Source organism: Streptomyces sp. NPDC001980 (assembly GCF_040296885.1).
Taxonomy (GTDB): domain Bacteria; phylum Actinomycetota; class Actinomycetes; order Streptomycetales; family Streptomycetaceae; genus Streptomyces.
In genome coordinates this window covers 113,058-159,136 of the sequence record NZ_JBEOYD010000024.1, presented here as the reverse complement: position 1 = coordinate 159,136, position 46,079 = coordinate 113,058, and the positions used below count along the sequence as shown (strand labels likewise).

Sequence of the window (46,079 nt, the reverse complement as noted above, 5' to 3'; positions counted from 1 at the left end):
GCCCAGGGCCGGGAGGACCTCGGAGATGTAGGAGAGGAAGGTGCGGTTGGGGCCGAGCCGCCGTCCGCTCAGGCCGCCAGCACCTTCTCCAACGCCCCCAGCGCCGACCGCAGTTCCTCCGCCGTGACGGTCAGCGGCGGGGCCAGCCGGATCGTGGAGCCGTGGGTGTCCTTGACCAGGACGCCCTCGCGCATCAGGCGCTCGCCGATCTCCCGCCCGGTGCCGATCGCCGGGTCCACGTCGACGCCCGCCCACAGCCCGCGCGAGCGGAAGCCGACCACACCCCTGCCGACCAGCTCCGTCAGGCCGTCCCGCAGGACCACGCCCAGCTCGGCGGCCCGGCGCTGGAACTCGCCGCTCTCCAGCAGCTCGACCACCGCCGTGCCGACCGCCGCCGCGAGCGGGTTGCCGCCGAACGTCGAGCCGTGCTCGCCCGGGTGCAGCACCCCCAGCACCTCCCGCCGGGCCACCACCGCCGACACCGGCACGATCCCGCCGCCCAGCGCCTTGCCGAGCAGCAGCACGTCCGGGACGACGTCCTCGTGGTCGACGGCGAGGGTGCGGCCGGTGCGGCCCAGACCGGACTGGATCTCGTCGGCGACGAAGAGGCAGCCCTTGCGGCGGGTCAGCTCCCGGACCCCGGTCAGATAGCCGTCGTCCGGGATGAGCACCCCGGCCTCGCCCTGGATGGGCTCGATCAGCACGGCCGCCGTGGTCTCGTCGACCGCCGCCTCCAGCGCGGCCAGGTCGTTGTACGGCACGATCCGGAAGCCCGGCGTGAAGGGGCCGAAGCCCGCGCGGGCCGTCTCGTCGGTGGAGAAGCTGACGATCGTGGTCGTGCGGCCGTGGAAGTTGTCCGCGGCGACGACGATCGTGGCCCGGTCGGCCGGGACGCCCTTCACGTCGTACGCCCATTTGCGGGCCACCTTGATGCCGGACTCGACCGCCTCGGCGCCGGTGTTCATCGGCAGCACCATGTCCAGGCCGGTCAACTCGGCGAGCCGTTCGGCGAATTCGGCGAGTCTGTCGTTGTGGAAGGCGCGCGAGGTGAGGGTGAGGCGGTCCAGCTGGCGGTGGGCGGCGTCGACCAGCGCCGGGTGGCGGTGGCCGAAGTTGAGGGCCGAGTAGCCGGCCAGCATGTCGAGGTAGCGGCGGCCCTCGACGTCCTCGACCCAGGCGCCCTCGGCGCGGGCGACGACGACGGGCAGCGGGTGGTAGTTGTGCGCGAGGACCGGTCCCTCCGCCTCGATCAGCTCGGCGGAGGTGCGTGCGCGTGCGGGTGCGGTCATCAGGGGGATCTCCTGGTCCTCAGCGGATTTCCTGGGTGCAGCACTTGATGCCGCCGCCTGCCTTGTGGAACTCCGACAGGTCGACGGGGACGGGGTCGTAGCCCTGGTCGGCGAGCCGGGCGGCGAGCGCCTCGGCCTGCGGCGCGATGAAGACGTGGCGGCCGTCGGAGACCGAGTTCAGGCCCCACGCCAGCGCGTCGTCGCGGGTGGCGAGGACCGCCTCCGGGAACAGCCGGCGGAGCACCTCGCGGCTGCCGGGGGAGAAGGCCTCGGGGTAGTAGACGATGTTCTCCTCGTCGAGGACGAACAGCGCGGTGTCCAGGTGGTAGAAGTACGGGTCCACCAGGGTCAGGCTGATCACCGGGTGGCCGAAGAACTCCTGGGCCTCGCGGTGCGCCTCGCGGGTGGTGCGGAACCCGGTGCCGGCGAGCAGGTACCGGCCCGTCCACACCAGGTCGCCCTCGCCCTCGACCACCGAGCCCGGGCGGTACACGTCGTAGCCCGCGGTCTTGAACCAGAGGTCGTAGTGGGAGGACTCGGGGCGCCGCTCGGGCGCGTGGAACAGCGAGCCGAAGACGCGGCCGCCGACGACGACCGCCGAGTTCGCGGCGAACACCATGTCGGGCAGACCGGGGACCGGCTCCAGCCGGTCGACGCTGTGCCCATGGGTGCGGTAGGCGCTGATCAGCGCGGTCCACTGTTCCTGGGCCAGGTCGACGTCGACCCTGGTGTCGGGGTTCATCCAGGGATTGATCGCGTACTGCACGGCGAAATGTCTGGGTTCGCAGACAAGAAAGCGCCTGAGGCGCGGCACACGGCTTTCGGACACAGAGGGGTTCCTCCGCTTTCCCGCGGTGTCGACTGAGGGTTGACACCAAGGTAGAAAGCGTCGGATACGGGCGACAAGCAACAAATGTTGCGCGTCTGCGCAGGAACGCTGCGTCTCCGGTCGTGCAGACGCAGCATCGGTGCGTTTACTCCGGCACCGGGTGCGTGGCCCCGGCCTCCGGGCTCTCCGGCAGCAGATGCGACAGCACCATCACACTGATCGTCTTCCGGATGAACGGCTCCACCCGGATCCGCTCCAGCACCTCCTCGAAGTGGTCCACGTCCCGGGCCCGCACATGCAACAGCGCGTCCGCGCCGCCGGTCACCGTCATGGCCGCGGTGATCTCCGGGTGGTTGCGGACCACCTCCGCGAGCCGCCGGGGCGGGGCCGCGCCCTCGCAGTACACCTCGACGTACGCCTCCGTGCGCCAGCCGAGGGCCGCCGGGGTGACGGTGGCCGTGAACCCGGTGATCACACCGGTCTCGCGCAGCCGGTCCACCCGTCGCTTCACGGCCGTCGCGGAGAGCCCGACGGCCGCGCCGATCTCGGCGAAACTGGTCCGCGCGTTCGCCATCAACGCGATGGTGATCTTCCGGTCGAGATCGTCGAAGGGGGCGGTGCCGCTGTTCATGCCCGCACTGTAACCACGGGCGAGGACCCTTCGGGAACACCACGTCATCCGGCGCGAACGTCCACGTCCGGCACATGTCCAGCGCCGCGCTCCGCCGCCTACACTCCGTTCATGCTGCGCGCCCTCGCCGTCGACGACGAACGCCCCTCGCTGGAGGAGCTGCTCTATCTGCTGCACGCCGATCCGCGCATCGGCAGCGTCGAGGGCGCCGGGGACGCCACCGAGGCGCTGCGCCGCATCACCCGCGCCCTGGAGTCCGGACCCCAGGGCCCCGAGGCCATCGACGTCGTCTTCCTCGACGTCCAGATGCCCGGCCTGGACGGCCTGGACCTGGCCCGGTTGCTCACCGGCTTCGCCCGGCCCCCGCTGGTCGTCTTCGTCACCGCCCACGAGGACTTCGCGGTAAGGGCCTTCGATCTCAAGGCGGTTGACTACGTCCTGAAGCCGGTACGCAAGGAACGGCTCGCGGAGGCGGTGCGCCGGGCCGCCGAACTGCGCTCCACCGCACCCCGGATACCCGTCCACGAACCCGACCCCGACCACATACCCGTCGAACTCGGCGGTGTGACACGGTTCGTGGCGGTGGACGACATCACGCACGTCGAGGCCCAGGGCGACTACGCCCGCCTGCACACCGACCGCGGCAGCCACCTCGTCCGCATCCCGCTGTCCACCCTGGAGGACCGCTGGCGCTCCCGCGGCTTCGTCCGCATCCACCGCCGCCACCTGGTCGCCCTCCGCCACGTCGGCGAACTCCGCCTGGACGCGGGCACGGTGAGCGTCCTGGTCGGCGCCGAGGAGCTCCAGGTCAGCCGACGCCACGCCCGCGAGCTGCGGGACCTGCTGATGAGGAGGGCCTGACGATGCCCGCCGACCCCGCCGAGCGCCGGGTCACCGTCACCGGCCCGCCCCGCCGCAGCCGCCGTACCTCCGGCTACTACCGGCCGCGCACCGAGATCGACGAGCAGACCACCCTCGGCCACACCTACGTCCGCTCCCTCATGCGCAGCCAACTACGCGTCGCCCTCGTCGTGTTCGCCGTCCTGGTGCTGCTCGTCGGCCCGCTCCCGCTGGTCTTCGCCGCCGCGCCCGAGGCCCGCCGACTGGAGTGGCTGGTGCTCGGCTTCTGCCTGTACGCCCCGCTGATCCTGCTCGCCCGCTGGTACGTGCGCCGCGTCGAACGCAACGAGGAGGACTTCGTCCGCCTCGTCGAGGACCGATGAACCCCAGCCCCGACGAGGCTCGATGAACTCCAGCTACGCGGTCCCGGCCGTCGCCCTCGTGGTCGTCGCGACCGTCCTCGTCGGCGCCTTCGGTCTGCGCATCTCCCGGACCACCTCCGACTTCTACGTCGCCTCGCGCACCGTCGGCCCCCGCCTCAACGCGGCCGCGATCAGCGGCGAGTACCTCTCCGCCGCCTCCTTCCTGGGCATCGCGGGACTGGTCCTCGTCCAGGGCCCCGACATGCTGTGGTATCCGGTCGGCTACACCGCCGGCTACCTCGTCCTCCTCCTCTTCGTCGCCGCCCCGCTGCGCCGCTCCGGCGCCTACACCCTCCCCGACTTCGCCGAGGCCCGGCTCGCCTCGCAGACGGTACGACGGCTGGCCGGGGCGTTCGTCGTCGGCGTCGGCTGGCTCTACCTGCTGCCCCAACTCCAGGGCGCCGGGCTGACGCTGGCGGTCCTCACCGGCGCTCCGGACGCGCTCGGCGGTCTCATCGTCGCCGTGGTCGTGGTGGCCACCGTGGCCGCGGGCGGCATGCGCAGCATCACCTTCGTCCAGGCCTTCCAGTACTGGCTGAAGCTCACCGCCCTGCTCGTCCCCGCCCTCTTCCTCGTTCTCGCCTGGCAGAGCGCCGGCGCCCCCACCCACGCCTTCGACGAACCGGCCACCTTCCGCGCCCAGCGCATCGTGGACGTCAAGGACACCCTCTCCCTCAGGCTCGACCGCCCGCTCACGGTCACGGTCACCGGCAGCGTCGACGGCCGCCGGCACGAGGACACCCGGCTCACCCTCCCCGAGGGCACCCACCGCATCACCGCGGGCACCCGCCTGACCTTCGCCAAGGGCACCCGCGTCCCCGCCACCGACCGGGGCACCAACGGCGGCATGTCCACCTCGCTCGCCGAGAGCCGCGAGGAACGCCCGCTGTACGCCACGTACGGACTGATCCTCGCCACCTTCCTCGGCACCATGGGCCTGCCGCACGTCGTCGTCCGCTTCTACACCAGCCCGCACGGCGTCGCCGCCCGCCGCACCACGGTCGCCGTCCTCGCCCTGATCGGCCTCTTCTACCTCCTGCCGCCCGTCTACGGCGCCCTCGGCCGCCTCTACACCCCCGAACTCACCCTCACCGGCGAGACGGACGCCGCCGTCCTGCTGCTGCCCGACCGGGTGGTCGGCGGCCTCGGCGGCGACCTGCTCGGCGCGCTGGTGGCGGGCGGCGCCTTCGCCGCGTTCCTCTCCACCGCCTCCGGTCTCACCATGGCGGTCGCCGGAGTCCTCACCCAGGACGTCCTCCCGTCCCGCGGAGTACGGCACTTCAGACTCGGGACGGTCCTCGCCATGGCCGTACCGGTCGCCGCCAGCGTGCTGGTGGGCGGCCTGCCGGTCGCCGACGCCGTCGGACTGGCCTTCGCCGTGTCCGCCTCCTCCTTCTGCCCGTTGCTGGTCCTCGGCATCTGGTGGCGCCGGCTGACCCCGCCCGGCGCGGCCGCCGGGATGCTGGCCGGCGGCGGCTCGGCGTTCTGCGCGGTGGCCGCGACGATGGCCGACCTGCCCGGCACCGGTGACCTGCACGCCCTGCTCGCCTGGCCCGCGCTCTGGTCGGTCCCGCTGGGCTTCCTCACCATGATCCTGGTCTCCCTGGCGACCCCGGGCCGGGTACCGCCCGGGACGGCCGCGATCCTGGCCCGCTTCCACCTGCCGGAAGAGCTGCGCGCGGAGGTCAAGGCGTGACCGGGTTCCTGGCGGGCCTCCTCGTGGCAGTCCTCCCGCTCCTCGCCGCCGGTTTCTGGCTCGGCCGCCGCACCGCACGCCCCGAGAACCTCGGCGGCCTCGGCACTCCCGTCGAGCACGCCACCTTCGAGACCCTGCACACCGCCTCGCTCGCCGCACCCCCGCTGCGCGCGGGCCTGACCGAGGAGACCGCCCGCCGCTCGGCCCGTAGGCTGCGCACCCTGCTCGGCACCGACGCCCTCTGCCTCACCGACCACGAGAACCTGCTGGTCTGGGACGGCGTCGGCGACCACCACCGCACCGAGATCATGGAGCGTCTCGCCGGACCGCTGGAGTCCGGCCGCGGCGAGGCCTTCCGCCTGGACTGCGAGTATCCCGACTGCCCGGTCCGCTGGGCGGTGGTCACCCCGCTCACCGTCGACGACCGCGTCCACGGCACCCTGGTCGCCTGCGCCCCGCGCGAGTCCGCCGTCCTGGTCCGGGCGGTCGGCGAGGTCGCCCGCTGGGTCAGCGTCCAGCTGGAGCTGGCCGACCTGGACCGCTCCCGCACCCGGCTCATCGAGGCCGAGATCCGCGCCCTGCGCGCCCAGATCTCCCCGCACTTCATCTTCAACTCGCTCGCGGTGATCGCCTCGTTCGTCCGCACCGACCCCGAGCGCGCCCGCGAACTGCTGCTGGAGTTCGCCGACTTCACCCGCTACTCGTTCCGCCGGCACGGCGACTTCACCACCCTCGCCGACGAACTGCACGCCATCGACCACTACCTGGCACTGGTCCGGGCCCGCTTCGGCGACCGCCTCACGGTCACCCTCCAGATCGCCCCCGAGGTGCTCCCGGTCACCCTCCCCTTCCTCTGCCTCCAGCCCCTGGTCGAGAACGCCGTCAAACACGGCCTGGAGGGCAAGACCGGCACCTGCCACATCCAGATCACCGCCCAGGACGAGGGCGCCGAGGCGCTGGTCGTCATCGAGGACGACGGCGCCGGCATGGACCCGGTCCTGCTGCGCCGCATCCTCGCCGGCGAGACCAGCCCCAGTGGCGGCATCGGCCTGTCCAACGTCGACGACCGGCTCCGCCAGGTCTACGGCGACGACCACGGCCTCGTCATCGAGACGGCCCCCGGCGCGGGCATGAAGATCACCGCGCGGCTGCCCAAGTACCAGCCCGGGGTGCACTAGGCGCTCCGCGATGCGCCGTTGTTCGCGCTGCTTCAGTTGCTCTGGGTGACCACCATCGCAAGCGTCAGTAGTCCCAGCACCACCCACCCGAACCAGAGCCAGCCGTTGCTGCCGAGGGCCACCGTGTAGGCCGTCACCACGACGAGTCCGCCTACGGTGAGCACCCCCATCGCCTTCGTGGCACCGTTCGAGCCGTTCGCAGAACCGGGCATCGTGACACCCTCCTCATGGTCCGACTCCCTCCATGGTGCCCCGGTTCTGCCTCTTGCGGGGACCCTGTCAGCCCTCGCGTGCGTTCAGCGAGGCCAGATAGGCGTTGTACGCCTCGAGCTCCTTGTCGCCGTCCCGGTCGGCGGCCCGGTCCATGCGCCGGGCCTGGCGCTGCTCGGAGCCGTACCACTGGAACAGCAGGGCGATCAGCACCAGGACGGACGGGACCTCACTGAACGCCCAGGCGATTCCGCCGGCCGCGTTCTGGTCGGAGAGCGCGTCGATGCCGAGCGACGCGGGCGGATTCTTGAACGTCTCCACCATCGGCTCCGACGCCATCATCAACGCGATGCCGAAGAACGCGTGGAACGGCATGCCCGCGAACAGCTCCAGCATCCGCATGAGATACCCCGGGCGGTGCGGCCCCGGGTCGATGCCGATGATCGGCCAGAAGAAGACGACACCGACGGCGAGGAAGTGCACCATCATCGCGATGTGCCCGGCCTTGGAGCCCATCAGGAAGTCGAACAGCGGGGTGAAGTAGAGCGCGTAGAGGCTCGCGATGAACAGCGGGATGGTGAAGGCGGGATGGGTGATGATCCGCATGTACCGGCTGTGCAGCAGGGCCAGCAGCAGCTCACGCGGCCCCTTCCGGCCCCGCCCGGCGACAGGCAGCGCGCGCAGTGCGAGCGTCATCGGCGCGCCCAGCAGGATCAGGATGGGCGACAGCATGCTGATGATCATGTGCTGCACCATGTGCACGCTGAACATGACCATCCCGTAGTCGTTCAGCTTGGTGCACATCACGAGCATGATCGTGAGCACCCCGACGACGAACGACACGGTCCGCCCCACCGACCAGGCGTCCCCGCGCCGCCGCAGTCGCACCACACCCCACCCGTACAGCGCCAGCCCGGCGAGAGTGGCGACGAGAAAGAAGGGATCCGCCGACCACTCCAGCCCGCGCCCCAGCGTGAACGGCGGCAGATCCATGGTCATGCCGTGCCCGCTGTGATCCATCCGGCGGCTCCTGATTCGTGGGGGGTTGTACGTTTACTACCGACCCCAGATTAGAACCGCCGCCGACCCCGCTTGCGAGCGGGGCCCACGTTCCCTACCCAAAGGGGCGCTGGGGGTACCCCCGGCCGAAGGCTGGGGGAGGAACTGCGCGATCAGCCCCCACGCACCCGCAGACAACACACGACCAACCCTTAAAGCACGGTCTCCGCCTCGTCGTACCGCTGCGCAGGAACCGTCTTCAACGTCTCCACCGCCTCGGCCAGCGGCACCATCACGATGTCCGTCCCCCGCAGCGCGGTCATGTGACCGAACTCGCCGCGGTGCACGGCCTCCACCGCATGCCACCCGAACCGCGTCGCCAGGACGCGGTCGTACGCCGTCGGCGTGCCACCCCGCTGCACGTGCCCGAGGATGACCGGCCGCGCCTCCTTGCCGAGCCGCTGCTCCAGCTCGACGGAGAGCTGCCGGGCGATCCCGGCGAACCGCTCGTGGCCGTAGATGTCCTTGCCGCCCTCGTCGAAGGCCATCGTGCCCGCCTTCGGCTTGGCCCCCTCCGCCGCGACGACGATCGCGAACCGCTTGCCCGCCTCGAACCGCTCGCCGACCCGACGGGCCAACTCCTCGATGTCGAAGGGCCGTTCCGGTACGACGATGGCGTGGGCGCCGGCCGCCATGCCGGAGTGCAGGGCGATCCAGCCGGTGTGCCGGCCCATGACCTCGACGACGAGCACCCGCTGGTGGGACTCGGCGGTGGTCTTCAGCCGGTCGAGCGCCTCGGTGGCGACCCCCACGGCGGTGTCGAAGCCGAAGGTCACGTCGGTGACGGCGATGTCGTTGTCGATGGTCTTCGGTACGCCGACGATCGGCAGCCCGGCGTCGGACATCAGCCGGGCCGCCTTCAGGGTGCCCTCACCGCCGATCGGGATGATCGCGTCGAGCCCGAGCTCGGCGACATGGCCCCTGGCCCGCTCCACGCCGTCCCGCAGATGCGAGGGCTGGACCCGGGACGATCCGAGGATGGTGCCGCCGCGGGCCAGGATGCCGGCCACGGCGTCGAGGTCGAGCTTGAGGTAGTCGCACTCCAGGAGGCCCTTCCAGCCGTCCCGGAAGCCGATGACCTCGTCGCCGTGGTCGGCGACGGCACGGTGCACGACGGACCGGATGACGGCGTTCAGGCCGGGGCAGTCGCCGCCGGACGTGAGGACACCAATGCGCATAGCCCGAAACAACCTTCTCCACGTGGGCCGGAGACCGGACCACGCTGTCCGGCTGTCATCGCCGTCACCCTACCCGCGCGAGGGGGCCGTTCCGTACCGGGCGTCCGCCTGCTGGACGTGCCCGCACATGTGAGCGGACACCCTGTCAGGCGGGCCCGGAATCCACCTCTCCGGTACAGCTCAGGCGGGCTGCTCGGCGGCCGCGATGCGCTCGTTGCGGAGCGCCTCGTACCACCGGTCGTCGATCGGCGGCAGCGCGTTCACGTCGAGCGCCAGCTTCAGCAGCAGGTCGGCGATGAGCGGGTTGCGGGCGAGCACCGGCCCGTGCATGTACGTGCCGAAGACGGTGTCGTTGTACGCGCCCTCGGTGCCGTCCCCGGTGCCGTTGCCCTTGCCCAGCCTGACCCGGGCGAGGGGGCGGGCGGTGGGACCGAGCTGGGTGACGCCCTGGTGGTTCTCGAAGCCGGTCAGCGGGGGCAGCCCGAGCCGCGGGTCGATGTCGCCGAGGACGTCACCGACGCACCGCTCCCCGGTGCCGCGCACGGTCGTCACGTCGAGCAGGCCGAGGCCCGGCTCGCGCTGGCCCAGGTCGTTGATGAACTCGTGCCCGAGGATCTGGTACCCCGCGCAGACGGAGAACACGATCGCGCCGTTCTCCACCGCCCGGTACAGGTGCCCGTCGCGACGCAGCCGCTCGGCGGCGAGCCGCTGCGGACGGTCCTCACCGCCGCCGATCAGGTAGATGTCGCCGGAGGTCGGGATCGGCTGGTCGCTGCGCACGTCGAGCCGGGCCACGTCGAGACCGCGCTGCCGGGCCCGCCGCTCCACGACGAGCGCGTTGCCCTGGTCACCGTAGGTGCTGAGCAGGTCGGGGTAGATCCACACCAGCCGCAGTTGGTTGTCGCTCATGAACTGTTCGTCCTTCGTGGTCAGTTGCCGACGCGGCGGCGCAGGTCCTGGAACGCGGTGTAGTTCGCGATGACCTCGATCCGGCCCGGCGGGCACATCTGGACGGCCTGGTCGAGGGAGTCGCAGACCTGGAAGTGCTGGTTCGCGACCTCCAGCCGCACCGCGAGGTCCAGCTTGCGGTCGCCGAGCACGAAGATCGGGTGGCCGGTCAGGCGCGTGTAGTCCACGTCCCAGAGCCAGGAGGTGTCGGTGCCGTCGGCGCCGCGGGCGTTCACGGAGAGGATGACCGGCGCCGGCGGCGGGTCGATCAGCGAGAACGTCTCCAGCCAGCCGGCCGGGTTCTTGGCCAGCAGCAGACGCAGATCGCGCCCCTGGAACTGCACGACGTCGTAGCGCCCCGCGACGGCCTGCACCTGGTACATCCGCTCCAGGGCGACCTGCGGCGGCACCCCGAAGACGGCGGCGACGGCGGCCGAGGAGGCGGCGTTCGCCTTGTTGGCGCGCCCCGGCAGCTGCAGGTGGATCGGCCAGGCGGACCCGTGCGGGTCGAGCACGTGGTCCCCGGAGAGCACCCAGCTCGGCGTCGGCCGCCGGAACCCGCACTCGCCGCAGAACCAGTCGTCGCCGGGCCGCTGCATCACGCCACCGCAGGACGGGCAGGACCAGGCGTCGTCTTTCCACATCTGCCCGGCGGCGACCCAGATCACGTTGGGGGAGGAGGACGCGGCCCACACCACCAGCGGGTCGTCGCAGTTCGCCACGATGACGGCCTTGGTCCCGGCCAGGCCCTCCCGCCAGTTCTCGGCGAGCATCCGGGTCTCGGCGGCGCGGTCGAGCTGGTCGCGGGAGAGGTTGAGCAGCGCGATGCACTTGGGGTCGGTGTCCCGGGCCACCCCGGCGAGGTACTTCTCGTCGACCTCGATGACACCGAACTTGGACTCCGAGCCGCCCGCCAGCGCCGACGTGATGCCGGCCGGCATGTTGGCCCCGAGCGCGTTGGACACGACCGGCCCGGCGGCCTTCAGCGCCTCGGCGATGAGCCGGGTGGTCGTCGTCTTGCCGTTCGTCGCCGAGACGAGGGTCACGTCCAGGTTCTGGGCGAGCCGGGCGAGAAGGTCGGGGTCGAGTTTGAGCGCCACCCGGCCACCGATCACGGATCCGCTGCCGCGTCCCGCGGCACGGGACGCCGCCGCGACCGCCTTGCCCGCGGTCACGGCCAGCTTGGCCCGCGGCGTGAGCGGGTCCGAGTTGCCTGCCATCAGTTCTCGATCCTCCTTGCGTACGCGCCGCGCCTGAGCCATCCGGCAACGTGGTGTGCACCTCAGCCTATCGAGATCCATTCGCACACCCGAATTCCGGCCCATGCCTGCGCGGCGAGCAGGGGCCCATCCGAACCGTACCCTTGCGGCCATGCGACACGGTTCCATTCCGGGCGCCCACGGGCGGGTCCGGCCTCTCACCCTGCTCGGCGACCCCGTCCTGCACGCCCGCTGCGCGGAGGTCACCGAGTTCGGCCCCGAACTCTCCCGGCTCGTGGAGGACTTGTTCGCGACGATGTACGCGGCGGAGGGCGTCGGCCTGGCGGCGAACCAGGTGGGGGAGCCGCTGCGGGTGTTCGTCTTCGACTGCCCCGACGACGAGGACGTCCGTCACCTCGGCCACGTGGTGAACCCGCGCCTGGTGACCGCGGACGGCGTGACGCTCCGCGGCCCGGAGGGCTGTCTGTCCCTGCCGGGCCTGGAGGCGGGCACGGAACGCCACGACCACGCGGTGGTGGAGGGCTTCACGGCGTCGGGGGAGCCGATCACGATCCACGGCACGGGCTTCTTCGCGCGGTGCCTCCAGCACGAGACCGACCACCTGGAGGGCCGCGTCTACGCCGACCACGTCAGCGGCTGGCGCAGGCGCAAGCTGATGCGACAGGTGGCGAAGTCTTCTTGGCACCGGTGAGGACATCCCTGTCTTTCAGGGGCGCTGGGGGTACCCCCGGCCGAAGGCTGGGGGAGGAACTGTGCGACAAGCCCCCACCGGGCGGTCAGCCGAAACTGAATCCTCAGAACCCCGGACCGCCGACCTTGTCCCCCGCAGCCGCCAAGCGACCCCACAAAAGATCAGCCAAACTCTTCACCAATTCCGCACGAGTACAAGGCCGCTCCCCGAGCCACCAGTCCCCGGCCGCATGCATCATCCCGACGATCCCGTGCCCCCACACCCGCGCCAGCTGCTGGCTCCCGGGCCCGAGATCCAGCCGGTCCTCGATGACCTGCGCCAGCTCCTCACCCATCCGCCGCAGCAGCGGAGCCGAGTGCTTCCCCACGTCGAACCCCTGGTCGGTCCCCGTGCTGCCCTCCGCGGGGTGCATCAGGAACCGGTACACCTGGGGCCGCGCCTCGATCGCCGCGAGGTACGTGTCCAAGGTCGCCTCGACCCGTTCACGGCGCTCCGCGGGAGCGTCCAGCGCGTCCCGCAACGAGTTCAGCAACGCGTCCGTGTGCCGCTTGGCCAGCGCCGCGTACAGCCCGCCCTTGTCGCCGAAGTGGCGGTAGAGGATGGGTTTGGTGATGCCCGCCTCCGCCGCGATGGCGTTCATGGAAGCCTGTGGGCCGTCGCGCAGCACCACCCGGTCGGCGGCCTCCAACAGCTCGCGCCGTCGGCGGTCGGCGGACCGCTGCTGTTCGGTCCGCTGTGTGGTGTCCATGTGCTCTCCCCACCCCGTGCTCTTTTCGGTGACGCCTGCGCAAACTAACACCTGACGGCCATCTGCTCTCGAACTGGCTGCCGAGGTGACCTTGGGAGTTGACTTTTCCTACCGACGAGTAACAGACTCGGGTTACCGCTAGTAACACATTATGCGCCGCCGCTGGAGGGGTCATGGCCGAGTTCACCATGGAGCTCAACGACGAACAGAAGGAGGTCCGGGACTGGCTGCACGGTTTCGCCGCCGACGTCATCCGTCCCGCGGCCGCCGAATGGGACGAGCGTGAGGAAACTCCCTGGCCGGTCATCCAGGAGGCCGCGAAGGTCGGCATCTACTCCCTCGACTTCTACGCCCAGCAGTACTTCGACCCCACCGGCCTCGGCATCCCGATGGCCATGGAGGAGCTGTTCTGGGGCGACGCCGGCATCGCCCTGTCCATCGTGGGCACGGGCCTCGCCGCCGTCGGCGTCCTCGCCAACGGCACCGAGGAGCAGATCGGCACCTGGATCCCCCAGATGTACGGCGACACCAACGATGTCAAGGTCGCCGCGTTCTGCTCCTCCGAGCCCGACGCCGGCTCCGACGTGGCCTCCATGCGCACCCGGGCCGTCTACGACGAGGCCAAGGACGAGTGGGTGCTCAACGGCACGAAGACCTGGGCGACCAACGGCGGCATCGCCAACGTCCACGTCGTCGTCGCCGTCGTCGATCCGGAGCTCGGCTCCAAGGGCCACGCCTCCTTCATCGTCCCGCCGGGGACGCCCGGGCTGTCCCAGGGCCAGAAGTTCAAGAAGCACGGGATCCGGGCCTCGCACACCGCCGAGGTCGTCCTGGACAACGCCCGGGTGCCCGGGTCCTGCCTGCTCGGCGGCAAGGAGAAGCTGGACGAGCGGCTGGCCCGGGCCCGGGAGCGGGCGAAGTCGGGCGGTGAGCGCGTGAAGAACGCGGCGATGGCCACGTTCGAGGCCTCGCGGCCCGCCGTCGGCGCGATGGCCGTCGGTACGGCACGCGCCGCGTACGAGGTCGCCCTCGACTACGCCGTGACCCGGGAGCAGTTCGGGCGGCCGATCATCGACAACCAGGGGGTGGCGTTCCAGCTCGCCGACATGCGGACGGCCGTCGACGCGGCCCGGCTGCTGGTGTGGCGGGCGTCCTGGATGGCGGTGAACGGGAAGCCGTTCACCGCGGCCGAGGGGTCGATGTCGAAGCTGTTCGCGAGCGAGACGGCGAAGAAGGTGACCGCCCAGGCGATCCAGATCCTGGGCGGGAACGGGTACACGCGGGAGTACCCGGTGGAGCGGATGCACCGGGACGCGGCGATCTACACGATCTTCGAGGGGACGAGTGAGATCCAGCGGTTGGTGATCGCCCGTACCTTGTCGGGGATGCCGATTCGGTAGCGCCGTGGGGGTGCGGGTGCGTTGCGGACCGACGGCCGCCTGTGGCTGGTCGCGCCCACGCGGCGGAGCCGCATATCGATAACGCCCCGCGCCCCCGAACAGGTGGGCTCAGTCACCGGAGCTTCAAAGGTGTCAGTTGCTCGATGTCGTAGCGCTTGCGGAGTAGCTCGATCGCCTCGTGGTCCGGAGGACCGCCGCTGCCCAGGATCTCCAGGAGCTCCTCGAAGTAGCGCTCGTGGTCGGGTGGCGGGGAGGACTGGAAGAACATCCGCGCCGGGGTGTCCGTCGGGTTGGCGAAGGCGTGGGGGCAGCCGGGGGGTACGGCGATCAGCGTGCCCGGGGTCGCCCTCACCACCCTCGTGCCCGAACTCGACTCCCACTTCTGCCAGTTGTCGGGTGTGCGGATGCGCGGCTCGAAGGCGAGGACGTCCAGCTCGCCTTCGAGGACGTAGAACAGCTCCTCGCTGCGGGTGTGCACATGGGCGCCCACGTCGAAGCCCGGCGGGACGTCCACCTCGAAGGTGGAGGCCGTCCGCGAGTGTGTTCCCGTCACCTTGAAGGTGACACGCTGGGCCGGCGTGTGGACCACGCGCCCGTGTCCTGGTGGGACGAGGAGTCCCTCGGCTGTGGTCATGGGCCACTCACCAGGTCACCGGAAGCGCCTCGGGTCCCCGGATCAGCGCGCCCTTTCTGAAGGGCACCTGCTCCGGAGGAACGGCGAGCCGCATCCCGGGCAGCCGGTCGAGCAGGGCGTCGACGAGGAGTTCCTCCTCCAGCCTGCCGAGCTGGCCGCCGGGACAGTAGTGCGGGCCGAACCCGAAGGACACATGCGGGTTGGGACTGCGGGTGAGGTCGATCGTCTCGGGGTCCGGGAAGACGTCCGGGTCGCGGTTGGCGGCCAGGTACGAGACGTAGATCGCGTCGCCCGCGCGGATCCGTACGCCCTTGATCTCCACGTCCTGCAGGGCGATCCGGGACAGCCCGACCGCGCTGCGGTGCGGGATGTAGCGCAGGAGCTCGTCGATCGCCCGGGGGCGGATCTCCGGCTCGGCGCGCAGCCGGTCGAGGAGGTCGGGGCGGGTCAGCAGCAGGTAGAACATCTGCCCGCTGTTGTTGGTGACCGCCTCGCCGCCGATCTGGAGGAGGACGGTCAGACCGACGGCCTCCTGCAGAGCGACCTCGCCGCGGCCCACCGCGGCGCCCAGCAGCGAGCACACGTCCTCGCCCGTACTGCCCGCCCGCAGGGCGATGAGGTCGGCGAAGTAGGCGCTCATCTCGCGCTTGGCCCTCTCGCTGACCTCCTTGCCGTGGCTGGAGGACAGGATCAGCTGGGTCCAGATGTGCATGGTGTGCCGGTCGGCGGGCGGTACGCCCATCACCTCGCAGATCACCGCGATGGGGAACGGGCTGAGGACCGTCGCCGTGAGATCGGCGGGCGGGCCGTCCTGGACGAGCTCGTCGATGATCTCGTCCAGCATCAGGCGGGCCTTGTCCCGGACCCGCTCCACGCCCTTGGAGGTGAGCGCGGGGGCCACCGAGCGGCGCAGCCGCGTGTGGTCGGGCGGGTCCAGGAAGCCGACCGCGCCGGGATCCGGGATGAAGTGCGGGGCGAGCCGGGTGACCGGCTGCGCCATCACCGCCTCACGGCTGAACCGAGGGTCGTTGGCCACCATCCGTACGTCGTCGTACCGGGTGACCAGCCACGCCCAGCCCTCACCGTTCGGAAGCTGGATCCGGGTGACCGGACCCTCCCGCATCAGCTCGGCCAGGGTGGGGTCGAAGTCCACCCCCGCCAGGTCCGGCACCGCCCAGTGCCGGACCGGACAGGTGGCCTCACCGGCCGCCTCGTCGGCGGAGTCGAGTGGTTCGGTGAGCGTCATTTCGGTCAAGCCGCCTCTTCGTCCGAACGCCGCCAGCGACCCAGCGACATTTCCGCGGTGATGCCGGGACCGAACCCGGCCAGCAGGCCACGCGCCTGGTGCTCGGCGCCGCCTTCGTCGAACATCCGGCGCAGCGCGTCCAGGACGACGGCGCTGGCGATGTTGCCGTACTCGGTGAGCGTGGCCCGGCTGAACCGGAAGGCGTGCGGTTCGACCTGGAGGAACTTGCTCAGGTCGTCCAGGATGCGCGGCCCGCCCGCGTGGACTATGTAGAAGTCCAGGTCGGACGCGTCCCAGCCGTGCAGCCCTGCCAGGTCCTGGAGAGCCGGCGCCAGCGGCTCCATGGTCGCCGGGACCCGCTTGTCCAGCAGGAAGTGGAACCCGGTGGCCCGCACGTCGTACATGATCCACTCCTCGGTCTTCGGGATCAGGTACGAGCCGTTGCGTTCGAGTTCGACGCCCGTGCCGCCCTGGCCGCGGACCACGGCGGCGGCGATACCGTCACCGAAGAGGCCGTTGGAGAGCAGCGAGCCGATGCCGAGGTCGGTCGGCTGGTAGCACAGCGAGCAGAACTCGCAGGCCACGATGAGGGCGTTGGCGTTCGGGTACGCCGAGCAGAAGTCGTGCGCCCGGTTGATCGCCGCTCCGCCGGCCGCGCAGCCGAGCTGCGCGATGGGGATCTGGCGGGTGGTGGAGTCGAAGTCCATCTCGTTGATCAGCCACGCGGTGAGCGAGGGCATCATGAAGCCCGTGCACGAGACGTAGATGATCACGTCGATGTCGGAGGTGAGCAGCTCGGCGTCGTCGAGCGCCCGCTGGATGACTGCGGGGACCCGGGCCTTGGCCTCGACCTCGTAGAGCTTGTTGCGCTCCTCGAAGCCGGGGTGCTTCAGGGTTTCCTCGATCGGCTGCACGATGTGCCGGGTGCGAACGCCCGTGTTCTCGATCAGTCTCAGCGCCAACGGCAGCTGCGGGTGGTCCTCGTGGTGGGAGCGCGCCAGTTCCAGCGTCTCCTCCATCGTGATCACGTACTCCGGGACCGACACTGAGGGTTTGCACAAAGTCGCCATGAACCGTGCCTGCTTTCAGCCTTCCGGCGGGTTTGGGCCCGACCGGTCAGAGAGGTGGTTCACCTCAGGAGGTGGTTCCCTCACGATCACCCGTGAGGGCGATGATCTCTCGCCGGACTACTCCGAACCGGTGACCCCGTGTCAGGGTCGGATCAGCACAGAGGTATCCGGACGAGGAGGAAGCGATGCCCGGCACGGCCGCGGAAATGCTGAAAACGACCAGGTCAGAGCTTGCCCCGGACCCGAACGCCAATCCCTTGGTCCCCCTCGTCGCCAGCGGCCGGGCGAGTCTGGAGACACTCGCCGCACTTGCCCTGGAACAACACCAAGTGATCTCCGCCGACCGACGTGCGTTCCTGCATCTGGCGCAGCGCGCCTCCGAGGAGCCGGCGGCCGCCGGGTTCTTCACCATGCTGGCCGGGGGCGAGGAGCTGGCGGCAGAGCGGCTGGGCGCGTTCACCGAGGCGTGCGAAGTGGATGAAGAGCGCATGCAAGCGTACGAGCCCCTACCGGGCTGCCAGGCGTACCCGGCGTACGTCTCCTGGCTCGCCCTCAACGCAACCCCGACGGACGCCGTCCTCGCCGTCACGGCCAACTTCGCGACGTGGGGCACGTATTGCGCGAGCATCGCGCAGGGCCTGCGCGAGCACTACGGCTTCACGGACGAGGCCTGCGCCTTCTTCGACTTCTTCGCCGAACCGGCCCCGGCACTGGACGAGCAGGCCACGGCAGCGGTGCAGGCGGGACTGGAGTCAGGCCGCCTGGACGAGAAGCGGGTGTACACCTACGGCCGCCTGCTCCAGGCATACGAGGAGATGTTCTGGACGTCGCTCAGCTGAACTGACCTGCTTTCAGGGGCGCGGGGCTGTATCGATGTGCGGCTGCCGCCGCGTGGGCGCGACAAGCCCCCACCGGCCCGCACTCGCCGAACGACCGTCACTCCCCACTGCTGTGGGCGATACAGGCCACGTCGATCCGATCGGCGAGCTTCGCCAGCTCGATGGTCAGCGCAGCCACCGTGTCCTCGTCCAGCCCACCCTCGTCGGCCTCCACCAGACGCAGCCACCGTGCCCCCAACGTCCGCAACAACTTGCTCACGTCGGCCGCGGCCACCTGCAAGGTCCCGCGGTCGTCGACGATCAGAGGCAGGGTCACTTCGCGGTTCACACTCCGGATCGTAGTCGTGCAACCCTCACGCACCCTGCCAAACAGTGGTGATGTTGCAGAACTCCCGGATTCCGTGCCCGGACAGCTCACGGCCGTATCCGGACCGCTTCACCCCGCCGAACGGAAACGCCGGGTGGGAGGCGGTCATGCCGTTGACGAACACGCCGCCGGCCTCCAGATCCCGTACGAACCGGTCCACCTCGGCGTCGTCCCGCGTCCACACGTTCGAACTCAGCCCGAAGGGCGAGTCGTTGGCGATGAGGATCGCCTCGTCCAGGTCTCCGGCCCGGTACAGCGTGGCCACCGGCCCGAACGCCTCCTCGCGGTGGATGCGCATGTCGCGGTGGATCCCGGCGAGGACGGTCGGCGGGTAGTACCAGCCGGGCCCGTCCGGCCGCTGCCCGCCGCACAGCACCTGCGCACCCGACCGCTTCGCGTCCTCGACCAGCTCCTCCAGGTCCTTGCGCCCCTGTTCGCTCGCGAGCGGCCCGACGTCCGTCTTCTCGTCCATGGGGTCGCCCGTCCGCAGCGCCGCCATGCCCGCCACGAACCGCTCGGCGAACGCGTCGTAGACGTCCGTGTGCACGATGAACCGCTTCGCGGCGATGCACGACTGCCCGTTGTTCTGCACGCGCGCCGTCACCGCGATCTTCGCCGCCCGGTCGATGTCCGCCGAGGGCATCACCACGTACGGGTCGCTGCCGCCCAGTTCCAGCACCGTCTTCTTGATCATCTCGCCGGCGGTGGCGGCGACCGCGCGGCCCGCGGGCTCGCTTCCGGTGAGCGTCGCCGCCTTCACCCGCTCGTCGCGCAGGATGTCGTCGACCGCGCCGGAGCCGATGAGCAGGGTCTGGAAGCAGCCCTCGGTGAAGCCGGCCCGGTGGAACAGGTCCTCCAGGTACAGGGCCGTCTGCGGGACGTTGGACGCGTGCTTGAGCAGGCCCACGTTGCCCGCCATCAGCGCCGGCGCGGCGAAGCGGACCACCTGCCAGAGCGGGAAGTTCCACGGCATCACGGCGAGCACCGGCCCGATGGGGCGGTACCGCACCCGCACCCGGGACGCGCCCGAGTCCTTCACGTCCGTCTCCGCCGGCTCCTCGTCGGCCAGCAGTGCCTCCGCGTGGTCGGCATACCAGTGCATCGCCTTCGCGCACTTGGCGGCCTCCGCGCGGGCCTGCTTCAGCGGCTTGCCCATCTCGGTGGTCATGGTGCGGGCGATGCCGTCCAGGTCGCCGTCCAGCAGGTCGGCGGCGGCGTGCAGCAGCCGGGCGCGCTCGGCGAAGGTGCTCGTGCGGTACGTCCGGAACGTCGCCTCGGCGAGTTCGAGCCGGCGTTCGAGCTCGTCCTCGTCCATGGCCTCGAACGTTTCGAGCGTCTCGCCGTTCGCCGGGTTGACCGTCGCGATGGGCATGGCTGACCTCCCTGGGAGCGGGCTTGCTACGACCTTCCCGCGCGGCCGGGCCGACCGCAACGTAGGGGCCTCTGTTCAGCCCGAGTGCTCCGCCAGCCGGTCGAGAAACGTGGCCTGCGCCTTGACGATCACCTCGCGGGCCCGGTCCGGGGTCAGCCAGGCGACCCGGTCCAGCTCCGGGAACTCCTGGATCCGGCCCGACCGCGGCGGCCACTCCATCGCGAAGGTGCCCGGTTCGATCGTGGCCGGGTCCAGGTCCGCCTCGATCGCCCACGCCGTGACGATCTTGCCGTTGGTCTGCCGGACCTCGCCCAGCTCGATCGCCTCGCCGTCCGGCGGCGCCAGGCCCAGCTCCTCCCGGAACTCGCGGCGGGCCGCCTCCCAGGCCGGCTCGTCCGGCTCGTACTCGCCCTTCGGGACGGTCCAGGCGCCCGCGTCCTTCTTGGCGAAGAACGGCCCGCCCATATGGCCGAGCAACACTTCGAGGCCTTCGCCGGTATGCCGGAACAACAGCAGTCCGGCGCTTCGCTTCGGCTCCGTCAACGCCGTACCTCCGGATGTGCGGCCAGCAGGGCTTCCACCGTATCGGCCTCCGCCGGCCGCTTGTCCTCGCGATAGCGGACCACCCGGGCGAAGCGGAGGGTGACGCCGGCCGGGTAGCGGGTGGACCGCTGCAGGCCGTCGTAGGCGATCTCGACGACGAGTTCGGGGCGTACGGTCACCACCCAGCCGTTGTCCGAGACCTCCAGCTCCTTGAGCCGGGCGGTCTGCCACTCCAGCATCGCGTCGGTCATGCCCTTGAAGGTCTTGCCGAGCATGGCGAAGGTGCCGTCCGGGTTGCGGGCGCCGAGGTGGAGGTTGGAGAGCCTGCCGGTGCGGCGGCCGTGGCCCCATTCGGCGGCCAGGACGACCAGGTCGAGGGTGTGGACGGGTTTCACCTTCAGCCAGGAGGCACCCCGGCGACCGGCGCTGTAGGGGCCGTCCAGGGCCTTGACGACCACGCCCTCGTGGCCGCGGTCCAGGGCGGCCGCCAGGAACTCCTCCGCGGTCTCCGTGTCCTCGGGCCCGGCGACCAGCGCCCGGCGCACCCGCATCGGCTCGGGGACCAGCCGGGCCAGTTCCGCGTGCCGTTCGGCGAAGGGGAGGTCGAGCAGGTCGTGGCCGTCGACCGCGAGCGCGTCGAAGAAGACGGGGGAGACCGGGACCTCCCGGGCCGCCTTCGCCACGTCCGTCCGGGAGCCGACCCGGCCCGCCGTCTCCTGGAAGGAGCGGGGCCGGCCGTCCGCGTCGAAGGAGATCACCTCGCCGTCCAGGACGAACCGGTCGCCGCCCAACTCGCGGGCGGCGGAGGTCACCTCGGGGAGGCGGTCGGTGATGTCGTCCAGGGTGCGGGTGAAGACCCGTACCGTGTCGCCGTCCCGGTGGACCTGGACCCGGATGCCGTCCAGCTTCTCCTCGACCGCCGAGCCCCCCAGCTTCGCCACCGCCTCGGCCACCGAGGAGGCGGTGTGCGCCAGCATGGGCAGCACCGGGCGGCCGACGGTGAGCCGGAAACGGTCCAGGGCCGGCGGGCCGTCCGCCAGCAGCGCCGCCGCCACCGTCCGGAGGGACCCGGCGAGCATCACCGCCCGGCGGACGGCGGACGGGGCCGCGCCGGTCGCCTGCGCGAGCCCTTCGACGGCGACCGCGTCCAGGGCGCCCTGCCGCACCTCCCCGCTGATCAGCCCCAGCAGGAAGCGCTGCTCGTCCGCCGTCGCCGCGCCCATCAACTCGCCCACGATCCTGGCGCGTTCGGCCTGCGAACCGGCCCCGGAGACCTTGCCCAGCTCGCTGAGCCGGGCGTCGACCTCGCGGACCGTCAGGGAGGGTTCGGCGGCCGGCGGGACGGGCCGGCTCAGCACCTTCCAGCCGACGCCGAGGCGGCCCTGCGGGAGCCGGCCGGCCAGGTAGGGGATGACGACCGGCACGTCGTCGGGCGCCGTCTCCCGGAAGAGTTCGGCGAGCAGCGCGGTCTTGCGGGACCTGGCCGCGGTGGCGGCGACCTCCTGGGACACTTCGGCGAGCCGGGTCAGCAGCATGCAGCCATGGTGCAACGGGCGGGGCCGGACTACACCCGCACGGCCGCGTCCAGATCCGCGAAGAGCAGTTCGCCGTTGATGGCCGCGCCCGCCCGGTAGCCGCGGCTCGCCGCGTTGACCACCTGCTCGGCGAAACCGCTCGCGTTGCCCGCCGCCCACAGTCCGGGCACCGTCGTCTGGCCCCGCTCGTCGATCACCGGGTAGCTGCCGAAGGGGGTCTCCGTCATCTCCGCGCCCAGCCCGAGGAACAGGTCGTTCTGCGGGACCGGACGCGGGGCGACGAACAGGGCCTCCCGGTCGTGCACGCTCCCTCCCCCAGCGAGCTGCACTCCGGTCAGCCGGTCGTCCTCGACGCGCAGCCCCGCCACCGCACCGGGCACCACCCGCACCCCGGCCGCGGCCAGCCGCCGCAGGTCGTCGTCGGTCAGCTCCGTCTCCTCGACCTGGTGGAGGAAGAGGGTCACGTCCTTGGACCACTGGGTGACCATCAGCGCCTGGTGCACGCTCATCGGGGTCGTGGCCAGCACGCCGAACGCCTGGTCGCGCACCTCCCACCCGTGGCAGTACGGGCAGTGCAGCACATCCCGGCCGAAGCGTTCGGCCACCCCGGGGACGGGCGGGAGCTCGTCCTTGAGGCCGGTGGCGACGACCAGGTGCCGGGCCCGGACCGTCCGGCCGCCGGCCAGCGCCACCGTGAAGCCGTCCGCGTCGTCCTTCGTCGCGCCCACCGCCCGGTCCCGGACCAGCTCCACGCCGTACCGGGCGATCTCCTCCCGGCCCACCGCCAGGAACTCCGCGGGCGGCATGCCGTCCCGGGACAGGAAACCCTGCATGTGTGGAGCCGGGGCGTTGCGCGGCTCGCCCGCGTCGACGACCAGGGTGCGGCGCCGGGCCCGGCCCAGGACCAGCGCGGCGGACAGTCCGGCCGCGCCGCCTCCGACGACGACCACCTCGTACGTATCGGTCATGGTGACCACCTCCGCGGCCGAGGGTGGACCGGCCGCTGCCGGATTGACAAACATCTTTGCCGAAACTGCAATGCAGGCATGACTACGGACGACGTCCTCGCGGGCGTGGGACCCCGGCTGCGCCGGCTCCGCAAGGAGCGGGAGGTCACCCTCGCCGCCCTCTCCGAGACCACCGGCATCTCGGTCAGCACCCTCTCCCGGCTGGAGTCGGGGCTGCGCAAGCCCAGCCTGGAGCTGCTGCTGCCGATCGCCCAGGCCCACCAGGTGCCCCTGGACGAACTGGTCGGCGCCCCGCCGGCCGGCGACCCCCGGGTGCGGGCGAAGCCGATGGAGCGGTACGGCCGGACCTTCCTGCCGCTGACCCGGCAGCCCGGCGGCCTGCAGGCCTTCAAGGTGGTCGAGCCGAAGCGGAAACTCGAACCCGAACCGCGCACCCATGAGGGCTACGAGTGGCTGTACGTGCTGTCCGGGAAGCTGCGGCTGGTGCTCGGTGAGCACGACGTCGTGCTGGGGCCGGGGGAGGCGGCCGAGTTCGACACCCGGGTGCCGCACTGGTTCGGGTCGACGGGGGAGGGGCCGGTGGAGTTCCTCAGCCTGTTCGGGCCGCAGGGGGAGCGGATGCACGTGCGGGCGCGCCCGAAGCAGGCGTGACGAATCCGGCGTTCCCCCGGGCGGCTGTTCCCTCCATGGCAAGCGACCGCTTAGTATGCGGTGGACCCCGGTCAGACGACGCAGTCCCGTGGAGGCACCGCATGCAGGCATGGCAAGTGCACGAGAACGGCGAGCCGAGCGAGGTGATGCGGCTCCAGGAGGTGGAGCGGCCCACGCCCGGCGACGGCCAGGTGCTGCTCAGGGTGCGTGCCGCCAACATCAACTTCCCGGACGTACTGATGTGCCGGGGCCACTACCAGGTGCGTCCGCCGCTGCCGTTCACTCCCGGGGTGGAGATCTGCGGTGAGACCGAGGACGGGCGCCGGGTGATCGCCAACCCCGCACTGCCGCACGGCGGTTTCGCCGAGTACGCGGTCGCGGACGCCGCCGCGCTGCTGCCCGCCCCGGACTCGCTGGACGACTCCGAGGCCGCCGCGCTGCACATCGGCTACCAGACGGGCTGGTTCGGACTGCACCGCAGGGCGGCCCTCCAGGCCGGCGAGACCCTGCTCGTGCACGCCGCCGCCGGCGGGGTCGGCAGCGCGGCCGTCCAGCTCGGCAAGGCGGCCGGAGCGCGGGTGATCGGCGTGGTCGGCGGCGCCGACAAGGCAGCCGTGGCCCGGGAGCAGGGCTGTGACGTCGTCGTCGACCGGCGCACCGAGGACGTCGTCGCCGCCGTCAAGGAGGCCACCGGCGGGCGGGGCGCCGACGTGATCTACGACCCGGTCGGCGGCGACGCCTACACCCAGTCCACGAAGGTCGTCGCCTTCGAGGGCCGGATCGTGGTCGTCGGCTTCGCCAGCGGCACCATCCCCAGCCCGGCGCTCAACCACGCCCTGGTGAAGAACTACTCCATCCAGGGCCTGCACTGGGGCCTGTACGCCACCAAGAACCCCAAGCTGATCCTGCACTGCCACCAGCAGCTCACCGAGCTGGCCGCCAAGGGCGCCATCAAGCCCCTGGTGAGCGAGCGGGTCCCGCTGTCCGAGGCCGCGGCGGCCGTGCAGCGGGTCGGCGACGGCGTCACCACCGGCCGGGTCACCGTCGTACCGAACGGAGCCGCAGCATGACCGACGCCGCCGAACTCACGCGCCGCACCGCCGAGTTGCTGGCCGCGCACCCGCCCGCCACGACAGACAGGCTCGACTTCCTCAAGGCCCGCTTCGACGCGGGTCTCGCCTGGGTGCACTACCCGGAGGGCCTCGGCGGCCTCGGCGCCCCGCGCTCCCTCCAGGTCGTCGTGGACGCGGCCCTGGAGGCCGCCGGCGCCCCCGACAACGACTCGCGCCGCAACGGCATCGGGCTCGGCATGGCCGCGCCGACCATCCTCAAGTACGGCACGGAGGAGCAGAAGCAGCGCTATCTGCGGCCGCTGTGGATCGGGGAGGAGGTCTGGTGCCAGCTGTTCAGCGAGCCGGGCGCCGGCTCCGACCTGGCCGCGCTGGGCACCCGGGCCGTCCGCGAGGATGGGGGCACCTCCCGCTCGAGCGAAGCCGAGAGTGGGGGAGAGTGGGTGGTGAACGGGCAGAAGGTGTGGACCTCCGGCGCGCACAACTCCCGCTGGGCCATCCTCATCGCCCGCACCGACCCGAACGTGCCCAAGCACGCCGGCATCACCTACTTCATCTGCGACATGACCGACCCGGGCGTGGACGTCCGGCCGCTGCGGCAGGTCACCGGCGAGGCCGAGTTCAACGAGGTCTTCCTCACCGACGTCCGCATCCCCGACGCCCGCCGCCTCGGCGCGATCGGCGACGGCTGGCGGGTCGCGCAGACCACCCTGAACAACGAGCGCGTCGCGATCGGCGGCATGCGGCTGCCCCGCGAGGGCGGCATGATCGGCCCGGTCGCGAAGACCTGGCGCGAACGCCCCGAGCTGCGCACCCACGACCTGCACCAGCGGCTGCTGAAGCTGTGGGTCGAGTCCGAGGTCGCCCGCCTCACCGCCGAGCGCCTGCGCCAGCAGCTTGTTGCGGGCCAGCCCGGCCCCGAGGGCGCCGGCATGAAGCTCGCCTTCGCCCGCCTCAACCAGGAGATCAGCGGCCTGGAGGTCGAACTCCGGGGCGAGGAAGGCCTGTTGTACGACGACTGGACCATGCGCCGGCCCGAACTGGTGGACTTCGTCGGCCGCGACGCCGGCTACCGCTACCTCCGTGCCAAGGGCAACAGCATCGAGGGCGGGACCAGCGAGGTCCTGCTGAACATCGTCGCCGAGCGCGTCCTGGGCCTGCCGGCCGAACCGCGCACCGACAAGGACGTCGCCTGGAAGGACCTCGCCCGATGACCGACCTTTTGTACTCGGAGGAGGAAGAGGCGCTGCGGGCCGCGGTGCGGGATCTGCTCGCCGACCACTGCGACGCGCCGGGCGTCATCGCCCGCACCGAGTCGGACACCCCGCACGACGCGGCCGCCTGGAAGGCGCTCACCGAGGGCATGGGGCTCGCCGGACTGCTGGTTCCCGAAGAGCTGGGCGGTCAGGGTGCCTCGCACCGCGAGGTCGCCGTCGTCCTGGAGGAGCTGGGGCGGTCGGTCGCGCCCGTGCCGTATCTGACCAGCGCCGTGGTGGCGACCGAGGCGCTGCTGGCCTGCGGCGACGGGCAACTGCTCGGGAAGCTGGCGTCCGGGCGGACCGTCGGGGCGCTGGCGGTGGGGCTGCACGTCGCTCCGGGCGGCGAGTTCAAGACCGTACGCGTCGAAGACGGCCGTCTGCACGGCGAGCTGACCGGGATCGCGGACGCGGTCGCCGCGGACGTGCTGCTGGTGCCCGGGGACGACGGCGGGCTGTACGCGGTCGAGGCGGGCGCCGCGACCGTCACCCCGCAGGTGTCCTTCGACCTGACCCGGCCGCTCGCCACGGTCACCCTGGACGGGGCGCCGGGGCGGCGCGTGGGCGACGCCGAGCCCGCGGTACGGCGGGCCCTGCGGGCCGGGGCCGGGCTGCTGGCCTCCGAGCAGTTCGGCGTCGCCGAATGGGCGTTGACCGAGACCGTGCGGTACCTCAAGGAGCGCAAGCAGTTCAACCGGCCGGTGGGCGGGTTCCAGGCGGTCAAGCACCGGCTGGCGCAGTTGTGGCTGGAGGTGGTGAACCTGCGGGCCGCCGCGCGGGGCGCCGCCGACGCGCTGGCCTCCGGCGAGGACGCCGACGTGCTGGTGGCCGTTGCGCAGGCCTACGCGGGGCCGGTCGCCGTGCACGCTGCCGAGGAGGCGCTGCAGTTGCATGCGGGGATCGGGATGACCTGGGAACATCCGATCCATCTGTATCTGAAGCGGGCCAAGGCTGATTCGATTGCCTTCGGTACGGCGGGGGCGCATCGGGAGGCCTTGGGCGCGCTGGTTGATTTGCAGGCGCCGTGAGGTAGCGGGTTCGGCTGCGGGTGCGTGGGGGCTGGTCGCGCAGTTCCTCCCCCAGCCTTCGGCCGGGGGCACCCCCAGCGCCCCTTCGGGGCGCGACCCCGCTGAGGCGCGCTTGAAATGAACCGGGGGTGGCAGTCCAGCCAACTCCCTGCGCAGATACACCAATTGGGCTCTGTTCGAACGCATACTCCCTTCGGTCCCTCATGGCCCTACAAGGGAGGCAGAGCATGGCCCTCACCACCCGTCGCAGAGCCCTCACCACCCTCGGTGCCGCCCTCGTCGGCGCCGCCGCACTGCCCGGCGCACCGGCCTGGGCGGGCGGCGGTCACCGTGGTCGGCGGCCGCTGTGGCGTGCCCACGCCCACAACGACTACGAGCACACCCATCCCCTCCACGACGCCCTCGACCACCGGTTCGGGAGCGTCGAGGCCGACATCTTCCTCGTCGGCGACCAGCTCCTCATCGGCCACACCGCGGACGACCTCGACCCGAGCCGCACCCTCGAATCCCTCTACCTCGACCCGCTGGCCGCGATCGTCAAGGCCAACCACGGTTCGGTGTACCGGGGTTGGCGCAGGCCGCTGCAACTGCTGATCGACATCAAGACCGAGGGCTCCTCGACGTACCTTGAGCTCGACCGGCATCTGCGGCGCTACCCGCACCTGTTCACCACCTACGCCCACGGCCGGGTGATCCCCGGTGCGGTCACCAACGTCATCTCCGGTGACCGTGCCGCGCGCACGCCGATGGAGGCGCAGACCGTGCGCCGGGCCTTCTACGACGGCCGGCTCACCGACCTCGGCACCTCGGCGCCCGCCTCCTTCGTCCCGCTGATCAGCGACAACTGGCAGCTCAACTTCACCTGGCTCGGCGAGGGCGCGTTCCCCGACGCCGAGCGGCAGAAGCTGCTCGACATCATCGGCCAGGCGCACGCGCACGGTCAGACGGTGCGCTTCTGGAACACCCCCGACGTGGCCGGTCCCGCCCGCGACGCGCTGTGGAGCGAACTGCTCGCCGCCGACGTCGACTACTTCAACACCGACGACCTGGCAGGCCTGGAGGCCTTCCTGGACGCCCACGCGGCGTCGTAACACCACTCGAACGGGGGCCGTGTCAACCGCACGGCCCCACCCTCCGCTACGCCACACTTACGGCCGAACGCCCTGAAACGGGCGTGGCGGAGGAGGTTCGCGATGGCCGTTTCCATCTCTGTGGTGCTGCTGCTCCTGTTGCTGGCCGTGATCTTCATGCGCCAGGGCGCGCTGAAGATCTCGCACGCCCTGGTCTGCATGCTGTTCGGGTTCTTCCTGGCCAGCACCAGCATGGCGCCGACCATCACCAGCGGGCTCACCGCGACCGCCGACATGGTCAGCAGTCTGCGGCCCTGAGCCGGCCGCTCAGGGTTCCCTTCAGGGTTTCCAGAACACCCCGATCCCGTTCGCCACGGCGCGCTCCGGGCTCTCGGTCGGGTGGTTGAGCACGCTCACCGTCTTCGCCCCCGCGGTGCGGGCCACCATCGTCGTGGAGCCGCCGCCGTCCAGGCTGAACGCGTCGGCCGCTCCCAACTGCCGCATCTCGTCGGCGACTTCGGCGATGGTCAGCCCGCTGCGGTAGGCCACCGCCCCGTCCAGCGCGAGCAGCAGCAGCTTGCGCCCGCCGCTCGCGTAGCCGACGGCCGTGCGCACGGCCGATGTGGTGTTGTTCAGCCCGGTCAGCGGTTGGCCGTCCCGCAGCACCGGGTAGCCGCCGACCGCGAAGCGGTACCGGGGCCAGGCGGCGGACGCCACCATGCGCTCGTGCACCGTGACCCGTTCACCCTTGGTGAGGGCGCGCAGCTTGTCCGCGCCCGCCTCCCGGCCGAGCAGGACGGTCGTACCGGGGGCGATCGCGCCGCTGCCCGGGGTGGCGGACGTGGCGACGACCTTGCCGGCGCGGACCTGCACCTCGTAGGTGTCCGAGCTGCAGCCGGCGGCCCGGTTGGTGTCCGAGCCGCAGGTGGCACGCTTGCGGGAGGCCGAGCCCCAGGCGGCGGTGTAGGCCCCGACGGACCCCTGCGCCAGGGCGTACTGGTTGAGGCCGCGCAGCGTGAGGGTGGCGTCGGGGGTGCGGACCGTGCCGACGAGCGTCAGCCGGTCGAGCCGGGCCCGGCGGTCCACGCCGACGCCGAAGACGTCGGTGGTGTCGGTGCCGGGCGGCAGCGACGGGCCGAACCGCTGGGCCGTCGGCACCGCCGCCTTGAGCACCTTGCCGTGCGTGATCGCCGGGCCGACGCTCGCGCCGGTCGCCTCGACGCCCGGGTGCTGGGTCTCGTTGATGTTGAAGAAGTCGCCGTTCACGCCCGCGACCGCGCCCGCCGCGTCCGCCATCGCGGACACCGGCGACCGTGCGGCCACGGCGCCCGGCGAGAGCAGGTCCACGTGGACGTGCGGGTCGGTCAGGTCGACGGTCAGCAGATGGACGTGGACCGTGCCCTTGGCCGCCGGGACGTCGAACTGCCGGTAGGTGACGCCGGACGCGATCTGTCCGGCGTCCGACGCGGCGCCGGCCGGTGCCGCCCCCACGAGGGCCGCACCGGCCAGCACGCCGGACGTGGTGAGAATCGTGCACAGAGTTCGGGTCTTCGCTGCAAGCCGTCTCCGACGATGCGTCACCGCACCCCCTGATGTCTCGTCAAGTTCCTCAGGACTCAGGGAAGTGCAGCAGACGAGAGTGACCGGCGGGGCGGCTAACCGTCGACTACGCGAGAACGGGTGAGGAAACGCACCCCCTCGGGTGCCTCCAGGGAGAAACCGCTCCCCCGTCCGGGTACCACGTCCACGATCAGCCGGGTGTGGCTCCACGCCTCGTACTGGCTGCGGGACATCCAGAAGGTGACCGGCTCCTCGACCCCGTCCACCGCCAGCTCGGCCAGCAGCACGTCCGAGCCGCCGGTGCGGAACTCGCCGTCCGGATAGCACATGGGCGCGCTGCCGTCGCAGCAGCCGCCGGACTGGTGGAACATCAGCGGCCCGTGCTCGGCACGCAGCCGGCGCACCAGTTCGGCGGCCTGCGGGGTGAGTTCGACGCGCGCGGGCGCGGTCCTGTCGTCGTCCATGGGCACCGTCCTGGGCCGGGAGCGTCGGATCCCCTCAGTCTCACGCGGCGTCAGAGGCGCGTCCAGCGTGCGTCGTCGAGCGTTTGCCCACGGTCCCGGCTCACCAGGTCCGTCACGGTCCGCTCCAGCAGGGGTATTTCACCCGGCTTGGTCGGTTATATCCCGTAGATTCTGGATCTGGAGGGCGTTCGGGGGCGCTCGGTTGGGTGGAAGGCGTGATGCCGCTGACTCCTCGGACCTGTCCGTTGACTGAAGTGCGTCCGCATCCATAGCCTTCATCTTCATATGTAGACGGAGGCTCATGTGATGCCTCTCCATCAGGAAGGACGTCTCGCCCATGAGCCAGCCCGTCGTCACCCGTTTCTCCGTGTATCCGGTGGCAGGCCGGGACTCCATGCTGCTCAATCTCTCCGGCGCGCACGCCCCGTACTTCACCCGCAACGTCGTGGTCGTCGAGGACTCCGCGGGCCGGACCGGGCTCGGTGAGGTGCCCGGCGGGGAGGCGATCACCCGGACCCTGCGGGATGCCGGATCCCTGGTCGTCGGAGCCCGGCTGGGGGACTACAAGCGGGTGCTGCGGGCCGTGGGGGAGGAGTTCGCGGGGCGGGACGCCGGCGGTCGTGGTGCGCAGACCTTCGACCTGCGCACCACCGTGCACGCCGTCACCGCCGTGGAGTCCGCGCTCCTCGACCTGCTCGGCCAGCACCTGGAGGTACCCGTCGCCGCCCTGCTCGGCGACGGCAGGCAGCGCGACTCGGTACGGGTCCTCGGCTACCTCTTCTACGTCGGCGACCCGGACCGCACCGACCTGGACTACCTCCGGGAACCCGACTCCGACGTGCCCTGGTACCGGATCCGCCGGGAGGAGGCCCTCACCCCGGAGGCGATCGTCCGGCAGGCGGAGGCGGCCTACGACCGCTACGGCTTCCGTGACTTCAAGCTCAAGGGCGGCGTGCTGGAGGGGGCCGAGGAGGTCAAGGCCGTCCGGGCGCTGAAGGAGCGCTTCCCCGAGGCGCGGATCACGCTCGACCCCAACGGCGCCTGGTCCCTGCGCGAGGCCGTCGAGCTGTGCCGCCCGCTGCTCGGCACCCTCGCCTACGCCGAGGACCCCTGCGGCGCCGAGGCCGGCTACTCCGGCCGCGAGATCCTCGCCGAGTTCCGCCGGGCCACCGGGCTGCCCACCGCGACCAACATGATCGCCACCGACTGGCGGCAGCTCACCCACGCCCTCGCCCTGCAGTCGGTGTCGATCCCGCTGGCGGACCCGCACTTCTGGACCATGCAGGGGTCGGTGCGGGTGGCCCAGCTCTGCCACGAGGCGGGGCTGACCTGGGGCTGCCACTCCAACAACCACTTCGACATCTCGCTCGCCATGATGGCCCACTGCGGTGCCGCGGCCCCCGGCGACTACAACGCCCTGGACACGCACTGGATCTGGCAGGAGGGACAGGAGCGGCTCACCGTCGAGCCGCCGAGGATCACCGGCGGCGAGGTCGCCGTCACCGACGCCCCCGGGCTCGGCGTCCGGCTCGACATGGACCGGCTGCTCGCGGCCCATGCCCGCCACGAGGAGCTGAACCTCGGCGCGGGTCGGGACGACGCGGCCGGGATGCAGTACCTCGTGGCGGGCTGGACCTTCGACGCCAAACGGCCCTGCCTGGTGCGGTGAGCCGTCAGGCGCCCTGCGCGGCCGAGGACTTCTCGGCCGTGGTGTGCCCGGCCGCCCGGAGCGTGAGCTGCTGCCGCGGTGCGCGCAACAGGACCACCGCGAGCAGGGCGGCCAGCAGCGTCAGGCTCCCCGCCGTGATCAGGCACAGGCGCATGCCGTCCAGGAAGGAGTCGCCGAGCGCGCCCATCGTCTGCCCGGTCCGGGCGCCCAGGTCAAGGCCGGCGACCGCGCCGAGGCCGTCCGTCTGCGCGGTCGTGACGATGCGGTCCCGTGCCGCGCCGGTGACGCCCGCGTCGGCGAGGTGACCGGGGAGTGCGTGGAGGGCCCTGGTGGTGAGCAGCGCGCCCAGGACGGCCGGGCCGAGGGCGCCGCCGACCTGCCGGAACGCGTTGTTGCCGGCGGCGGCCATGCCGGCCAGGTGGTACGGCACCGAGGCCACCGCGGTCGCGGTCATCGCCGTCATGACGAAGCCCATGCCGAGGCCCAGCAGGGCGAGCCGCCAGGCCGCCGAGCCGAACGAGGTGTCGGCAGTCAGACCGGTCAGCGCGAACAGGGCGGCGGTGACCACCAGCAGACCACCGGTGATCATCACCCGGGCCGATATCCGGTGCATCAGCCGTCCGGCCGGCCCGCCGACCAGCAGGGCCGCCCCGGTGACCATCAGCAGCCGCCACGCGGCCTCCATGGTGTCGAGCCGCTGCACCATGCCGAAGTAGAGGCTGAGCACGAAGAAGAAGCCGATCAGCGCCAGGAAACTGGTCGTCGCGACCAGCGTGGTCGCGGTGAAGGCGGGGCTGCGGAACAGGCTCAGGTCCAGCATCGGGCTGTCACTGCGCCGCTCCGCCAGCACGAACCCGGCACCGGCGACCACGGCCGTGAACAGCGCCACCATCACCTTGACGTCGGTGAACGAGCTCGCCCCGCCCTCGATCACGCCGTACACCAGGGCGGTGACCGCGAGCGTCGCGGTGAGCTGGCCGGGCCAGTCCAGACGGCGCCCGTGCGGTGCCCGCGAGTCGGGCAGCCGCCGGACCGCGACGGCGACGGTCAGCAGCGCGACGGGAACGGTCGGCAGGTAGATCCAGCGCCAGGAGATGTGCTGGACGATCACACCGGCGAGCAGCGGACCGACGGCCAGGGCCGCCGTCAGGCAGGTGGCCCAGATGCCGATGAACTTGCCGCGCTCCCGGTGGTCCGGCACCGCATGGCTGATCAGCGCCAGCGTGGTCGGCAGCAGCGCGGCCGCGCCGACGCCGGCCAGCGCCTGCCCGGCCCAGACGACCTCGATCGAGTGCGCGCACAGGGCGGTGACCGCGCCGGCCGCCGAGAACAGCAGGCCCGCCTGGAACACCCTCTTGCGCCCGTGGACGTCCCCGAAGACGCCCGCGGTCAGGATGAACGCGGCCATCGGCAGCACGAACGCGTCCTGCACCCACGACAGCTGGGCGGTCGAGGCGTTCAGCGCGGCCTGCAGGGCGGGCAGGCTCACGGCGACGGTGGTGACCGGAAGATAGGCGACGAAGACGCCCAGGCAGGCCATGACGATCGTGGCCGCCCGCCGCTCGACCGGCGCGTTCGCCGGTGTCGTGACGTTCACGGAGATACTCCTTCGCGGCGCACCGCGCCGCGGTCGAAGGCCACCGGCGTGTCCGGTGGCCTGTGTCGAACGGACTTCCGAGGGGAAGCCCGCCGCCACAGCATCCGGTCCCGTGCGCGCATCCGCCAAGCAGGTCGGCTCGCAGCCGCAGAATCCTCTAGATCGCCGATGTACATGGCAGACTTCCAGCATGCTTGACGAGACAGACGGAAAGATCCTCCGTGCCCTGCAGTGCGCGCCCCGACTGCCCTTCCGGCGGATCGGCGAGGTGGCCGGGGTCTCCGAGCAGACCGCGGCCCGCCGCTACCAGGCACTTCGCCGCGCCGGGGCATTGCGGGTGGTGGGGCTGGTCAACCCGTGGGTGCACGGCGCCGCGCAGTGGGTCACCCGCATCCGCTGCCGCCCGGACCGGGTCGCCCCGCTCGCCGACGCCCTCGCCCGGCGCCCCGACATCTCCTGGGCCCACCTGGCCTCGGGCGGTTCGGAGATCATCTGCGTCATGCGCTCGCCGCTCGACGTGCCGCGCGAGGACGTACTGCTCCGGCAACTGCCCAGGTCCGCCTCGGTCCTGGACGTCAGCATCGACCTGATCATCCACGACTTCGACGCTCCCGGCACCGCAGGCTGGACCGGCTACGGCGACAGCCTCGACCCCGAGCAGGTCCGGCGGCTGACCTCGGAGCGGCCGCCGCCCGCCCCCGGGCCGCCGCCCCCACCGGCCGCCGAGGACGCCCCGCTGCTCGACGCCCTCGCCCAGGACGGCCGTACCACCCACACCCGGCTCGCCGAACTCACCGGCTGGTCCCTGTCCCGGGTGGCCCGCCGGCTGGAGTCGCTGGAGGGCTCCGGAACCCTGGAGTACGAGGTCGAGCTGCTCCCGGAGCGGCTGGGGTTCCGGCTCAACGCCATCCTCTGGCTGCGGGTCGCCCCCGCTCACCTGGAGCGGGTCGGCGCGGAGACCGCCCGGCTCGACGAGGTTCCCTTCGTCGGCGCCATCAGCGGGGAGCACAACCTGATGGTCACCGTCATCACCCGCGACCCCGAGGACTTCTACCGCTTCCTGACCACCCGCATCGCCGCGACCCCGGGCATCGACGGCTACGGCGTCAGCATCAGCCTGCGTCACCTCAAGAAGGCGGCATCCCTCATCTCCCGGGGCCGACTGGTACCGCCGGTGTCGGTCTAGGCGAGTCCGGCGAAGTACGCTGCGGTTCGGCAGCGCCCTGAGGGGGCGCCGCAGTCGGCAGACGGCATGTCGCGGGACTTCCAGCGCAGCGCCTAGGCGGAGTCCCCGGAGTCCCCGGTGTCCTCGGCGGCCACGACCGACACGGGCAGTCGCCGTACCCCGTGCATCAGCAGGCCCGGCGTCCACTGCAGGTCCGTCTCGGCCACGGCCAGGTCCAGCCCCGCCACCCGCCGTACGAACACGGTGACCGCGACCTCGGCCTCCATCCGGGCCAGCGGAGCGCCCAGGCAGTGGTGGACGCCGTGCCCGAAGGCGAGATGGCCGCCGGCCGGACGGCCGAGGCGGAAGGTGTCCGGGGCCTCGAACCGGGCCGGGTCCCGGTTCGCCGCGGCCAGGGACACCAGCAGCATGTCGCCCCGGCGCACCGGCATCCCGCCGACCTCCAGGTCCTCGGTGGCGAAGCGCTCGGTCGCCGTCAGCACCGGCCCGTCCACCCGGAGGAACTCCTCGACCGCCGCCGGGACCAGCCCCGGATCGGCGCGCAGCGCCTCCAGGAGGTCCGGCTGCCGGGCGAGGCCGAGGAGCACCGCGCCGATGAGGTTCGCGGTCGTCTCGTACCCGGCGATCAGGAGCAGGAAGGCCATGCCGACCAGTTCCGGGTCGGTGAGCCGGTCCTCGCCGGCGTCACCGGCCAGTGCGCTCAGCAGGTCCGGTCCGGGCTCGGCCCGCTTGCCGGCGATCAGCTCCGCGAGATAGCCGCTCATCCATACGTAGGCCTCCTCCCGGTCCGCGCCGGCGACCGGGGCCACGATCTGCTCCGAGGCCCAGCGGAACCGGTCCCAGTCGCCGAGCGGCACGCCGAGCAGTTCGCAGATCACGGCGATGGGGACGCGGGCGGCGAAGCCGTCGACCAGTTCCGGTGTCTCCTCGGCCAGTACGTCGTCCACCAGCCGGGACGCGATCTCGCGGGTCCGCGGCCGCAGGGCCGCCACCCGCTGAGGGGTGAAGGCGCGCGCCACCACCCTGCGCAGCCGGGTGTGTTCGGGCGGGTCCATGGTCAGCATGTAGTCGACGCCGACCTCGTCCCGGACCCCGCTCATCAGCCAGCCGGGCTCCAGGCCCGCGCGCTCGCTGCGCTTGGACACTCGCGGATCGGTGAGCACGGCGCGGGCCGCCTCGTACCCGGTGACCAGCAACTGCGGCGGGGCACCGGCCGGTTCGCAGCGGTGCGCGGCGCCCGACGCGGTCAGTCGCCGCAGTACCGCATGCGGGTCCGCCCGGAACGCGGGCCCCTCCAGTGCGGCGCGCAGCGCGGTGCCCGCGCTGTCCGGGGTGTGTGCGGTCATCGAGGTCTCCCACGTGAACATATTGCTTTCGTCGGCAAGCATTATGTTCAAGTGGGCCACTGTCAAGGAGAGTTCGGGCGGTTGATGAGGCTAGAAGCTGGCCCGCGTTCCGCCGTCCACCGTCACCATGGCGCCCGTGACGTAGGCGGCCGCCGGAGACAGCAGGAACGCGGCGGTGCGGCCGAACTCCTCCGGGGTGCCGAGCCGGCGCAGCGGGATGCCGGCGGCCGTGGTGTCGGCGTCGCCGGTGATCGACTGGAGTTCGAGCGTCCGGTCGGTTCCGATGTGGGCCGGCACCAGCCCGACCACGCGGATGCCCCGCGGGCCCACCTCCCCGGCGAGGGTCTTCGCGTAGCCGGCCAGCGCGGGCCGCAGGGCGTTGGAGATGGCGAGGCCGGGGATCGGCTCGTAGACCGAGGTCGACAGGACGAACCCGATCACCCCGCCCTCGCCGAGCCGCGCGGCGACGGCCCGCGACAACCGCACCGCGCCCAGGAAGCCCGATTCGAAGGAGGCGCGCCACTGTTCGTCGTCGATGGCGTCCGTGGTGCCCGTCGGCGGGCCGCCGACGCTGATGAGCGCGCCGTCCAGCCCGTCGAACGCCTCGCGTGCCGCCGCCATCAGCCGGTCCGGCGTCCCGGCGTCGGCGTTGTCGGCGACGACCCCGACGGCCTGCCCGGGGCCGCCCAGCTCCGCCTCGGCCGCGGCCAGCGAGTGCGTGCTGCGCCCGCTGACCACCACCTTGGCACCGCCCGAGGTCAGCTCGCGGGCGGCGGCCAGGCCGAGACCGCGGGTGCCGCCGGTGACGATGTAGACGCGGTCCTTCAGTCCGAGATCCATCTCTGCTCCTGTGTACCCATGCTGCCGACTGCCGTGCGTCCGCCCAGCGCTCCGCCGGAAGTCCGGTGCGTCATCCGGACCCGCTCAGAGCATGGCTTTCTGGGGCTGGGTGGCCACCACGATGACGGTGGTGGTGTCCGCGCTCAGGGCCGCCTTGAACTCGCGCTGCAGGTCCTCGGTCGAGTCGACGTCGACCGCGCGGCAGCCGAAGCCGCGGGCCACGCTCGCGATGTCCAGCCCCGGCAGGTCGAGGCCGGGCACGCCCGGCGTCTCCTCCAGGACGGCGAACGACTTGAGGATCGAGTACTCCTGGTTGTGCATCACGACGTAGACGACGGGCAGGCGGTGCTGCGCCGCCGTCCAGACGGACTGCACGGAGTACTGGAACGAGCCGTCGCCGATCAGTCCGACGACCGGCCGGGACACGCCGCGCTCCCGGTCGGCGAGGGCCACCCCGACGGCGGCCGGCGCGCCCCACCCGATGCCGCCGCTGGCCGTGGCGAAGAAGGATCCGGTCCGGGTGGTGGGCAGCCACTCGATCTGCTGGGCCATCGTGGAGGTCGACTCGTTGACGATGACCGCGTCGGCCGGCTTGACGTTGCTCAGGGCGGCATAGACCTCCGGCGGGGTCAGGGGGCTGTTCGGTGCCTCCGGGAGCACCCGGGGGCGCTCCATCGGCTGCGGGGCGGTCCGGGCGGAACCGTCCGCGACCGCGGTCAGGAGCTGCTCGATCGCCGCCTTGGGGTCGCCGAGGAGGCTGTCGCCCACGCGGGCCGCGGCGGCCACGTCGGGGTTGCCGGTGATCTGGAGGAGCTCGGTGCCGTCGGGCAGGTAGGGGCCCGGGACGTAGGGGTAGTAGCGGAAGACCTCCGCGCCGATCACGACCACCAGGTCGTGGCCCTGCAGGCGGTCGCTGATCGTCTTGACCGACATGCCGAGGGGGCCGCGGAAGAGCGGGTGGTCCTCGGGGAAGGAGGCGCGGTCGAGGAGCGGGGAGCCGTAGACGGCCGCGCGCAGTTTCTCCGCGAGGGCGACGGCCGCGTCCCAGCCGCCGGCCTTGTCCACCTCCGGCCCGAAGACCAGCGCCGGACGGCTGCTGGCGGAGATACGGTCGGCGAAGCTCCGCAGCCGGTCCGGGTCGGGCAGCACCCGGTCGCTGAAGGTCCGCATGCGCGTGAAGCCGGACAGCGGCCGCTTCCAGTCGTCCATCGGGATCGACAGGTAGACGGGACCGGCGGGCGGCTGCAGGGCCATCGCGTAGGCCCGCAGGAACGCCTCGGGCACGTCCTCGGCGCGTGCGGGTTCGTACGACCACTTCACCCACGGCTTGGGCAGCGTGGTGGCCTCCCGGTTGCCCAGGTAGGGCTCGCCGATCAGCAGTTCCCGGTGCTGCTGACCGGAGGTGACGATCAGCGGGGTGCTGCCGTGATAGGCGGCGACCAGGTTGCCCACCGCGTTGCCCAGCCCGGCCGAGGAGTGCACGTTGACCAGCGCGGGCCTGCCGGTGACCTGGGCGAAGGTGTCCGCCATCGCGATGACGGAGGCCTCCTGGAGGGCGAGTACGTAGGTGAAGTCCTCGGGGAACTCCTGGAGGAACGGCTGTTCGGTGGAGCCCGGATTCCCGAACACCGTGGTGAGTCCGAGAGAACGCAGCAGATCGTAGGTCACGCTTCGGACGGTGGCTTGCTCGGTCATGGCAACCTGCCAGTTCTCGTGACGGGCCCGATATCGGGAGAATCCCGCCCATCCTGACCCGGGCGCGACCGCCGCGCCTTCCGTCCGATGACTGGAGCGCCTGCTGAAACGACGGGTCCCGGCCCGTCACTTCCGGGTGGCCGCCCACCGCGGTTCCGGTGTCAGTCGGATGACCGAAGCCGGAACACCTTGGACCGTAGGAGTGTGGGGTCACCCGTTGGGTGTCACGAACACCTTCATGACCTCGGCCGACCGGAGGGCGTCGATGGCGCGCAGCGCCTCCCCGACCGGGACGATCTCCGTGGTGAGGTCGTCGACGTGGACGGCACCGCGGGCGAGCAGGTCGACGGCGTCGTCGAACTCGGAGCCGTACACGAACGACCCCCGGACGGTGATCTCCTTGAGCAGGACGACATCGGGATCGAAGCCGCCGCCGGGCCCCGCCCCCACGTTGACCAGCACCCCGCCGGGGGCCAGCAGCCGCAGGGCCTCGGCCCGGGCCGCCGCGTTGCCCGAGCACTCGAACACCACGTCCACCGTGGACCCGGCGAGCTCGGCGCCCGACTCGGCCGGGCTCAGGGTCGCTTCGGCGCCCGAGGCCGGGCCGAAGCGGCGCCGCTCGGGGGCCGGCTCCACCAGAACGACCCGGCCCGCGCCCCGGTGGACGGCGATACGGCAGGCCAGCTGGCCGATCGGGCCCCCGCCGAAGACCGCCACCGTGGCGCCTCCGAGGTCGCCGGCCAGGACCGCGGCGCGCAGCGCGGTGGCCGTCGGCTCGACCCAGGCGGCCTCCAGGCGCCCCATCGACGCGGGCAGCGCCCGCAGGGTGCCCGGGAAGACGGCCATCTGCCGGGCGAGGGCGCCGTCCGCCTGGAGCCCGAGCGCGGTCTCCATGGTCGCCTGCCGGCAGAAGTTGGGCCGCCCCGAGAGGCAGTACCGGCAGTGGCCGCACACGTTGCCGTTCGGGTTGACGGCGACCCGCTGGCCCACCGTCCAGCCCTCGACCGCCTCGCCCACCCGGGCGATACGGCCCGAGGGTTCGTGGCCCATCACGAAACCGCCGCGGTAGACCTGGGGCAGCTGCGGCGCGTGCAGGTCACTGCCGCAGATGCCGCACAGGTCGACCTCCACGACGACCTGGTCGGGACGGAGTCCGGGCTCGGGCCTCGACTCCAGCACGATCTTCCGGTCCACACCCAGGACCACTGCGTCCATCACGGCCCTCGCCGCCCTTCCGTCGTCGCCGTGAGCGATTCCGATGCCGCCCCTGCCCGATGAGGAGCCGAAATGCCCGTCTACACCTGCACCGCAGCCCAGGGAACACTGACCGGTGAGTCGAAGGCCGCGCTGGCGTCCGAGATCACCCGGATCCACGTGGCGATCAACCACGTGCCGCCGGCCTACGTCAACGTGATCTTCTCCGAGCCGCCGCCGGACAGCGTCTTCGCCGGCGGCGAGCCCGGGGCCCCGCTGATCGTCTCCGGCTGGGTCCGGCGCGGGCACCCGCAGGAGGAGGCGACTCGCCTGGCGCTGGAACTGTCCTCGGCCGCCGCCCGCGTCACGGGGGTACCGGAGAGCCACGTCATGGTCGTACTCCAGGACGGTCCCGCCCGCTCCGCCGTCGAAGGCGGCCGCGTCCTGCCCGAACCGGGCGAGGAGAAGGAGTGGCTGGCCCGGAAGGGCGAGTCCTGACCTCGTCCGCGTGCCGGTACAGCGCCTTGTCGGCGCCCTCGCCCTCTTGCCAGGACCGGGTGCCCGGCGGCAGCCCCCTGCCCCCGGGCACCCGGCCGTCCGGTGGGCCGACCGGCACGTGGTCCGGGTCGGCCGGTGGTTACGCGGCCGTGAAGCGGGCGGCGATGGTGGCGACCCGCTTGCCCTGGTACACGGCGGCGGCGCGGGCGGTGTCGTCGACGGGGATCGCGCCCTGTCCGTTGACGTGGCTGGTGCCGTAGGGGTTGCCGTCGACGAACTTCACCGGGTCGGTGTAGCCCGGGGTGACGAGGATGCCGCCGAAGTGGTGGACGGAGTTGTAGAGCGCGAGCAGCGTGGACTCCTGGCCGCCGTGTGCGGTGGCGGTGGCGGTGAAGCCGCTGTAGACCTTGTCGGCCAGCTTGCCCTGGGCCCACAGCCCGCCGAGCGTGTCGATGAACTGCTTCAGCTGGCTGGCGATGTTGCCGAACCGGGTCGGGGTGCCGAAGACGACGGCGTCGGCCCACTCGATGTCGGCCGGGGTGGCGATCGGGATGTCCTTGGTGGCCGCGGCATGCGCCGACCAGGCGTCGTTGCTCGCGATGGCCTCCTCGGGCGCGAGCTCGGACACGCGCAGCAGCCGTACCTCCGCACCCTCCTTGCGGGCGCCGTCGGCCACGGCCTCCGCCAGCTCGTGGACGGTACCGGTCGACGAGTAGTAGATGACCGCGATCTTGGGGGACATGGGGAATTCCTCTCGCTGTTCTGCGCTCTCGACGGCGGACGCCGTCTCTGTCTTCTGGGCGGCGGATGCCGCCGGGTGGGCGGTGGCGGACAGGGTGAGCCGCAGCAGCCGTGCCGCGAGCCCCTTCGCCGCGGTCAGCCCGTGGCGGTACCGGTCGACGGTCGCCGAGGCCGAGATCTTCAGTGAGCCGTTCTCGACGGACAGGGAGTCCACCGTCAGCTCGACCGGCGCGCGGTGCCCGCGGACGGTCAGGTGACCCTCGACGATCCAGGTGCCGGCCGCACCGCGGCTGACCCCGGTCGACTCGAAGCGGATCTCGGGGTGGCGCTCCGCGTGCAGGAACGCCGTGGAGCGCACGTGCTCGTCACGGCGTGGCGTCCCGGTGTGGAAACTGCCCGCCTCGATCACTGCGTGTGCGGTCGACCGGGTGACCGGCTCGGCGACCGTGATGCTCGCCGACGCCACCCGGAAGGTGCCGTTCACCTTGCCCAGACCGAACATGTGCCGCGTGGTGAAGCCGATGGACGACCGCTCCGGATCGACTGTGTAGGTCCCTGCGGGGGGCAGTTCGACGCTCATGCCTCTCCGGCCTCTCGGTTGGCGTCGCGCGGCTGGTCCGCTGCGGCGCTGTTGCTTGCCTTGGCAAGTATCTTGACCCTCGCCGAAATGCTTTGTCAAGCAAGTAACATGTGCTTCAGTGGTGGAGCCGGACAAGGAAGGGAGGTCGGCACGTGTCACCTCAGTCGCCGGAGCCCACGTATCCGCTGAACAACGACGAGGAACGCCTCTGGCGTGCGCTGCAGCGGATGCTGGTGGCTCTGCCCCGGGCGCTCGACGAGGACCTGCTCTGTGCCACGGGCCTCTCGCTCACGCAGTACATCGTCCTGGCCAACCTCTCCGAGGCCGACGGAAACAGTATGCGCATGACCGAACTGGCCGGAGCGGCGGCGCTGTCCGCGAGCCGCATCACCAGGGTGGTGGAGAACCTGCGGGACCTGGGCCTGGTGACCAAGCGGCGCCACTGCACGGACGCCCGCGGATACGTGGCCGAGCTGACCGAGGCCGGCCGGCTGCGGCTGGCCGGCGCCTATCCGGCGCACCTCGCCAGCGCGCGCGGACGCGTGATGGACCAGCTCGACCCCGCCCTGGTGCAGCGGCTGGCCGAACAGCTGCAGTCGGTGGCCGGCCCGCTCGCCGCCCTGTGCGAACGCGGCACAGGGCGCCGGGAGCGCCCCGCGGCCGGGAACGGGGACGACGGCGCCGGGTGCGAGGAGCTTCCGGGCGACCCGGACGTCTCCAGCTACCGCGAAGCAGTCATCTGACCCAAGCCGGGGAGCGGTGTCCGTGCGGAGCATGGTCTCTTCCAGCACGCCCACCTTCTCTGGAGACCCCCCATGCTGCAGGGCTACACCTACCCGCTGTCGCCGCGCGGAGAGGCGAACCTCGCCTCCGCTCCGCCGTGGCACTACGCCGGTGACATCGTCGGCGTCGAGTTCTGGACCGACCCGGCGGCCGCCGCGGCGACCCTCCCGGAGGGCCTGACACCCGACGCCGAGTCCGACGGGCGGGTGGTGGCGCTCTTCGTCGACTGGCAGTTCTCCGCGGGGCGCGACGAGTACCTCGACCCGGTGCGCAGCCAGTACCGCGAGTTCATGCTGCTGGTGGACGCCCGGTTCCAGGGCGAGCCGGTGTCCTGGTGCCCGTACATCTACGTCGACAACGACCTCGCCATGGCCCGCGGCTGGGTCCAGGGCTTCCCGAAGAAGCTGGGCTCGGTGCACCAGACCCGCGTCTTCGCCGCGCCGGGCAAGGCCTCGCCGTCCCTCGCCGCCGGCGGGCGGTTCGGCGCGTCCCTGTCGGCGGCCGGGCGCACCCTCGCCGAGGCACGGGTCACGCTGGAGCAGCCGGCGAGCGACCCGGCGGCCCTGTTCCGGCCCACGGTCAACCTCCGGCACTTCCCGACCCTGACCGCCGGCCAGTACGACAAGCCCGCCGTGCACGAGCTGGTCATGGCCGAGTTCCGCGACCAGCGGCTCGCCGACGTCTGGGTCGGCGCCGGCGACATCAGCCTGTTCCCGGCCCGCGGCGAGGAACTGGCGGACCTGGCCCCGGTGCGCACCGGCACCGGCTTCCGCGCCTCGATGTCCTACACCGTCACGGACGTCCGCAGGCTGAGCGAGTAGCTGCCCGGTACCGGGACCGCCCGACGACCTCCCACACCACCGCCGTAACGGAAGGAAGCTGATGCACACCATCGCCGACCTCATGGTCGACGGCCTGCGGAGCGCGGGCGTCTCCCGGATCCACGGGCTGCCCGGCGACTCCCTCAACGGGCTGACCGACGCCCTGCGCAGGAATCCCTCGGTGACCTGGGAGCACTACCGGCACGAGGAAGCGGCCGCGTTCGCCGCCGCGGGCGAGGCGGCGGTCACCGGTTCGCTCGCGGTCTGCGCCGGCAGCTGCGGACCGGGCAACCTCCACCTGGTCAACGGGTTGTTCGAGGCCCAGCGCAGCCGCGTCCCGGTGCTCGCGATCGCCGCGCACATCCCGGGCTCGGAGATCGGCACCGGCTACTTCCAGGAGACCCACCCCCAGGAGCTGTTCCGGGAGTGCAGCCACTTCTGCGAGCTGGCTGCCACGCCCGAGCAGTTCCCCCGCCTCCTCGACATCGCCCTGCGCACGGCGGTCGAGCGCAGCGGGGTGTCCGTCCTCGTCGTTCCGGGCGACGTGCTGCTGCACCGGCTCGACCGCCCGCGCAGGGCGGCCACCGTGCGGCCCACCACGCCGGTGGTGCGCCCCGCCGACGAGGAGATCGAGCGCGCCGCGGCCCTGCTGAACGACTCGGATCGGATCACGATCCTGGCCGGCGCGGGCTGCGCCGGCGCCCACGACCAACTCGTGCGCCTCGCCGCGGCGTTGCGCGCTCCGGTCGTGCACACCATGCGCGGCAAGGAGCACGTCGAGTACGACAACCCGTACGACGTCGGCATGACCGGGCTGCTCGGCTTCACCTCCGGCTACCGCGCGATGGAGCGGTGCGACACGCTCCTGATGCTCGGCACGGACTTCCCCTACCGGCAGTTCCTGCCCGAGCACGCCACCACCGTGCAGGTGGACGTGCGCGGTGAGCAGATCGGCAGGCGCACCCGGGTGGACCTGGCGCTCGTCGGCACCGTGCGGGACACCGCCGAGGCCCTGCTCCCGAAGCTCGCCCCCAGGACCGGTTCCCAGCACCTCGACGCGGCGCGCGACCACTACGTGGACACCCGCGCCGCCCTGGACCGGCTCGCCGTCGACGACCACGACCGCACCCCGGTCCACCCGCAGTACCTGGCCAGGGTCGTCGACGAACTCGCCGCCGACGACGCGGTGTTCATTCCGGACGTGGGCTCTCCGGTGATCTGGTCGGCGCGCTATCTGACCATGAACGGCCGCCGCAGGCTGATCGGTTCGTTCACCCACGGCAGCATGGCGAACGCACTGCCCCAGGCGATCGGCGTCCAGTCGGCCTTCCCGGACCGGCAGGTGATCGCGCTGTCCGGGGACGGCGGACTGGCCATGCTGCTCGGCGACCTGATCACTCTGAAACAGCAGCGGCACCCGGTGAAGATCGTGGTCTTCAACAACGGAGCCCTGAGCTTCGTGGAGCTGGAGATGAAGGCCGAGGGCATGGTGAACTTCGGGACCGACCTCGACAACCCGAACTTCGCCGACGTCGCACGCGCCCTGGGCATCCACGGCCGCAGGGTGGAGCACCCGGCCGACCTGGGCGAGGCGCTGCGCACCGCGTTCGCCCACCCGGGCCCGGCCCTGGTGGAGGTGATGACGGCCCGGCAGGAGCTGTCCGTCCCGCCGACGATCAAGTTCGAGCAGGCCAAGGGCTTCGCGCTCTACGCCGCCCGTACCGTGCTGTCGGGACGCGGCGACGAACTCCTCGAACTGGCCCGCACGAACATCCTGCGCCACCTGCCCTCCTGAGCCTGCCGAGCGGCCCAGGGGGTCCTACGGGGCGTCGGGCGGGCGGGGGTCCGTGAGCCCGATCAGGCTCAGCACGGCCTGCCGGATGCCCTCCAGGTCGTACTCGCCCAGGGGGATCCCCGAGGCGCGAGAGTGCTTGGTGACCCCGACGAAGGCGCCGAACGCCATCGAAAGCAGCACCTGCGGATCACCGGCGCGGAGGGCACCGGCCTTCTGCGCCGCCCGCAGGATCTCCACCAGTTCGGCGTTGAGCCGGTCGACGACCTCGTAGGCCTGCGGCCGCAGATACGAGCCGTGCACCTGGTGTTCGAGGAACGAGAACGCCTGCGGATAGGCCACGGCGAACGCGACCTGGTGCTCCCAGACCAGGCCGATCGCGGTCACCGGGTCGGCCTCGCGCACGGCGTCGGTGACCACGGTGTCCGCGAACGCCGCCTTCGCCTCGGTGAAGACCGCTTCGCCCAGCGCCTGTTTGTTGGGGAAGTAGCGGTAGATCGTGCCCACCGCGACCCCGGCCCGGGCGGCGATCTCGGGCACGTTGGTGCCGTCCCAGGTCCGCTCGTCGAACAACTCCAGCGCGGCGTCCATCACCCTGCGGCGCAGGGGGGTCTCGTCGACGGTCGCGGAGGGGGGCATGGTCACGAATGAAACTTCGTTCAGTCGCTCGATCTTTGTCAAGGCGGAGGGGTAGGGTGCCGAGTGAATGAAAATTCATTCACTCAGATACTCGTTTATGAGGAGTGCGCTGATGACACGCTACGGCCACTGGATCGCAGGCGTGGAAGTCGACCCGGCATCGGATCGTTGGCTGCCGTCTCACTCTCCGGGGCAGGACCAGGTCGTGCACGAGATCGCCCTCGGCGACGCCACCGACGTGGAGCGGGCCGTCTCGGCGGCGGCCGGCGCGGTCGACGGCTGGTGGAACCGGCAGCCCGTCGAGCGGGGGCGGGTGCTGGCCGCCATCGCGGAGCGGCTGCGCGACCAGGCCGCCGAGCTGGCGGAGCTGGAGTCGGCCGAGACCGGCAAGCCGGCCTGGCAGTCCCCGCTGGAGGTGGAGGGCGCGGCCAACTACTTCGAGTTCTACGCAGGCCTGGTCAACCTGCCCGGCGGTGAGCTGGTCAACATAGGGCCGGGCTTCCACGCGTACACCCGGCGCGAGCCGCTCGGTGTCGTCGGCGTCATCACCCCCTGGAACGCGCCCCTGAACCAGGCGGCCCGCTCGATCGCCCCGGCGCTCGCGGCCGGCAACGCGGTCGTGGCCAAGCCGTCCGAGTTCACCTCGGCGACCACGCTCCACCTGGCGCGTATCGCCACCGAGTGCG

General features: G+C 71.7%; 46 protein-coding genes and 1 pseudogene (1 of these 47 only partly in view). 20 read left to right on the top strand and 27 right to left on the bottom strand.

Going from position 1 to position 46,079, the window contains the following annotated elements; all coding sequences use genetic code 11:
- Window positions 1-68 precede the first annotated feature (68 nt).
- The 3 genes from rocD to ABT137_RS31685 form a co-directional block, all read right to left on the bottom strand.
- Window positions 69-1,289: an ornithine--oxo-acid transaminase gene (gene rocD / locus ABT137_RS31695; RefSeq protein ID WP_351714539.1), complete on the bottom strand. Its 1,221-nt coding sequence runs from the start codon at window positions 1,287-1,289 to the stop codon at window positions 69-71.
- Window positions 1,290-1,308: 19 nt separating this feature from the next.
- Window positions 1,309-2,118 (bottom strand): dimethylargininase, encoded by an 810-nt coding sequence (gene ddaH, locus ABT137_RS31690; RefSeq protein WP_351714538.1) that lies wholly within the window; start codon window positions 2,116-2,118, stop codon window positions 1,309-1,311.
- A gap of 145 nt (window positions 2,119-2,263) precedes the next feature.
- Window positions 2,264-2,749, bottom strand: coding sequence for an Lrp/AsnC family transcriptional regulator (locus tag ABT137_RS31685; RefSeq protein ID WP_351714537.1), 486 nt, complete (start codon window positions 2,747-2,749; stop codon window positions 2,264-2,266).
- A gap of 111 nt (window positions 2,750-2,860) precedes the next feature.
- Here ABT137_RS31685 and ABT137_RS31680 point away from each other — a divergent pair, with 111 nt between their 5' ends.
- Genes ABT137_RS31680 through ABT137_RS31665 form a run of 4 tightly spaced genes read left to right on the top strand, consistent with a single transcriptional unit; the run spans window position 2,861 to window position 6,885 of the window.
- Window positions 2,861-3,610 (top strand): LytR/AlgR family response regulator transcription factor, encoded by a 750-nt coding sequence (locus ABT137_RS31680; protein ID WP_351714536.1) that lies wholly within the window; start codon window positions 2,861-2,863, stop codon window positions 3,608-3,610.
- A 2-nt stretch (window positions 3,611-3,612) separates the two neighbouring features.
- A complete protein-coding gene (locus ABT137_RS31675) occupies window positions 3,613-3,972 on the top strand; it encodes a hypothetical protein (RefSeq protein WP_351714535.1) in 360 nt (119 codons plus the stop codon).
- Window positions 3,973-3,994: 22 nt separating this feature from the next.
- Window positions 3,995-5,707 (top strand): sodium/solute symporter, encoded by a 1,713-nt coding sequence (locus tag ABT137_RS31670; RefSeq protein ID WP_351714534.1) that lies wholly within the window; start codon window positions 3,995-3,997, stop codon window positions 5,705-5,707.
- Complete coding sequence (locus ABT137_RS31665; protein WP_351714533.1) at window positions 5,704-6,885, top strand: sensor histidine kinase; 1,182 nt, start codon at window positions 5,704-5,706, stop codon at window positions 6,883-6,885. Before ABT137_RS31670 ends, ABT137_RS31665 begins: the two co-directional genes overlap by 4 nt.
- Window positions 6,886-6,917: 32 nt before the next feature.
- Here ABT137_RS31665 and ABT137_RS31660 read toward each other — a convergent pair whose 3' ends face one another.
- The 5 genes from ABT137_RS31660 to ABT137_RS31640 form a co-directional block, all read right to left on the bottom strand.
- A complete protein-coding gene (locus ABT137_RS31660) occupies window positions 6,918-7,097 on the bottom strand; it encodes a hypothetical protein (protein WP_293996352.1) in 180 nt (59 codons plus the stop codon).
- Window positions 7,098-7,164: 67 nt separating this feature from the next.
- Window positions 7,165-8,115, bottom strand: a complete 951-nt coding sequence (locus ABT137_RS31655; protein WP_351714532.1) for a cytochrome c oxidase assembly protein — start codon at window positions 8,113-8,115, stop codon at window positions 7,165-7,167.
- Window positions 8,116-8,306: 191 nt separating this feature from the next.
- Window positions 8,307-9,332 (bottom strand): 6-phosphofructokinase, encoded by a 1,026-nt coding sequence (locus ABT137_RS31650; protein WP_351714531.1) that lies wholly within the window; start codon window positions 9,330-9,332, stop codon window positions 8,307-8,309.
- Window positions 9,333-9,512: 180 nt separating this feature from the next.
- The gene (locus ABT137_RS31645; RefSeq protein ID WP_351714530.1) at window positions 9,513-10,241 is read right to left on the bottom strand and encodes a type 1 glutamine amidotransferase; all 729 of its coding nucleotides are present in this window, start codon (window positions 10,239-10,241) and stop codon (window positions 9,513-9,515) included.
- 20 nt (window positions 10,242-10,261) lie between these two features.
- Complete coding sequence (locus ABT137_RS31640) at window positions 10,262-11,500, bottom strand: MurT ligase domain-containing protein (RefSeq protein WP_089105426.1); 1,239 nt, start codon at window positions 11,498-11,500, stop codon at window positions 10,262-10,264.
- 151 nt (window positions 11,501-11,651) lie between these two features.
- Here ABT137_RS31640 and def point away from each other — a divergent pair, with 151 nt between their 5' ends.
- The gene (gene def / locus ABT137_RS31635) at window positions 11,652-12,191 is read left to right on the top strand and encodes a peptide deformylase (RefSeq protein WP_351714528.1); all 540 of its coding nucleotides are present in this window, start codon (window positions 11,652-11,654) and stop codon (window positions 12,189-12,191) included.
- 103 nt (window positions 12,192-12,294) lie between these two features.
- Here def and ABT137_RS31630 read toward each other — a convergent pair whose 3' ends face one another.
- Entirely contained in the window at window positions 12,295-12,939 is a 645-nt protein-coding gene (locus ABT137_RS31630) for a TetR/AcrR family transcriptional regulator (RefSeq protein ID WP_351714527.1), read from the bottom strand.
- 173 nt (window positions 12,940-13,112) lie between these two features.
- On the opposite strand from ABT137_RS31630, the gene ABT137_RS31625 reads away from it, so the two are divergent.
- The gene (locus ABT137_RS31625) at window positions 13,113-14,339 is read left to right on the top strand and encodes an acyl-CoA dehydrogenase family protein (protein ID WP_093505921.1); all 1,227 of its coding nucleotides are present in this window, start codon (window positions 13,113-13,115) and stop codon (window positions 14,337-14,339) included.
- Between the two features lie 112 nt (window positions 14,340-14,451).
- Here the strand turns inward: ABT137_RS31625 and ABT137_RS31620 are convergent, their stop codons facing one another.
- From ABT137_RS31620 to ABT137_RS31610, 3 genes are read right to left on the bottom strand one after another with little or no spacing between them, the layout of a single operon-like run.
- The gene (locus ABT137_RS31620; RefSeq protein WP_351714526.1) at window positions 14,452-14,973 is read right to left on the bottom strand and encodes a cupin domain-containing protein; all 522 of its coding nucleotides are present in this window, start codon (window positions 14,971-14,973) and stop codon (window positions 14,452-14,454) included.
- Window positions 14,974-14,980: 7 nt separating this feature from the next.
- Window positions 14,981-16,228 (bottom strand): cytochrome P450, encoded by a 1,248-nt coding sequence (locus ABT137_RS31615; protein WP_502984601.1) that lies wholly within the window; start codon window positions 16,226-16,228, stop codon window positions 14,981-14,983.
- Window positions 16,225-17,289 carry a type III polyketide synthase gene (locus tag ABT137_RS31610; protein ID WP_351714525.1) on the bottom strand — a complete coding sequence of 355 codons (1,065 nt, stop codon included), beginning with the start codon at window positions 17,287-17,289 and terminating at the stop codon, window positions 16,225-16,227. Before ABT137_RS31610 ends, ABT137_RS31615 begins: the two co-directional genes overlap by 4 nt.
- A 185-nt stretch (window positions 17,290-17,474) precedes the next feature.
- On the opposite strand from ABT137_RS31610, the gene ABT137_RS31605 reads away from it, so the two are divergent.
- Window positions 17,475-18,128, top strand: a complete 654-nt coding sequence (locus tag ABT137_RS31605; protein ID WP_351714524.1) for a thiaminase II/PqqC family protein — start codon at window positions 17,475-17,477, stop codon at window positions 18,126-18,128.
- Between the two features lie 97 nt (window positions 18,129-18,225).
- Here the strand turns inward: ABT137_RS31605 and ABT137_RS31600 are convergent, their stop codons facing one another.
- The 5 genes from ABT137_RS31600 to ABT137_RS31580 all read right to left on the bottom strand — a co-directional run bounded on the left by ABT137_RS31600 (window position 18,226) and on the right by ABT137_RS31580 (window position 22,913).
- Window positions 18,226-18,456, bottom strand: a complete 231-nt coding sequence (locus tag ABT137_RS31600; protein ID WP_089105419.1) for a DUF6213 family protein — start codon at window positions 18,454-18,456, stop codon at window positions 18,226-18,228.
- A gap of 25 nt (window positions 18,457-18,481) precedes the next feature.
- Window positions 18,482-19,867 carry an NADP-dependent succinic semialdehyde dehydrogenase gene (locus ABT137_RS31595; RefSeq protein WP_351714523.1) on the bottom strand — a complete coding sequence of 462 codons (1,386 nt, stop codon included), beginning with the start codon at window positions 19,865-19,867 and terminating at the stop codon, window positions 18,482-18,484.
- Window positions 19,868-19,942: 75 nt separating this feature from the next.
- Window positions 19,943-20,410 carry an NUDIX hydrolase gene (locus tag ABT137_RS31590; RefSeq protein WP_351714522.1) on the bottom strand — a complete coding sequence of 156 codons (468 nt, stop codon included), beginning with the start codon at window positions 20,408-20,410 and terminating at the stop codon, window positions 19,943-19,945.
- Window positions 20,407-21,945 carry an ATP-dependent DNA ligase gene (locus ABT137_RS31585; RefSeq protein WP_351714521.1) on the bottom strand — a complete coding sequence of 513 codons (1,539 nt, stop codon included), beginning with the start codon at window positions 21,943-21,945 and terminating at the stop codon, window positions 20,407-20,409. Before ABT137_RS31585 ends, ABT137_RS31590 begins: the two co-directional genes overlap by 4 nt.
- Window positions 21,946-21,974: 29 nt before the next feature.
- Window positions 21,975-22,913 carry an NAD(P)/FAD-dependent oxidoreductase gene (locus tag ABT137_RS31580; protein ID WP_351714520.1) on the bottom strand — a complete coding sequence of 313 codons (939 nt, stop codon included), beginning with the start codon at window positions 22,911-22,913 and terminating at the stop codon, window positions 21,975-21,977.
- 78 nt (window positions 22,914-22,991) lie between these two features.
- On the opposite strand from ABT137_RS31580, the gene ABT137_RS31575 reads away from it, so the two are divergent.
- The 6 genes from ABT137_RS31575 (at window position 22,992) to ABT137_RS31550 (ending at window position 28,306) form a co-directional block, all read left to right on the top strand.
- Window positions 22,992-23,564, top strand: a complete 573-nt coding sequence (locus ABT137_RS31575; protein ID WP_351714519.1) for a helix-turn-helix domain-containing protein — start codon at window positions 22,992-22,994, stop codon at window positions 23,562-23,564.
- 101 nt (window positions 23,565-23,665) lie between these two features.
- Window positions 23,666-24,634 carry an NADPH:quinone oxidoreductase family protein gene (locus tag ABT137_RS31570; RefSeq protein WP_351714518.1) on the top strand — a complete coding sequence of 323 codons (969 nt, stop codon included), beginning with the start codon at window positions 23,666-23,668 and terminating at the stop codon, window positions 24,632-24,634.
- Window positions 24,631-25,848 (top strand): acyl-CoA dehydrogenase family protein, encoded by a 1,218-nt coding sequence (locus tag ABT137_RS31565; RefSeq protein WP_351714516.1) that lies wholly within the window; start codon window positions 24,631-24,633, stop codon window positions 25,846-25,848. The genes ABT137_RS31570 and ABT137_RS31565 overlap by 4 nt, the downstream gene beginning before the upstream one ends.
- Window positions 25,845-26,918 carry an acyl-CoA dehydrogenase family protein gene (locus ABT137_RS31560; RefSeq protein ID WP_351714515.1) on the top strand — a complete coding sequence of 358 codons (1,074 nt, stop codon included), beginning with the start codon at window positions 25,845-25,847 and terminating at the stop codon, window positions 26,916-26,918. The genes ABT137_RS31565 and ABT137_RS31560 overlap by 4 nt, the downstream gene beginning before the upstream one ends.
- Window positions 26,919-27,145: 227 nt before the next feature.
- Window positions 27,146-28,009 (top strand): phosphatidylinositol-specific phospholipase C/glycerophosphodiester phosphodiesterase family protein, encoded by an 864-nt coding sequence (locus ABT137_RS31555; protein ID WP_351714514.1) that lies wholly within the window; start codon window positions 27,146-27,148, stop codon window positions 28,007-28,009.
- 102 nt (window positions 28,010-28,111) lie between these two features.
- On the top strand, window positions 28,112-28,306 hold the full coding sequence (locus tag ABT137_RS31550; RefSeq protein WP_351714513.1) for a hypothetical protein: 195 nt from the start codon (window positions 28,112-28,114) through the stop codon (window positions 28,304-28,306).
- 21 nt (window positions 28,307-28,327) lie between these two features.
- On the opposite strand, the gene ABT137_RS31545 is transcribed toward ABT137_RS31550, so the two are convergent.
- Complete coding sequence (locus tag ABT137_RS31545) at window positions 28,328-29,500, bottom strand: phosphodiester glycosidase family protein (RefSeq protein ID WP_351714512.1); 1,173 nt, start codon at window positions 29,498-29,500, stop codon at window positions 28,328-28,330.
- A gap of 143 nt (window positions 29,501-29,643) precedes the next feature.
- On the bottom strand, window positions 29,644-30,012 hold the full coding sequence (locus tag ABT137_RS31540; RefSeq protein WP_351714511.1) for a DUF779 domain-containing protein: 369 nt from the start codon (window positions 30,010-30,012) through the stop codon (window positions 29,644-29,646).
- Between the two features lie 337 nt (window positions 30,013-30,349).
- On the opposite strand from ABT137_RS31540, the gene ABT137_RS31535 reads away from it, so the two are divergent.
- On the top strand, window positions 30,350-31,681 hold the full coding sequence (locus ABT137_RS31535) for an enolase C-terminal domain-like protein (RefSeq protein WP_351714510.1): 1,332 nt from the start codon (window positions 30,350-30,352) through the stop codon (window positions 31,679-31,681).
- 4 nt (window positions 31,682-31,685) lie between these two features.
- On the opposite strand, the gene ABT137_RS31530 is transcribed toward ABT137_RS31535, so the two are convergent.
- Window positions 31,686-33,278 (bottom strand): MFS transporter, encoded by a 1,593-nt coding sequence (locus ABT137_RS31530; RefSeq protein ID WP_351714509.1) that lies wholly within the window; start codon window positions 33,276-33,278, stop codon window positions 31,686-31,688.
- Window positions 33,279-33,468: 190 nt separating this feature from the next.
- On the opposite strand from ABT137_RS31530, the gene ABT137_RS31525 reads away from it, so the two are divergent.
- On the top strand, window positions 33,469-34,464 hold the full coding sequence (locus ABT137_RS31525) for an Lrp/AsnC family transcriptional regulator (protein WP_351714508.1): 996 nt from the start codon (window positions 33,469-33,471) through the stop codon (window positions 34,462-34,464).
- A gap of 92 nt (window positions 34,465-34,556) precedes the next feature.
- Here the strand turns inward: ABT137_RS31525 and ABT137_RS31520 are convergent, their stop codons facing one another.
- The 4 genes from ABT137_RS31520 to ABT137_RS31505 all read right to left on the bottom strand — a co-directional run bounded on the left by ABT137_RS31520 (window position 34,557) and on the right by ABT137_RS31505 (window position 39,560).
- The gene (locus ABT137_RS31520; protein ID WP_351714507.1) at window positions 34,557-35,810 is read right to left on the bottom strand and encodes a cytochrome P450 family protein; all 1,254 of its coding nucleotides are present in this window, start codon (window positions 35,808-35,810) and stop codon (window positions 34,557-34,559) included.
- 90 nt (window positions 35,811-35,900) lie between these two features.
- Window positions 35,901-36,650 carry an SDR family NAD(P)-dependent oxidoreductase gene (locus ABT137_RS31515; RefSeq protein WP_351714506.1) on the bottom strand — a complete coding sequence of 250 codons (750 nt, stop codon included), beginning with the start codon at window positions 36,648-36,650 and terminating at the stop codon, window positions 35,901-35,903.
- 84 nt (window positions 36,651-36,734) lie between these two features.
- Window positions 36,735-38,318 carry a benzoylformate decarboxylase gene (gene mdlC / locus ABT137_RS31510; RefSeq protein ID WP_351714505.1) on the bottom strand — a complete coding sequence of 528 codons (1,584 nt, stop codon included), beginning with the start codon at window positions 38,316-38,318 and terminating at the stop codon, window positions 36,735-36,737.
- A gap of 237 nt (window positions 38,319-38,555) precedes the next feature.
- Complete coding sequence (locus tag ABT137_RS31505) at window positions 38,556-39,560, bottom strand: zinc-dependent alcohol dehydrogenase (protein WP_351714504.1); 1,005 nt, start codon at window positions 39,558-39,560, stop codon at window positions 38,556-38,558.
- Between the two features lie 72 nt (window positions 39,561-39,632).
- Between ABT137_RS31505 and ABT137_RS31500 the strand changes: the two genes are divergently transcribed.
- Complete coding sequence (locus tag ABT137_RS31500; protein WP_351714503.1) at window positions 39,633-40,037, top strand: tautomerase family protein; 405 nt, start codon at window positions 39,633-39,635, stop codon at window positions 40,035-40,037.
- Between the two features lie 139 nt (window positions 40,038-40,176).
- Here ABT137_RS31500 and wrbA read toward each other — a convergent pair whose 3' ends face one another.
- A complete protein-coding gene (wrbA, locus tag ABT137_RS31495; RefSeq protein WP_351714544.1) occupies window positions 40,177-40,779 on the bottom strand; it encodes an NAD(P)H:quinone oxidoreductase in 603 nt (200 codons plus the stop codon).
- A gap of 135 nt (window positions 40,780-40,914) precedes the next feature.
- A pseudogene (locus tag ABT137_RS31490) lies at window positions 40,915-41,358 on the bottom strand (YceI family protein); the annotation flags it as partial.
- 152 nt (window positions 41,359-41,510) lie between these two features.
- Between ABT137_RS31490 and ABT137_RS31485 the strand changes: the two are divergent.
- From ABT137_RS31485 to poxB, 3 genes are all read left to right on the top strand, one after another.
- Window positions 41,511-42,101, top strand: coding sequence for a MarR family winged helix-turn-helix transcriptional regulator (locus ABT137_RS31485; protein WP_351714502.1), 591 nt, complete (start codon window positions 41,511-41,513; stop codon window positions 42,099-42,101).
- Between the two features lie 72 nt (window positions 42,102-42,173).
- Window positions 42,174-42,962, top strand: coding sequence for an acetoacetate decarboxylase family protein (locus tag ABT137_RS31480; protein WP_351714501.1), 789 nt, complete (start codon window positions 42,174-42,176; stop codon window positions 42,960-42,962).
- A 61-nt stretch (window positions 42,963-43,023) separates the two neighbouring features.
- Entirely contained in the window at window positions 43,024-44,757 is a 1,734-nt protein-coding gene (poxB, locus tag ABT137_RS31475) for a ubiquinone-dependent pyruvate dehydrogenase (protein ID WP_351714500.1), read from the top strand.
- 24 nt (window positions 44,758-44,781) lie between these two features.
- Here the strand turns inward: poxB and ABT137_RS31470 are convergent, their stop codons facing one another.
- Window positions 44,782-45,393 (bottom strand): TetR/AcrR family transcriptional regulator, encoded by a 612-nt coding sequence (locus tag ABT137_RS31470; protein WP_351714543.1) that lies wholly within the window; start codon window positions 45,391-45,393, stop codon window positions 44,782-44,784.
- A gap of 112 nt (window positions 45,394-45,505) precedes the next feature.
- On the opposite strand from ABT137_RS31470, the gene ABT137_RS31465 reads away from it, so the two are divergent.
- A protein-coding gene (locus ABT137_RS31465) for an aldehyde dehydrogenase family protein (protein WP_351714499.1) crosses the window boundary here: on the top strand, window positions 45,506-46,079 show its 5' end (the start). The gene runs 854 nt beyond the window's last position; 574 of the gene's 1,428 nt are visible here — the first part of the coding sequence; the start codon lies at window positions 45,506-45,508; its stop codon lies beyond the right edge, outside the window.

What these genes read in the sequence shown, in the direction of transcription:
- rocD (WP_351714539.1), bottom strand. Translation starts at nt 1,289, where the DNA reads ATGACCGCACCCGCACGCGCACGCACCTCCGCCGAGCTGATCGAGGCG.
- ABT137_RS31535 (WP_351714510.1), top strand. Translation starts at nt 30,350, where the DNA reads ATGAGCCAGCCCGTCGTCACCCGTTTCTCCGTGTATCCGGTGGCAGGC.
- ABT137_RS31650 (WP_351714531.1), bottom strand. Translation starts at nt 9,332, where the DNA reads ATGCGCATTGGTGTCCTCACGTCCGGCGGCGACTGCCCCGGCCTGAAC.
- ABT137_RS31570 (WP_351714518.1), top strand. Translation starts at nt 23,666, where the DNA reads ATGCAGGCATGGCAAGTGCACGAGAACGGCGAGCCGAGCGAGGTGATG.
- ABT137_RS31500 (WP_351714503.1), top strand. Translation starts at nt 39,633, where the DNA reads ATGCCCGTCTACACCTGCACCGCAGCCCAGGGAACACTGACCGGTGAG.
- ABT137_RS31655 (WP_351714532.1), bottom strand. Translation starts at nt 8,115, where the DNA reads ATGGATCACAGCGGGCACGGCATGACCATGGATCTGCCGCCGTTCACG.
- ABT137_RS31525 (WP_351714508.1), top strand. Translation starts at nt 33,469, where the DNA reads ATGCTTGACGAGACAGACGGAAAGATCCTCCGTGCCCTGCAGTGCGCG.
- ABT137_RS31660 (WP_293996352.1), bottom strand. Translation starts at nt 7,097, where the DNA reads ATGCCCGGTTCTGCGAACGGCTCGAACGGTGCCACGAAGGCGATGGGG.
- ABT137_RS31680 (WP_351714536.1), top strand. Translation starts at nt 2,861, where the DNA reads ATGCTGCGCGCCCTCGCCGTCGACGACGAACGCCCCTCGCTGGAGGAG.
- ABT137_RS31540 (WP_351714511.1), bottom strand. Translation starts at nt 30,012, where the DNA reads ATGGACGACGACAGGACCGCGCCCGCGCGCGTCGAACTCACCCCGCAG.
- ABT137_RS31595 (WP_351714523.1), bottom strand. Translation starts at nt 19,867, where the DNA reads ATGCCCATCGCGACGGTCAACCCGGCGAACGGCGAGACGCTCGAAACG.
- ABT137_RS31670 (WP_351714534.1), top strand. Translation starts at nt 3,995, where the DNA reads ATGAACTCCAGCTACGCGGTCCCGGCCGTCGCCCTCGTGGTCGTCGCG.
- ABT137_RS31580 (WP_351714520.1), bottom strand. Translation starts at nt 22,913, where the DNA reads ATGACCGATACGTACGAGGTGGTCGTCGTCGGAGGCGGCGCGGCCGGA.
- ABT137_RS31630 (WP_351714527.1), bottom strand. Translation starts at nt 12,939, where the DNA reads ATGGACACCACACAGCGGACCGAACAGCAGCGGTCCGCCGACCGCCGA.
- ABT137_RS31575 (WP_351714519.1), top strand. Translation starts at nt 22,992, where the DNA reads ATGACTACGGACGACGTCCTCGCGGGCGTGGGACCCCGGCTGCGCCGG.
- ABT137_RS31505 (WP_351714504.1), bottom strand. Translation starts at nt 39,560, where the DNA reads ATGGACGCAGTGGTCCTGGGTGTGGACCGGAAGATCGTGCTGGAGTCG.
- ABT137_RS31565 (WP_351714516.1), top strand. Translation starts at nt 24,631, where the DNA reads ATGACCGACGCCGCCGAACTCACGCGCCGCACCGCCGAGTTGCTGGCC.
- ABT137_RS31605 (WP_351714524.1), top strand. Translation starts at nt 17,475, where the DNA reads ATGCCCGGCACGGCCGCGGAAATGCTGAAAACGACCAGGTCAGAGCTT.
- ABT137_RS31550 (WP_351714513.1), top strand. Translation starts at nt 28,112, where the DNA reads ATGGCCGTTTCCATCTCTGTGGTGCTGCTGCTCCTGTTGCTGGCCGTG.
- ABT137_RS31640 (WP_089105426.1), bottom strand. Translation starts at nt 11,500, where the DNA reads ATGGCAGGCAACTCGGACCCGCTCACGCCGCGGGCCAAGCTGGCCGTG.
- ABT137_RS31470 (WP_351714543.1), bottom strand. Translation starts at nt 45,393, where the DNA reads ATGCCCCCCTCCGCGACCGTCGACGAGACCCCCCTGCGCCGCAGGGTG.
- ABT137_RS31520 (WP_351714507.1), bottom strand. Translation starts at nt 35,810, where the DNA reads ATGACCGCACACACCCCGGACAGCGCGGGCACCGCGCTGCGCGCCGCA.
- ABT137_RS31555 (WP_351714514.1), top strand. Translation starts at nt 27,146, where the DNA reads ATGGCCCTCACCACCCGTCGCAGAGCCCTCACCACCCTCGGTGCCGCC.
- def (WP_351714528.1), top strand. Translation starts at nt 11,652, where the DNA reads ATGCGACACGGTTCCATTCCGGGCGCCCACGGGCGGGTCCGGCCTCTC.
- ABT137_RS31585 (WP_351714521.1), bottom strand. Translation starts at nt 21,945, where the DNA reads ATGCTGCTGACCCGGCTCGCCGAAGTGTCCCAGGAGGTCGCCGCCACC.
- poxB (WP_351714500.1), top strand. Translation starts at nt 43,024, where the DNA reads ATGCACACCATCGCCGACCTCATGGTCGACGGCCTGCGGAGCGCGGGC.
- ABT137_RS31515 (WP_351714506.1), bottom strand. Translation starts at nt 36,650, where the DNA reads ATGGATCTCGGACTGAAGGACCGCGTCTACATCGTCACCGGCGGCACC.
- ABT137_RS31610 (WP_351714525.1), bottom strand. Translation starts at nt 17,289, where the DNA reads ATGGCGACTTTGTGCAAACCCTCAGTGTCGGTCCCGGAGTACGTGATC.
- ABT137_RS31480 (WP_351714501.1), top strand. Translation starts at nt 42,174, where the DNA reads ATGCTGCAGGGCTACACCTACCCGCTGTCGCCGCGCGGAGAGGCGAAC.
- ABT137_RS31560 (WP_351714515.1), top strand. Translation starts at nt 25,845, where the DNA reads ATGACCGACCTTTTGTACTCGGAGGAGGAAGAGGCGCTGCGGGCCGCG.
- ABT137_RS31625 (WP_093505921.1), top strand. Translation starts at nt 13,113, where the DNA reads ATGGCCGAGTTCACCATGGAGCTCAACGACGAACAGAAGGAGGTCCGG.
- ABT137_RS31645 (WP_351714530.1), bottom strand. Translation starts at nt 10,241, where the DNA reads ATGAGCGACAACCAACTGCGGCTGGTGTGGATCTACCCCGACCTGCTC.
- wrbA (WP_351714544.1), bottom strand. Translation starts at nt 40,779, where the DNA reads ATGTCCCCCAAGATCGCGGTCATCTACTACTCGTCGACCGGTACCGTC.
- ABT137_RS31675 (WP_351714535.1), top strand. Translation starts at nt 3,613, where the DNA reads ATGCCCGCCGACCCCGCCGAGCGCCGGGTCACCGTCACCGGCCCGCCC.
- ABT137_RS31620 (WP_351714526.1), bottom strand. Translation starts at nt 14,973, where the DNA reads ATGACCACAGCCGAGGGACTCCTCGTCCCACCAGGACACGGGCGCGTG.
- ABT137_RS31685 (WP_351714537.1), bottom strand. Translation starts at nt 2,749, where the DNA reads ATGAACAGCGGCACCGCCCCCTTCGACGATCTCGACCGGAAGATCACC.